Annotated in this window: 52 protein-coding genes, 1 other RNA gene and 1 pseudogene (2 of these 54 only partly in view); 20 read left to right on the top strand and 34 right to left on the bottom strand. The window is 44.8% G+C overall.

Annotated elements, in window-relative coordinates:
• The 3 genes from AB2J24_RS05815 to AB2J24_RS05805 form a co-directional block, all read left to right on the top strand.
• On the top strand, positions 1-994 hold the 3' portion of the coding sequence (locus AB2J24_RS05815; RefSeq protein ID WP_367384771.1) for a leucyl aminopeptidase family protein. It extends 392 nt beyond the left edge of the window; 994 of the gene's 1386 nt are visible here — the last part of the coding sequence; its start codon lies beyond the left edge, outside the window; the stop codon is at positions 992-994.
• Between the two features lie 75 nt (positions 995-1069).
• A complete protein-coding gene (locus tag AB2J24_RS05810) occupies positions 1070-1420 on the top strand; it encodes a MarR family winged helix-turn-helix transcriptional regulator (RefSeq protein WP_162654398.1) in 351 nt (116 codons plus the stop codon).
• A gap of 11 nt (positions 1421-1431) precedes the next feature.
• The gene (locus AB2J24_RS05805) at positions 1432-2295 is read left to right on the top strand and encodes an NlpC/P60 family protein (RefSeq protein ID WP_367384770.1); all 864 of its coding nucleotides are present in this window, start codon (positions 1432-1434) and stop codon (positions 2293-2295) included.
• A 2-nt stretch (positions 2296-2297) separates the two neighbouring features.
• On the opposite strand, the gene AB2J24_RS05800 is transcribed toward AB2J24_RS05805, so the two are convergent.
• The 4 genes from AB2J24_RS05800 to AB2J24_RS05785 all read right to left on the bottom strand — a co-directional run bounded on the left by AB2J24_RS05800 (position 2298) and on the right by AB2J24_RS05785 (position 8061).
• On the bottom strand, positions 2298-3920 hold the full coding sequence (locus AB2J24_RS05800) for an ABC transporter ATP-binding protein (RefSeq protein ID WP_367384769.1): 1623 nt from the start codon (positions 3918-3920) through the stop codon (positions 2298-2300).
• The gene (locus AB2J24_RS05795) at positions 3917-5038 is read right to left on the bottom strand and encodes an ABC transporter permease (protein ID WP_162654395.1); all 1122 of its coding nucleotides are present in this window, start codon (positions 5036-5038) and stop codon (positions 3917-3919) included. The genes AB2J24_RS05800 and AB2J24_RS05795 overlap by 4 nt, the downstream gene beginning before the upstream one ends.
• Complete coding sequence (locus tag AB2J24_RS05790; RefSeq protein ID WP_367384768.1) at positions 5038-6135, bottom strand: microcin C ABC transporter permease YejB; 1098 nt, start codon at positions 6133-6135, stop codon at positions 5038-5040. The genes AB2J24_RS05795 and AB2J24_RS05790 overlap by 1 nt, the downstream gene beginning before the upstream one ends.
• 93 nt (positions 6136-6228) lie before the next feature.
• Positions 6229-8061, bottom strand: a complete 1833-nt coding sequence (locus AB2J24_RS05785) for an extracellular solute-binding protein (RefSeq protein WP_367384767.1) — start codon at positions 8059-8061, stop codon at positions 6229-6231.
• 90 nt (positions 8062-8151) lie between these two features.
• Between AB2J24_RS05785 and AB2J24_RS05780 the strand changes: the two genes are divergently transcribed.
• On the top strand, positions 8152-8703 hold the full coding sequence (locus AB2J24_RS05780) for a DUF924 family protein (protein ID WP_367384766.1): 552 nt from the start codon (positions 8152-8154) through the stop codon (positions 8701-8703).
• Between the two features lie 78 nt (positions 8704-8781).
• Here AB2J24_RS05780 and AB2J24_RS05775 read toward each other — a convergent pair whose 3' ends face one another.
• Positions 8782-9330, bottom strand: coding sequence for a c-type cytochrome (locus tag AB2J24_RS05775; RefSeq protein ID WP_367384765.1), 549 nt, complete (start codon positions 9328-9330; stop codon positions 8782-8784).
• Between the two features lie 254 nt (positions 9331-9584).
• Here AB2J24_RS05775 and AB2J24_RS05770 point away from each other — a divergent pair, with 254 nt between their 5' ends.
• The gene (locus AB2J24_RS05770; protein WP_367384764.1) at positions 9585-10445 is read left to right on the top strand and encodes a prephenate dehydratase; all 861 of its coding nucleotides are present in this window, start codon (positions 9585-9587) and stop codon (positions 10443-10445) included.
• Positions 10446-10449: 4 nt separating this feature from the next.
• On the opposite strand, the gene nudC is transcribed toward AB2J24_RS05770, so the two are convergent.
• On the bottom strand, positions 10450-11388 hold the full coding sequence (nudC, locus tag AB2J24_RS05765; protein WP_367384763.1) for an NAD(+) diphosphatase: 939 nt from the start codon (positions 11386-11388) through the stop codon (positions 10450-10452).
• A gap of 156 nt (positions 11389-11544) precedes the next feature.
• Here nudC and ffs point away from each other — a divergent pair.
• Both ffs and AB2J24_RS05755 read left to right on the top strand, forming a co-directional pair.
• An RNA gene (gene ffs, locus AB2J24_RS05760) (signal recognition particle sRNA small type) lies at positions 11545-11642 on the top strand.
• A gap of 55 nt (positions 11643-11697) precedes the next feature.
• Complete coding sequence (locus tag AB2J24_RS05755) at positions 11698-12171, top strand: MmcB family DNA repair protein (RefSeq protein ID WP_162654388.1); 474 nt, start codon at positions 11698-11700, stop codon at positions 12169-12171.
• A 10-nt stretch (positions 12172-12181) separates the two neighbouring features.
• On the opposite strand, the gene AB2J24_RS05750 is transcribed toward AB2J24_RS05755, so the two are convergent.
• The 4 genes from AB2J24_RS05750 to rph form a co-directional block, all read right to left on the bottom strand.
• Positions 12182-12724, bottom strand: coding sequence for an ActR/PrrA/RegA family redox response regulator transcription factor (locus AB2J24_RS05750; RefSeq protein WP_162654387.1), 543 nt, complete (start codon positions 12722-12724; stop codon positions 12182-12184).
• Positions 12725-12840: 116 nt separating this feature from the next.
• The gene (gene hemW, locus AB2J24_RS05745; protein ID WP_367384762.1) at positions 12841-14013 is read right to left on the bottom strand and encodes a radical SAM family heme chaperone HemW; all 1173 of its coding nucleotides are present in this window, start codon (positions 14011-14013) and stop codon (positions 12841-12843) included.
• 11 nt (positions 14014-14024) lie between these two features.
• Positions 14025-14669, bottom strand: a complete 645-nt coding sequence (gene rdgB, locus AB2J24_RS05740) for an RdgB/HAM1 family non-canonical purine NTP pyrophosphatase (RefSeq protein WP_367384761.1) — start codon at positions 14667-14669, stop codon at positions 14025-14027.
• A 9-nt stretch (positions 14670-14678) separates the two neighbouring features.
• Entirely contained in the window at positions 14679-15395 is a 717-nt protein-coding gene (gene rph, locus AB2J24_RS05735) for a ribonuclease PH (RefSeq protein ID WP_367384760.1), read from the bottom strand.
• A gap of 181 nt (positions 15396-15576) precedes the next feature.
• On the opposite strand from rph, the gene hrcA reads away from it, so the two are divergent.
• The 6 genes from hrcA (at position 15577) to AB2J24_RS05705 (ending at position 21276) form a co-directional block, all read left to right on the top strand.
• Positions 15577-16626: a heat-inducible transcriptional repressor HrcA gene (hrcA, locus tag AB2J24_RS05730; RefSeq protein ID WP_244627961.1), complete on the top strand. Its 1050-nt coding sequence runs from the start codon at positions 15577-15579 to the stop codon at positions 16624-16626.
• Positions 16627-16741: 115 nt separating this feature from the next.
• On the top strand, positions 16742-18583 hold the full coding sequence (locus AB2J24_RS05725; protein WP_367384759.1) for a DNA polymerase III subunit gamma/tau: 1842 nt from the start codon (positions 16742-16744) through the stop codon (positions 18581-18583).
• Between the two features lie 30 nt (positions 18584-18613).
• Entirely contained in the window at positions 18614-18937 is a 324-nt protein-coding gene (locus AB2J24_RS05720) for a YbaB/EbfC family nucleoid-associated protein (protein ID WP_162654382.1), read from the top strand.
• A 49-nt stretch (positions 18938-18986) separates the two neighbouring features.
• On the top strand, positions 18987-19592 hold the full coding sequence (gene recR / locus AB2J24_RS05715) for a recombination mediator RecR (protein ID WP_162654381.1): 606 nt from the start codon (positions 18987-18989) through the stop codon (positions 19590-19592).
• A 14-nt stretch (positions 19593-19606) separates the two neighbouring features.
• Positions 19607-20839: a lytic murein transglycosylase gene (locus AB2J24_RS05710; RefSeq protein WP_367384758.1), complete on the top strand. Its 1233-nt coding sequence runs from the start codon at positions 19607-19609 to the stop codon at positions 20837-20839.
• A gap of 2 nt (positions 20840-20841) precedes the next feature.
• Entirely contained in the window at positions 20842-21276 is a 435-nt protein-coding gene (locus tag AB2J24_RS05705) for a VOC family protein (RefSeq protein ID WP_367384757.1), read from the top strand.
• Positions 21277-21279: 3 nt separating this feature from the next.
• Here AB2J24_RS05705 and AB2J24_RS05700 read toward each other — a convergent pair whose 3' ends face one another.
• Positions 21280-21732 (bottom strand): YaiI/YqxD family protein, encoded by a 453-nt coding sequence (locus tag AB2J24_RS05700; protein WP_367384756.1) that lies wholly within the window; start codon positions 21730-21732, stop codon positions 21280-21282.
• 149 nt (positions 21733-21881) lie between these two features.
• On the opposite strand from AB2J24_RS05700, the gene lepA reads away from it, so the two are divergent.
• Positions 21882-23687, top strand: coding sequence for a translation elongation factor 4 (gene lepA / locus AB2J24_RS05695; RefSeq protein ID WP_367384844.1), 1806 nt, complete (start codon positions 21882-21884; stop codon positions 23685-23687).
• Here the strand turns inward: lepA and AB2J24_RS05690 are convergent.
• Entirely contained in the window at positions 23684-24496 is an 813-nt protein-coding gene (locus tag AB2J24_RS05690; RefSeq protein ID WP_367384755.1) for a helix-turn-helix domain-containing protein, read from the bottom strand. The two genes, lepA and AB2J24_RS05690, sit on opposite strands and share 4 nt — an antisense overlap.
• 66 nt (positions 24497-24562) lie before the next feature.
• Here AB2J24_RS05690 and AB2J24_RS05685 point away from each other — a divergent pair, with 66 nt between their 5' ends.
• Positions 24563-24949, top strand: a complete 387-nt coding sequence (locus AB2J24_RS05685) for a DUF3224 domain-containing protein (RefSeq protein ID WP_367384754.1) — start codon at positions 24563-24565, stop codon at positions 24947-24949.
• A gap of 25 nt (positions 24950-24974) precedes the next feature.
• Here AB2J24_RS05685 and AB2J24_RS05680 read toward each other — a convergent pair whose 3' ends face one another.
• The 8 genes from AB2J24_RS05680 to AB2J24_RS05645 all read right to left on the bottom strand — a co-directional run bounded on the left by AB2J24_RS05680 (position 24975) and on the right by AB2J24_RS05645 (position 34835).
• Positions 24975-26258: an RsmB/NOP family class I SAM-dependent RNA methyltransferase gene (locus AB2J24_RS05680; RefSeq protein ID WP_367384753.1), complete on the bottom strand. Its 1284-nt coding sequence runs from the start codon at positions 26256-26258 to the stop codon at positions 24975-24977.
• A gap of 82 nt (positions 26259-26340) precedes the next feature.
• Complete coding sequence (locus AB2J24_RS05675; RefSeq protein ID WP_367384752.1) at positions 26341-27087, bottom strand: SDR family oxidoreductase; 747 nt, start codon at positions 27085-27087, stop codon at positions 26341-26343.
• A 10-nt stretch (positions 27088-27097) separates the two neighbouring features.
• Positions 27098-28561 carry an aldehyde dehydrogenase family protein gene (locus AB2J24_RS05670; protein ID WP_367384751.1) on the bottom strand — a complete coding sequence of 488 codons (1464 nt, stop codon included), beginning with the start codon at positions 28559-28561 and terminating at the stop codon, positions 27098-27100.
• Between the two features lie 2 nt (positions 28562-28563).
• The gene (locus AB2J24_RS05665; protein WP_367384750.1) at positions 28564-30165 is read right to left on the bottom strand and encodes an ABC transporter ATP-binding protein; all 1602 of its coding nucleotides are present in this window, start codon (positions 30163-30165) and stop codon (positions 28564-28566) included.
• 2 nt (positions 30166-30167) lie between these two features.
• Entirely contained in the window at positions 30168-30998 is an 831-nt protein-coding gene (locus AB2J24_RS05660; protein ID WP_367384843.1) for an ABC transporter permease, read from the bottom strand.
• On the bottom strand, positions 30998-31948 hold the full coding sequence (locus tag AB2J24_RS05655; RefSeq protein ID WP_367384749.1) for an ABC transporter permease: 951 nt from the start codon (positions 31946-31948) through the stop codon (positions 30998-31000). The genes AB2J24_RS05660 and AB2J24_RS05655 overlap by 1 nt, the downstream gene beginning before the upstream one ends.
• A 68-nt stretch (positions 31949-32016) precedes the next feature.
• Complete coding sequence (locus AB2J24_RS05650; RefSeq protein ID WP_420883623.1) at positions 32017-33519, bottom strand: ABC transporter substrate-binding protein; 1503 nt, start codon at positions 33517-33519, stop codon at positions 32017-32019.
• 2 nt (positions 33520-33521) lie between these two features.
• Positions 33522-34835 (bottom strand): acetylornithine deacetylase/succinyl-diaminopimelate desuccinylase family protein, encoded by a 1314-nt coding sequence (locus AB2J24_RS05645; protein ID WP_367384748.1) that lies wholly within the window; start codon positions 34833-34835, stop codon positions 33522-33524.
• A gap of 103 nt (positions 34836-34938) precedes the next feature.
• On the opposite strand from AB2J24_RS05645, the gene AB2J24_RS05640 reads away from it, so the two are divergent.
• Complete coding sequence (locus AB2J24_RS05640; RefSeq protein WP_162654370.1) at positions 34939-35484, top strand: PAS and helix-turn-helix domain-containing protein; 546 nt, start codon at positions 34939-34941, stop codon at positions 35482-35484.
• A gap of 3 nt (positions 35485-35487) precedes the next feature.
• On the opposite strand, the gene AB2J24_RS05635 is transcribed toward AB2J24_RS05640, so the two are convergent.
• Genes AB2J24_RS05635 through AB2J24_RS05625 form a run of 3 tightly spaced genes read right to left on the bottom strand, consistent with a single transcriptional unit; the run spans position 35488 to position 38242 of the window.
• Positions 35488-36354, bottom strand: a complete 867-nt coding sequence (locus AB2J24_RS05635; protein ID WP_367384747.1) for an SDR family oxidoreductase — start codon at positions 36352-36354, stop codon at positions 35488-35490.
• The gene (gene queG / locus AB2J24_RS05630; RefSeq protein ID WP_367384746.1) at positions 36351-37529 is read right to left on the bottom strand and encodes a tRNA epoxyqueuosine(34) reductase QueG; all 1179 of its coding nucleotides are present in this window, start codon (positions 37527-37529) and stop codon (positions 36351-36353) included. Before queG ends, AB2J24_RS05635 begins: the two co-directional genes overlap by 4 nt.
• A 20-nt stretch (positions 37530-37549) precedes the next feature.
• Positions 37550-38242: a glutathione S-transferase family protein gene (locus AB2J24_RS05625; protein WP_162654368.1), complete on the bottom strand. Its 693-nt coding sequence runs from the start codon at positions 38240-38242 to the stop codon at positions 37550-37552.
• Between the two features lie 181 nt (positions 38243-38423).
• On the opposite strand from AB2J24_RS05625, the gene AB2J24_RS05620 reads away from it, so the two are divergent.
• Positions 38424-39227, top strand: a complete 804-nt coding sequence (locus tag AB2J24_RS05620) for an undecaprenyl-diphosphate phosphatase (RefSeq protein WP_162654367.1) — start codon at positions 38424-38426, stop codon at positions 39225-39227.
• Positions 39228-39231: 4 nt separating this feature from the next.
• Here AB2J24_RS05620 and AB2J24_RS05615 read toward each other — a convergent pair whose 3' ends face one another.
• From AB2J24_RS05615 to AB2J24_RS05570, 10 genes and pseudogenes are all read right to left on the bottom strand, one after another.
• Entirely contained in the window at positions 39232-39381 is a 150-nt protein-coding gene (locus AB2J24_RS05615; RefSeq protein ID WP_367384745.1) for a hypothetical protein, read from the bottom strand.
• A 208-nt stretch (positions 39382-39589) separates the two neighbouring features.
• Positions 39590-40570, bottom strand: coding sequence for a complex I NDUFA9 subunit family protein (locus AB2J24_RS05610; RefSeq protein ID WP_367384744.1), 981 nt, complete (start codon positions 40568-40570; stop codon positions 39590-39592).
• Positions 40571-40689: 119 nt separating this feature from the next.
• Positions 40690-41034 (bottom strand): DUF1330 domain-containing protein, encoded by a 345-nt coding sequence (locus tag AB2J24_RS05605; RefSeq protein WP_244627974.1) that lies wholly within the window; start codon positions 41032-41034, stop codon positions 40690-40692.
• Positions 41032-41724: pseudogene (gene pyrF, locus AB2J24_RS05600) on the bottom strand (orotidine-5'-phosphate decarboxylase); the annotation flags it as partial. The gene AB2J24_RS05605 and the pseudogene pyrF, both read right to left, overlap by 3 nt.
• A 118-nt stretch (positions 41725-41842) precedes the next feature.
• Positions 41843-42409, bottom strand: a complete 567-nt coding sequence (locus AB2J24_RS05595; protein ID WP_367384743.1) for an NADPH-dependent FMN reductase — start codon at positions 42407-42409, stop codon at positions 41843-41845.
• Positions 42410-42438: 29 nt separating this feature from the next.
• Positions 42439-43032, bottom strand: coding sequence for a phospholipid N-methyltransferase PmtA (pmtA, locus tag AB2J24_RS05590; RefSeq protein WP_367384742.1), 594 nt, complete (start codon positions 43030-43032; stop codon positions 42439-42441).
• 146 nt (positions 43033-43178) lie between these two features.
• Entirely contained in the window at positions 43179-44327 is a 1149-nt protein-coding gene (gene dnaJ, locus AB2J24_RS05585; RefSeq protein WP_367384741.1) for a molecular chaperone DnaJ, read from the bottom strand.
• 76 nt (positions 44328-44403) lie between these two features.
• Positions 44404-46392 carry a molecular chaperone DnaK gene (gene dnaK, locus AB2J24_RS05580; RefSeq protein ID WP_367384740.1) on the bottom strand — a complete coding sequence of 663 codons (1989 nt, stop codon included), beginning with the start codon at positions 46390-46392 and terminating at the stop codon, positions 44404-44406.
• A 178-nt stretch (positions 46393-46570) separates the two neighbouring features.
• Positions 46571-48826, bottom strand: coding sequence for a transglycosylase domain-containing protein (locus tag AB2J24_RS05575; RefSeq protein WP_367384739.1), 2256 nt, complete (start codon positions 48824-48826; stop codon positions 46571-46573).
• A 121-nt stretch (positions 48827-48947) separates the two neighbouring features.
• Positions 48948-50330, bottom strand: coding sequence for a M20/M25/M40 family metallo-hydrolase (locus AB2J24_RS05570; protein ID WP_367384738.1), 1383 nt, complete (start codon positions 50328-50330; stop codon positions 48948-48950).
• Between the two features lie 406 nt (positions 50331-50736).
• Between AB2J24_RS05570 and polA the strand changes: the two genes are divergently transcribed.
• From polA to AB2J24_RS05555, 3 genes are read left to right on the top strand one after another with little or no spacing between them, the layout of a single operon-like run.
• On the top strand, positions 50737-53688 hold the full coding sequence (gene polA / locus AB2J24_RS05565) for a DNA polymerase I (RefSeq protein ID WP_367384737.1): 2952 nt from the start codon (positions 50737-50739) through the stop codon (positions 53686-53688).
• A 33-nt stretch (positions 53689-53721) separates the two neighbouring features.
• Positions 53722-56178 carry an ATP-dependent helicase HrpB gene (gene hrpB / locus AB2J24_RS05560; RefSeq protein WP_367384736.1) on the top strand — a complete coding sequence of 819 codons (2457 nt, stop codon included), beginning with the start codon at positions 53722-53724 and terminating at the stop codon, positions 56176-56178.
• Between the two features lie 24 nt (positions 56179-56202).
• Positions 56203-57504, top strand: a complete 1302-nt coding sequence (locus AB2J24_RS05555; protein ID WP_367384735.1) for an ActS/PrrB/RegB family redox-sensitive histidine kinase — start codon at positions 56203-56205, stop codon at positions 57502-57504.
• A gap of 8 nt (positions 57505-57512) precedes the next feature.
• Here AB2J24_RS05555 and AB2J24_RS05550 read toward each other — a convergent pair whose 3' ends face one another.
• A protein-coding gene (locus tag AB2J24_RS05550; RefSeq protein WP_367384734.1) for an MATE family efflux transporter crosses the window boundary here: on the bottom strand, positions 57513-57671 show its final stretch. The gene runs 1233 nt beyond the window's last position; the window shows 159 of its 1392 coding nt (coding positions 1234-1392); its start codon lies beyond the right edge, outside the window — the gene reads right to left on this strand; its stop codon occupies positions 57513-57515.

Below are 57671 nucleotides of genomic sequence, written 5' to 3'. Positions count from 1 at the left end.
TTCCCAAGGCATAGAAAACTTTTCTGATATAGAACGTAAAATTTACGGCAGTTTTTTAGCTAAGGACCTGATCAATATTCCAACGAATGATATGGGGCCCGCTGATCTCGAACAAGTTTTCAAAGATATTGGCAAGAGCTATAAAGCTAAGATCAAAGTCATAGAAGGTGATGAACTCTTAAAGCAAAATTTCCCACTTATTCATACGGTAGGTCGCGCGTCGGAAAGTGCACCGCGTCTTCTGGAAATGAAATGGGGCAAGAAAGACGCGCCAAAGCTGGCTTTGGTTGGAAAAGGGGTATGTTTTGATACGGGCGGCCTTGATATCAAGCCCGCATCGGCAATGGGTTTGATGAAGAAGGACATGGGTGGTGCAGCAAATATTCTCGCACTTGCTCTTATGATTATGGACGCTGATCTGCCTGTGAATTTGCACATATTGATCCCGGCTGTGGAAAATTCAATTTCGGACAATGCATTCCGTCCGGGCGATATCTTAACCAGCCGTTCGGGTCTAACCATTCAGGTGGATAACACTGATGCGGAAGGTCGGCTGGTATTAGCGGACGCGCTTACTTTTGCATGTGAGCATGAGCCTGAGCTCGTTATTGATATGGCGACACTGACAGGAGCTGCACGCGTTGCGCTTGGTCCTGATTTACCACCTTATTATACCGATGATGAAACATTATCTGATGAGATTTCAAAGACTGCATTGCAAGAGAATGATCCGGTTTGGAGAATGCCATTGTATAACGGCTATGAGGCAGATGTGAAAACGCGCATTGCGGATCTCACAAATGCGCCCTCAGGTGGTTTTGCAGGTTCAATAACAGCAGCTCTCTTTTTGAAAAGATTTGTCACCGAAGGTACGTCCTGGGTTCACCTCGATATTTATGGATGGAATCCAAAAGAACGTGCGCATTCCCCTATGGGAGGAGAAGCGCAAGCCATTCATACGCTCTTTAGCGTGTTAGAAGCGCGGTATAGCTGATCAGCACATATAAATTTGCTAATGTTATAGGTTTTATGTAAAGTAACGTATCCGAAATGAAAAACGGGTATATCTATGTCTATTCCAATGCGGCCGTACCAAGCGTTAGCTCTATGGCATTCTGTGGCGTTTGCTCAGGTTTTGGATGAAGGTCCGGATTTGACATTACGTCAGATGGCAATTTTGCTTGAAATTTATTTATCGTCCCCCCCGCACACTGTGCGCGGATTGGCGAAGAAACTAAATGTGACTAAACCTGTTATTACACGTGCACTTGATACAATGGGCTCGCTTGGCTTTGTAAGAAGATCAAGAGATGAACGAGATCGTCGAAATGTGATCATTAAACGAACAGTAGAGGGTGCACTTTTTATTGAGAAACTCGGTGATATAATTATTGAACAGGGCGAAAAGGTCGAACGCTAGGATATATGATAATGGAAGAACTAGACAAAAGATTAAATGTTTATCGTCCTGACTTGGCGGATATTCGCCTCGAAGACAAGGTTCGTGCAGGACGCTATGTAGAGGGTGAGCTATCTACAATCTGCATTCCAAAAATACCACTTCGGAAACGCCCCGATGAAAGTTTGAATATTGAAACAGAAGCGCTTTTTGGCGAAGAAGTATATGTGTTCGAACAATCTGATGGTTGGTCTTGGATCCAGCTTTTGAAGGACAAGTATGTCGGTTATGTCCCATCAGAAGCTGTGGCATTGGGGTTTAAAAAGTTTACCTACATTGTCGACCATCCCCGCACGTTTTTATACCCAGAGGCCAATATTAAAAGAACACCACGTTTGACGCTCTCCATGGGAAGTCGGCTTGATATTGTGGATGAGATTGAAGAAAAGGGAACGCGTTTTCTGGTTACGCGTGAAGGCGAGTTTATTTTTGAACGTCACTGTAAAGCCGCGCGCGCATTTAGTGGTCCAGACTATGTAAATCACGCGAGCCGCCTACTTGAGACGCCTTATCGCTGGGGTGGCGCTTCCGCATTTGGGATAGATTGTTCTGCTCTTGTGCAGCTTTCGATGTTTGTTGCAGGAACTTATGTCCAGCGTGATTCTGATATGCAGGCCAAGTCAATCGGTGAGGTGATCGAACCGGGCGAGAAGTATGAATATCTAGAGCGTGGTGATTTGGTTTTTTGGGATGGCCACGTGGCGATCGTGGAGGATAATAAAACTCTTATTCATGCCAATGGCTATACGATGAGCGTGGTGCGTGAACCGCTAGCCGCGGCGATCAAACGTATAGAAGGCATGTACGGAAAACCAACCCTTTATAAACGCCCCTAATTTTATGTTTCCATATCAAAAGCAGCTGCAATCAGTGCTCTGGTATAATCGGTTTCTGGTTCATTAAATATTTGAGTTGATGGCCCTTGTTCGATGATTTTTCCAAGCTGCATTACCATGACTTCGTTTGCTAAGGCGCGAACAACCTTAAGGTCATGACTGATAAATAGATATGCCAATTTATGACGCTTTTGCAGTTCTCGCAAAAGATCAACCACTTGCGCCTGCACACTCATATCAAGCGCTGATGTTGGTTCATCCAGCATAACGAATTTGGGTTTTAAAACCATTGCCCGTGCAATTGCTATGCGCTGTCTTTGTCCGCCTGAAAATTCATGCGGATAGCGCCAGCGCAGATTTGCATCCAGCCCTACCTCATTGAGAACATCAATAACCCGCTTATCGCGTTCATCGGCGGTGAGCTGTGGCTCATGTATAGCCAACCCTTCCCCAATAATCTGGTCAATCGACATACGTGGACTAAGTGAACCAAAGGGGTCTTGAAAGACTATTTGCATCTGATTACGAAGTCCGCGCATCTCTCTGAAGGAATATTCATCAATATTCTTGCCGATAAAGGCTATTCTCCCCTGCGATGAAATCATACGACTGAGCGCCAAACCAAGTGTGGTTTTACCAGACCCTGATTCGCCAACAACACCAAGCGTCTGACCTTCTCGTAGTGTAAGATCAATACCATCAACGGCCTTTATGTAATCGTTTGCTTTGCGCAGGAAGCCTGATTTGATTGGAAACCAGACTTTGACATCTTCGCCTTCCAAAACAATTGGTGCTCGTCGATCTGCCTCAGGTGGTTCTCCCTTAGGTTCAGATGCTAGCAGATGCTTGGTATAGGCATGTTGTGGGTTTTCAAAAATATCAGCGGTTGGTCCCGCTTCTACAATCTCTCCCTCTGTCATAACACAAACACGGTCTGCAAACTTGCGAACAATACCCAGATCGTGCGTAATGAAGAGCATCGACATGCCATGCTTTTTTTTAAGTTCACTGAGAAGTTTTAATATTTGCGCTTGGACGGTTACATCAAGCGCGGTGGTAGGCTCATCCGCTATCAGCAATTCTGGTCGATTGGCAAGTGCCATGGCAATCATCACACGTTGTCGCTGGCCTCCGGACATTTCATGTGGGTAGGCGTTTAATCGTTTTTCCGGTTCACGAATTCCCACTTGGTTTAAAAGTTCAATAACACCAAGTCGTGCGGATTTTTGGTCAATATTTTGATGAAGATGCAAGATTTCTGCAATTTGTCGTTCAATCGTATGAAGTGGATTGAGCGATGTCATCGGCTCTTGAAAAATCATTGTGATGTCATTGCCGCGGACAGCCCGAAGGTCAGGTGCACTCGCATTTAACAAGTCTTGATCTTTAAATTTAATCACTCCACTCGGGTGATGAGCAGCCGGATAAGGCAGGAGTTTAAGTATAGATAATGCCGATACTGATTTGCCTGAGCCAGATTCGCCCACAAGCGCGAGAGTTTCACCCTTTTCAATATCAAAGGATATATTCTTAACAGCATTTGTGACGCGGCCAGACTGATGAAAATCTACACTAAGGTTTTCTACAGATAGAATAACATCATCTTTCTTGGTGCTCTCTGTCATTTGAATGTCTTTCTTGGGTCAAATGCATCTCGTGTCGCCTCGCCAATGAAGATGAGTAGGGATAGCATAAGAGAAATAACGACAAAGGCAGTAAGGCCTAGCCAAGGGGCTTCGAGGTTTCGCTTGCCTTGAGCTATTAACTCTCCCAGAGATGGGGACCCAGGGGGTAACCCAAAGCCCAAAAAATCAAGTGATGTAAGCGTCGTGATAGAACCAGATAGAATAAATGGTAGGAAAGTGAGTGTTGCCACCATGGCGTTAGGTAACACATGGCGCCACATAATTGTGCCATTACCGACACCAAGTGCGCGCGCGGCATTCACATATTCAAAATTTCTTGCGCGAAGGAATTCTGCACGAACAATTCCAACAAATGAAACCCATGAAAATAATAGCATTATGCCAAGTAGAATCCAAAATCCCGGTGGCAAAATAGCAGCGATTATCAAGAGGATATATAGTACAGGCATGGAAGACCATATTTCAATAAACCGCTGCATGATGAGATCTGTCCAGCCGCCGAAGTAGCCTTGTACCGCTCCGGCTGCAATGCCAATAATCGCTGAAAATACAGTGAGAATAAGTCCGAATAGGACCGAAATGCGAAAGCCGTAGATTAAGCGTGCCATAACATCTCGTGCTTGATCATCTGTCCCCAACCAATTGAGATTACCAACTGTACAGTCAGGATCTTCTCCTTTTAGTGGGTAGGCCGAACATCTAAGTGTTTCATCCATCGACCAAAATGGGGCAGTTGGCGCTGAATGGGGGATAAATGAATTTGCTGTCGAATAGGAGTAGCGAATGGGTGGCCAAAACATCCACCCATTGGTTTTAATCTCTTCGCTGATAAATGGGTCTCGGTAATCTGTTTGCGCCAGGAAACCACCAAATTTTTCTTCCGGATAATCGATAATGACCGGAAAAAGTATTTCCCCCTTATATGAGGCTATGATCGGTTTATCATTAGCAACAAATTCTGCAAGCATACTCGCAATGAACAGAAATAGAAAAATCCACAGTGACCAATAACCCCTGCGGTTTGCTTTAAAATTTTGCCAACGGCGTTGATTGATGGGTGAAAAGAAGGGTTTTGTTGGCGCAGGGCTATGTCGCATTACACATCCCTTTTCTCAAAATCGATACGTGGATCAACCCAAGTATAAACAAGGTCAGATAGTAGACCAATGAGCAGTCCCATAAGTGAGAATATATACAGTGTTGCAAAGACAACAGGGTAATCGCGTTTAACAACGGATTCAAAGCCAAGTTTACCCAAACCATCTAGCGAGAAGATTGTTTCAATAAGGAGTGAGCCCGAGAAAAAGGCTGTGATAAATGCCCCCGGAAAGCCTGCTATGATGATGAGCATTGCATTGCGAAATACATGCTTATAGAGCACTTGTTTTTCGGCAAGACCTTTTGCGCGAGCCGTCACAACATATTGCTTACCAATCTCATCGATAAAGGAATTTTTTGTAAGAAGTGTAGTTGTTGCAAAGGCGGCTAAAGAAAGGGCTATAATGGGAAGCGTTAAGTGCCAAAAATAATCGAGGATTTTTTCAAACCAATTCAATTCAGACCAGTTTTCCGACACTAATCCTCTCAGTGGAAACCAATCTAAAAATGAGCCACCTGCAAAAACAACGATAAGAAGAATACCAAATAGAAATCCTGGGACTGCATAGGCAATAATAATAATGCCAGACGTCCAGACATCAAAAGTTGATCCGTCGCTGACAGCCTTCTTAATCCCAAGCGGAATAGAGATGATGTAGGATAGAAGCAATATCCAGATGCCAAGCGAGATTGAAACAGGCATTTTTTCTATCAGGAGATCCGTCACTGTAATGTCACGAAAGTAGCTTTCGCCAAAATCAAAACGGATATAGTTCCAGATCATAATCCCAAAACGAGTAAGGGCGGGTTTATCAAATCCGAACTGTTTTTCTAACTGTGCAATAAATTCCGGATCAAGTCCTTGCGCACCACGATATTTGGACGAGAACTCTCCATCAAGGCCTTCTTCAACATTAAGATTATCGCCACCGCCAGTCAGGCGTTCCGTGGCTGAATCACCTTGACCTGTAAGCTCTGCAATGACTTGCTCAACAGGTCCGCCCGGTGCAAATTGAACAACCGCAAATGAAATCGCCATAATTCCCAAAATAGTTGGGATAATGAGTAGAAGGCGACGAAGGATATATGCTCCCATTAGCGACGCCCACTAACTTGTAATTTTGCACTATGCATGTTCTTTGATTCGTTCATATGCAATTTGGAATCCGAAACCGCCTTCATTGCAAGCTTATTCGGCAGATTTTGACCACCAAACGGTTGGAAAACCTATAGAATATTTAGGTAATTCGTCTAATCGTTCGAATTTGTCCCAATAAGCGATACGAGAGGCACGTATTGTATATGATGGAATGATGTAGTCATTTGCAAGTAAAACCCGATCCAGTGCCTTTGTGGTGGCAACAAGTTCGTCTCTATTTTCAGCAAATATTATTTTCTGGATGAGTTTATCAATTGCAGGATTTGAAATGCCTGCATAGTTACCCGAAGCCGATTGGTCGACGGCATCAGACCCCCAATATCCGATTTGTTCATTGCCTGGTGAGAGTGATTGTGCCCAACCATAATAGATCATATCGTAATCGCGTTCACGCCAGCGATTAACCCATTGGGATGGATCAATTGAGCGTACACTAACGTCAATACCGATCTTCTTTAAACTTTGTGCATAAGGTAGGGCAACTTTTTCGATGATAGGACCATTTAAAATGATTTCAAATGTAAACGGTTCGCCTGTTTTTGCGTTGACCATTTTACCTTTACGAGTTTCGTAGCCTGCTTCTTTAAAAAGCTTGATAGCTTCACGTAAATTAGCACGTGCCTTTTGCGGTGTTCCGGCAATCGGGTTCCTATATTCTTCTGTGAAGATGCTTTCGGGGATTTCATTGCGTAATTCTTCTAATATATCGAGTTCCAGTCCTTCTGGAAGACCGGAGGAAGCAAGCTCTGAGCCAAAGAAGTAGCTATCAATACGTTTATAGGCATCATAAAATAATGTGCGATTTTGTTCTTCAAAATCATATGCCAGATTGAGCGCGCGCCTTACGCGTTGATCTTTGAATATTTCACGTCTCTGGTTCGGGATAAACCCCAGCATAATGCCTGAACTGCGATACGCATTTGCTAGTTGTTCTCGTTTAATTTTGCCCTCATTTGCAGCAGGAAAATCATATCCTGTAGCCCATCGTTTGGCTTCGTTCTCGACCCAGTAATCTATATCATTTGCTTTGAATGCTTCAAATTCAACATTGCGATCAGAGAAGTATGAGTAGCTAATTTTATCAAAATTATTCTGGCCAATATTTACATTCAGATCCTCCCCCCAGTAATTCTTAACCCGCTCGAAGGTAACCGAACTTCCAGGTGATATTTGAGATATGCGATAAGGACCAGACCCCATGATCGGTTCTAACGTTGTTCTGGAGATATCTCTCTGCTCACCGCTAGCATTTTTTGCCTCCCACCAATGTTTAGGATGCACCAGAATCTGCCCAACAATGTGCGGTAGCTCGCGATTGTTCTTTTCATCAAATTTGAAAGTAACTTCTCTCTCTCCCGTTTTTTCAGCGGAAATCACATGTTTGTAATAATTTTTTCGCTTTGGGTCATTTGCTATCGCGCTTTCAAAGGAAAAAATGACGTCTTCAGGTGTAACAGGCATTCCATCATGCCAACGTGCTTTGTCTCGCAACAGATATGTCACGCTGGAATAATCTTCAGGATGAGAGAATGCTTCAGCGAGCAGACCGTAGTCCGAAGAAATTTCATCTAAGGATGACACTATCAGGGTTTCAAGCACAAGGCCAAGCCCTGTCGCAATCTCACCTTTGGCTGTTGCAGGATTGATTGTATCAAAAGAACCTGTTTCCGATAATCGTAAATTCCCGCCTTTGGGTGCGTTTACATTCACATAATCAAAATGACTAAATCCTTGTTGATATTTAGGACTGCCAACAAGTGACGTTGCATGTTGCCAGTTTTTTGTGTCATCGGCAAAACTGCTATGGGTGAGTATTACCAGGCTTGAGGCAATGAACAAAGGTCGAACGAAACGTTGAAACATATATACGATCCCTATTTATTATTCTTATACAGTTAGATAAGCTTACTTTATTGATAAAGTCACATCAAAAATTTGTAATGGAAAAATGATATGGTCCCTGAAAATTGGCATAACGATGTTCTATCCTTTTGGTTTAGTGAGCTAACACCTAAACAATGGTATATCTCTGACGATGATTTAGATAAGCTTATAAAGCAGCGTTTTGGGTTAATATTGGCAGAATTGTCCGACCAATTACCGGATGATATCATGCAAAACGCGAATAAATGCCTTGCCGCAATTCTTTGCTTTGATCAGTTCACGCGCAACATCTATCGTGGTTCAGGAAAAGCATTTGCTCAGGACGAAAAAGCATTGAAGTTATCTCAACACATTATCGATCAGGGTTGGGATAAAACAATGGGGCCGATGCATCAGCAATTTGTTTACATGCCTTTCATGCATGCAGAAGATATTGAAATGGCAAAAATTTCATTAGAGTTCTTCTCCCTGATGGGTGAAGAAGCAATAAAGGCGGCCCAAGATCATTTTAATATTATTGAAAAATTTGGGCGATATCCTCATAGGAATGAAGTTGTCGGTAGATTTAGCTCACCAGAAGAAATCGAATATCTCAAAAATGCTCAAAGATTTGGTCAATAGCGGCTAAAATTCTGAATTCAGGCAATAAAAAACCCAGCTATAGAAGCTGGGCTTTTAAAACCGTGTATTTAACAATCCTTATGGCAACGGAGCCGGATTTGTTGAAAGACTTCTTAGATACGCGATAACATTTGCGCGGTCTTTTTCCTTTTTCAAACCAGCAAAGCCCATGGAAGTGCCTTTGATATATGCTTTTGGTTTAAGAAGGAACTTGTTCAAGTTTTCATATTCCCAAGATTTTGAACCATCAGCGCCATATTCTTTCATCGGTGCCGAATAACCAAACCCATCAGCTCCACCGGCAGGACGATTTACAATATCCCAAAGAGCTGGACCAACTTTGTTGGCACCGCCTTCATCCGCAGTATGACAAGCCGCGCATTTTTTAAAAACTTTTGCACCAGCTTCTATGTCAGCACTTGCTAGTAAAGGGCTGATTGGAGCAAGCTCTGCCTCACCACCACCTGCAGGACCCGCTGCTGGGGCATTTGCAACTTCAATTACAAAACCTTCTTGCTCGGGTGCTTCACTGTGGAAAAGTCCTTCAGATACGAAGGAAATTGTTAGAACCACAAATACTGCACCTAAAAATGCGCTTGAGATCATATTAAAATAGGAGGAATTCATGCCTTATCGCTCCGTTTGGTGTGCTTTGCCCTTCGATTCGGGCATCTGAATTTTGCCGGAACTTATTGCTTTTGTGTCTGTGTTGCAACAACGATTTTGCATGCCATACTGAGACTTTTTGCCACCTTTGGCCAAAATTTCGAAAATCTCGTCAATTTTGCGAATGATTGAGATGGATGTAAACGCCAAACTAGCGATTGACTCGGCCTTTCCTGCTGATAAAACAAATCGAAATCAGCTAGGTGACAATGAATATGGCAAAATCGACTAATTTAATCTCTTTTCAGGGTGAAAACGGTGCAAATTCGGATATGGCGTGCCGGGATATGTTCCCAGATATGCAGCCATTGCCTTGTCCAACATTTGAAGATGCATTTAACGCCTTGGTTTCTGGTGAAGTTGATCTTGCTATGATTCCTATCGAGAATACGATTGCCGGTCGGGTTGCTGATATCCATCATCTGCTTCCAAATTCGAGCCTGCATATAGTTGGTGAGTATTTTATGCCAATTCGGTTTCAATTGATGGTTTTGCCCGGGGCGGAGAAAAGCGATATTAGAAGCGTTCACAGTCATGTTCATGCGCTTGGTCAATGTCGCAATATTGTCCGCCAAAATAATTGGAAACCGGTTGTTGCTGGTGACACCGCTGGTGCCGCGCGGCAAGTGTCGGAAGCGGATGATAAATCCATGGCAGCGCTGGCGCCTCGCTTGGCCGCAGATCTTTATGGATTGGAGATTTTGGCTGAAAATGTAGAGGATCATGAAAGTAACATCACACGTTTTGTGGTGTTATCGCGTGATGAATCGATAGAGCCACGTGCATCAGATGACGAAACTTGGGTTACAACTTTTGTTTTCCGGGTTCGAAACTTACCTGCCGCACTTTATAAATGTATGGGCGGGTTTGCGACCAATGGCGTGAATATGACTAAGCTCGAAAGTTATCAGATTGGCGGCACGTTCATCGCAACTCAATTCTATGCAGATATTCAGGGCCACCCAGATGACTTGTCCGTTCAGCGCGCTTTGTCTGAGTTAGAATATTTCTCAGAATATGTGAATATTCTTGGCGTTTATAAAGGGCATCCGATGCGCGATGAAAATATTATCTAGCGTATCACATATCCAACCAGTCGCGCATTAGCCTATGTGCTATCGCACCTTCCGGCGGGGACAATCGATCCTCACCCTCGGATGATTTTAGCCGTTCGGCAATTTCGTCTCGTGTGAACCATCGACAATCTTCAAGCTCGTTCTTATCGAACATGATTTCTGTTGTTAGCGCTTCTGCGTAACAGCCAATCATCAAACTGTGTGGAGCTGGCCAAGGCTGGCTTGCGTGATATTTAACGCGACCAATTTTGATGTTGGACTCTTCCAACGTTTCGCGACGAACCGCATCTTCAATAGTTTCTGCTTGCTCGATAAATCCTGCAAGTGTCGAATACATATTGGGCAGAAAATGTGGACTTCTCCCCATAAGGCATTTGTCGGACGCTTCATCAACCACAAACATAATAACCACAGGATCAGTTCGCGGGAAATAGGTTCGATCACATGATGGACAGTGACGATGATAACCACCTGCTTTTGGCACTGTTGGACCGCCGCACGCACCGCAGAACATGCTGTTATTTACCCATGCGTTGATACTCGCAGCTTGTGCCAGCTCGCCTAGAGTCTCCTCAGGTAACGCAATATCCGCGTAAATCTGCCGAGCATAGATGAAATCTAATTCTTCTTTCTGGGGTTCACTCGGATTTAATGTAATTGAAATTCGTGGTTGCCCCTGATCATTCCAACCAAGCAGTGTGGCGTTCTCAAAATCCGGGTTGAGAGATTCAATGGCATCTCTCCTATGAAGCACTGTTCCATCGCTTACATATGCCGCGCCATCTGAAAAGGCGTAAAACTTTACCTCATCAGCGGATAAGGCGTCTTCCAGGCACCCCTCAGGACGGTCTTCAGTCAAGCGGTTGAGTTTATTTTGAGAAAATGCGGTGAGTGCACTTGCTTCTGTTTGTTTAGGTTGATCTCTAAAGAGGAAAGATGTCATATTTTCTCAAACTAGGTTGTTGGTATCGCATTCGAATACGATGCATATCGTAGGTTTTAAGAAATGGACAGGATTTGTGCCGTCGCTTTACGTATAATTTGCTGATATTCAGATTTATTCTTGCAATTTGCCCCATGAAAGACGATATAGACCTCGGGAGGTTGGTGGTGGACGAGCCACTCGCCAACCGGGTCAGGTCCGGAAGGAAGCAGCCCTAACGAGATCCGGCACGGGTCATTGTTCCAGCCTCCTACTTCTTTTCGTCACTAAATTGTTGTTTGATGAAAATGTTCATGGCATGATTTGTCTATGACAATTGTATCTCCACATGATTCTAATCCGCTTGTTGATGGTCGGCAATCCGAACGAGCCATGACAATCAGGCGTGGTGTGCAAAGAGTTTTACGAGATTTTCGATTTTCGATGTTGCCAGAACTAACGCTCGCATCAGGTCGACGTACGGACATCATCGCGGTTGGTGAAAAAGGTGAGATTTGGATTATCGAGATTAAATCGTCAATTGAGGATCTTCGAGTGGACAACAAGTGGCCTGAATATCGTGATTATTGCGATCGCTTGTTTTTCGCCACGTTGCAAGATGTGCCGCAAGAAATCTTCCCGCAGGATTGTGGATTTATCCTAGCTGATGGTTTTGGCGGGCATGTTTTAAGAGAAGCGCCAGAACACAAATTGGCTTCATCGCGCCGGAAATCTCTTATGCTTCGTTTCGCGCGTGCCGCAGCAGACAGGTTATTAGCGGCGGAACTTGCCGCTAATTCATAGTATAAGCATATCAGCGCGGCGCGCGTTTTGCCAAGATGCGCTGTAGAGTTCTGCGGTGCATATTTAGACGCCGCGCCGTTTCAGACACATTGCGATCGCACATCTCATACACACGTTGAATATGCTCCCAACGAACGCGATCGGCGGACATTGGATTATCAGGCGGGCCCGCTTTTTCATCGGGGCCACGTGTAAGGGCTGCTACTACATCATCTGCGTCGGCAGGTTTTGCTAAATAATCAACCGCGCCAAGTTTTACAGCTGTTACAGCGGTCGCGATATTTCCGTATCCAGTGAGAACCACCATTTTCGTGTCTTCACGCTTGCGGCGGATCGCTTCTATGACGTCCAGACCATTACCATCACCAAGGCGCATGTCAACAACGGCGTATTTGGGAGGGTTTGCCTGAGCTTTAGCAAGTCCTTCAGTCACCGATTCAGCGGTCTCAACGACAAAGCCTCGACCTTCCATGGCACGAGCAATGCGTCTTAAAAACGGACCGTCGTCGTCAACAATCAGTAAACTCGGGTCAGGCCCAATATCTTCAGTCATAAAATTCTATCCAATTTTCAGCTTCTTACCGCAAATATAGGTCTGATATATCCATATTGTATAGTGGTCGCAAATTTTGAACTGCGACATTTTCGTACTAAAGCATAAGTCTTGCTCTATGCCAATTCAGCAATAATGGAATTGAGCACCAAAATTCCTGAATCAGTGCAGCGAATTCGACTGTTGCCGAGGCGCTCTATTAAGCCCTGTTCAAGAAGATTGGCCTCTCGAGCTGTATTAAAGCTTCTACCTGAAAGGTTCTCCCAACGAGCAACATCAATACCTTCTTTTAGGCGAAGTCCCATAATAAGCACTTCGTCAGCCTGTGTATTTTTTTCAAGGATCTCTTCTGTAATGATGCCATGGCCATTCTTTTTAACATTCGATGCCCAATTTTCAGGATGTGGCTCAGTGATTGTCGCAAGCTTTGTTTCATTCACTGATATTCGACCATGGGCACCAGGTCCAACGCCCACATAATCGCCATAGCGCCAATAATTTAGATTATGGCGACTTTCTGCGCCAACTTTTGCGTGATTAGACACCTCATAAGCCGGCAAATTATATGAAGCACATACATCTTGAGTGGCGGCATAAATGTCGACCATATGATCATCATCGGGTGTTATTATTTTGCCGGCTTCATGAAGTTTAAAAAACGGCGTGCCTTCTTCGATTGTAAGTTGGTACAAAGAAAGGTGATCAACAGCCATATCTATGGCTTCAATAAGCTCATTTTGCCAAGATTTAATTGTCTGGTTTGGACGACCATAAATGAGGTCAAATGACATACGCGGAAAAATCTCACGTGCTAGATTTATAGCTTCCTTTGCATCCTCTACTGAATGCAGCCTTCCCAAGAATTTTAAATCCCGATCATTGAGCGCCTGCACACCCATTGAAACCCGATTGACGCCAGCGTCATGGTATCCACGAAAACGGCTTGCTTCAACACTAGATGGGTTTGCCTCCATCGTGATTTCTATATCGCTCGGCACATCCCAAAGGTTGTGGATCTGTGACAAGATTGCATCGACTGTGTCAGGATCCATTAAAGATGGTGTACCTCCACCAAGAAAGATACTTGTGACAGTTCGCGCACCCGATAGTTCACGATTATGCTCAAGTTCCTGCTCAAAAGCTTTTATAAACCGCTTTTGGTCGATTTTTTGATGCCTCACATGGGAATTGAAATCGCAATAGGGGCATTTAGCGGCGCAAAATGGCCAATGAACGTAGATACCAAATCCAGATGTTTGATCAAGTAATGATTGGGATAATGAGGGCATATCTTTGCCCCTTAAACACCTAGGCAAGTTTCAGCAAAAAACTTAAATGCGCGCGCACGATGAGATAAAGCTGTTTTATCACCTGGTTTCCATCCATGTTTTTCCTCGGCGGTCATTTCACCAAACGTTGTATCAAAACCATTAGGCACAAACACCGGATCATAGCCAAAACCGGATGTTCCACGAGGTGGCCATGTTAGATGACCTTCGGCTTCCCCGCGGAAAAACTCTCGGTGTCCGTCAGGCCAACGCATGCATAAAACGCTGACAAATCGCCCTGTGCGTTCTTTCGGGTCTGAAACAGCTTTGGCTTGCAGCGCATCTTCAACCTTCTTCATCGCAAGGTCAAAGTCGCGGGTGCCATCTTCTGTTTCAGCCCAATCGGCAGTGTAAACGCCGGGATCACCATCAAGTGCATCGACCACTAGCCCTGAATCATCAGAAAGTGCAACCAGGCCAGTTGCCATAGAGGCGGCATCTGCCTTTGTCGCTGCATTTTCCTCAAATGTCGTGCCGTTTTCCGCAGGTTCAGGAAGTCCAAGTTCACCTGCAGAAACAACGTCTATGCCCAACGGTCCGATAAGATCGCGAATTTCACGAAGCTTTCCTTCATTATGGGTCGCTAGGACAATTTTTTTGCCTTCAAACTTGCGCATTATTCAATCCTACTTAATGCATTCTTTTTGCAAATTAACGAGGTCGGAGATGCTGGATTTTGCAAGACCCATAAGTTGCCCGAACTCTTCTTCGGAAAATGGGTCAGCTTCCGCCGTACCTTGAATTTCAACAATCCCGCCTGAACCAGTCATAACAAAGTTTGCATCCGTGTCAGCCGCGGAATCTTCCAGATAATCCAAATCTGAGACCGGTTGGCCAGCAAAAATGCCGCAGGAAATCGCTGCGACATGATCCTTTAGAACACGATCGGTTTTCACCATGTTGCGCTCTTCCATCCATTTAAGGCAGTCATGCAAAGCAATCCATGCGCCGGTGATTGAAGCCGTACGTGTGCCGCCATCCGCTTGAATGACGTCGCAATCAAGAGAGATTTGGCGTTCGCCTAATGCTTCAAGATCAACAACTGCGCGTAGTGAACGTCCGATAAGACGTTGAATTTCTTGCGTGCGGCCACTTTGTTTGCCAGAAGATGCTTCGCGGCGCATTCGATCACCAGTTGAGCGCGGGAGCATACCATATTCAGCAGTAACCCAGCCTTTTCCACCATTTCGAAGCCACGGTGGAACGCGCTCTTCCAAGCTGGCTGTGCAAAGCACATGCGTATCACCGAATTTCACAAGGCAAGATCCTTCAGCATGTTTTGAAAAGCCGCGCTCAAAAGAGACGTCTCGCATCTGGTCTGTTTTTCTTCCTGAAGGACGCATTCAATTCTCCGATGTGACTAATTTGATTCTTAACGAGATATCTAGCCTTTGTTAATGGCGCATGCAAAGGAAAAGAGCTTAAAATTCTAGTAGAATATGCTTGAACACTCTATATAATTTAAAGAAGTAAAAGTCTTTGTTGTTTTATTGGTTGGAGCGGGTCGGTCGGCTCGATAGAAATTTGAAAGATCTTGATGATCGCTCGCGCGATGTATTTAGAAGTATCGTTGAAACCTATCTGGGTTCAGGCGAGCCGCTTGGTTCTCGGAATTTATCAAAGATGCTTCCTATGGCGATATCACCAGCCTCTGTACGCAATGTGATGAGTGATCTGGAAGAGTTAGGCCTGATATATTCTCCGCATGTAAGTGCAGGGAGAATGCCTACGGATTTAGGTCTTCGGTTTTTTGTGGATTCATTCATGCAAGTGGGTGATTTGCAACCCGAGGAGCGCGAACAAATTGAGCAACAAGTACCAACAAATGTCGGACAGCCCATAGAAGGACTTCTGACAGAGGCAAGTAAGTTGCTCTCTGGTGTTTCAAGCGGTGCTGGTTTGGTTATGGCTGCAAAAAGCGATGGTGCAATTAAGCATATTGAATTCATTCGACTTGAACCCACAAAGGCACTCGCAGTAATTGTTGGCGAAGGTGATCGTGTTGAAAATCGGGTTATCGATTTGCCCGCAGGCACCACTTCTTCGCAATTGGTGGAAGCCAGCAATTTCTTGAACGCGCATTTGGCAGGTCGAACTTTCTCTGAAGTACGCAATAAGCTGGAAGGATTGCGAAATACCATTCGCAGCGAGTTAGACACGCTCTCCAGTGGCTTGGTTGAACGTGGCTTAGCTGTTTGGGCAGACGCAGAAGATGAAGGTTCGCCCGGTCGTTTGATTGTTCGTGGTCGATCAAAACTGTTAGAGAATGTCGGAGCAGATGAAGAGTTAGACCGTGTTCGAATGCTTTTTGATGACCTTGAGAAGAAGGAAAGCCTGATTGATTTGATGAATTTAGCAGAAACAGGTTCAGGTGTTCGCATATTTATTGGGTCCGAAAATAAATTGTTTTCGCTTTCTGGATCATCTTTGATTTTTGCGCCGCTCAAAGATGAGGGTGAACGCGTTTTAGGTGCTGTGGGTATTATTGGTCCGACAAGGCTAAATTATTCTCGTGTGGTGCCGGTGGTGGATTATACCGCCCAACTTGTTTCACGCCTGATGCAGAAAAAGTAAACTTATAACAGGACTAATTTCCGGAATCGCCCGGAATCGCTTTGAATAAAATTAGCGGCCTGCTAATAGTTTTTCTAGGGATATAAAGCGAAGCATTTAAACAGGGTTATTTAGGTTGAGCAGCGAAACCGAATATCGCGTATTGGCGCGGAAATATCGACCAAAAGACTTCTCGGACCTTGTCGGGCAAAACCCGATGGTTCGCACGCTCACAAATGCATTCTCATCAGGGAGAATTGCGCAAGCCTGGATGCTGACAGGTGTTCGCGGGGTGGGTAAAACCACAACCGCTCGTATTCTTGCGCGCGCGCTTAACTATCAAAAAGATGGTATTGACCAGCCTACAATAGATATTCAAGAGCTCGGCGAACATTGTCAGGCGATCATGGATGGCCGTCATGTTGATGTGGTCGAGATGGATGCGGCCTCTCACACGGGTATCGACGATATTCGTGAAATAATTGAACAGGTTCGCTATAAGCCTATCTCTGCTCGTTATAAAATCTATATTATCGATGAGGTTCATATGCTGTCTACTCAGGCTTTCAATGGCCTGCTTAAGACACTTGAAGAACCACCGGAACATGTAAAGTTTATCTTTGCGACGACGGAAATTCGGAAGGTCCCAATCACTGTTCTTTCCCGTTGTCAGCGTTTTGATCTGCGCCGGATTGATGCTAGCGATCTTTCTGGTCATTTTAAGATGATTGCCGGAAAGGAAGGCGTGGAGATTGATGATGAGTCACTCGCACTTATTTCTCGCGCAGCCGAAGGGTCTGCTCGCGATGGTCTTTCGCTCATGGATCAGGCGATTGCACATGGTAGCGGTAAAGTTGAAGCAGAAGCTGTGCGCTCAATGCTCGGTCTGGCAGATCGAACGCGTATTGCTGATCTGTTTGATTTTCTCATGAAAGGCGAGATTGCAAAGGCTCTCGAGGAATTTAAAGCGCAATATGATGCGGGCGCAAATCCACTTGTCGTACTGACGGATTTAGCCGATTTTACCCATACTGTGACACGATTAAAATACGCACCAGCCGCTAAGGATGATACAGCGCTTACTGAGGTTGAACGAACACGTGGTGCTGAGTTTGGCAAGGTTTTATCGACACCTATATTATCACGGACATGGCAAATGTTGTTGAAAGCAATTTCAGAAACAACAGCATCAAATCGACCATTTGCATCAGCGGAAATGGCGCTCATACGTATTGCACATTCTGCACATCTACCTAGCCCGGAAGACCTTGCGAAGATTGTTACAGCGTCCGAACAAAGCCAAACTAACGGTGGGGCACCAGTTCCAGCGGGTTATGGTTCCAATGGTGGGGCAGTTCAATCTGCAAAAACAACGCCACAAAGTTCTGAACCACAAAGTAATCAAAATTCTGGAGATGCACCAACGGTTATGTTGGCTAATGGGACTAATGATTCACGAGGTATAATGCTTCATGCAATCGATAATCCCAATCCGCAACCGTTGGTCGTGTCTGAACCTGAACTTCCAAGTGTTAAAATTGAAAGTTTGGAAGATTTAGTCGCACTTGCAGATCAACATCGCGATGTTACGACAAAGATCCAAATTAGAAATCACGTCCGTTTAGTTAGTATTGAGCCTGGTCGACTAGAAATTAGCCTTACCGAACAGGGGTCGCCGACCCTACCTGGTGAGTTGATCGATAAATTGAAGAAGTGGACGGGCGTTAAATGGATTGTCGGGCTCAATCGTGACGCAGGCGGACCAACACTTGCTGAATTAGAATCTGAAAAGCAAGAAGCGCTTGTTACAGATGCACGTGAAGATAAGGATGTTGCTGCCATATTGAAGAAGTACCCTGGCGCACGCATAACAAATGTTAGAATTGCCATTCAGGATGATGATTTTCATTTTAGTGAGACCGAAGATGGTGATATCTCTCCAGACAGCATAGACGATAATACGGACTTACCAGAGTAAGGTCCTCAAAGTAATAATTAGGAGTTTGAAATGAAAGACATCATGGGAATGATGGGTAAAGTAAAAGAACTGCAAGAGAAGATGGGTACGATGCAAGAAGAGATTGCAGCGATGGAAGTCGAAGGCTCTTCTGGCGGTGATTTGGTCAAAGTAACGCTTAATGGCAAAGGCATTATGATGGGCCTTGCTATCGATCCTTCGCTTATTGTCGATGGAGAGGGCGAAATCCTTGAAGATTTGATTCTGGCAGCTCACAATGATGCCAAAGGTAAGGCTGATGCGATGGCAGCAGAAAAAACAGCTGCACTAACAGAAGGCCTGCCAATTCCTCCGGGCATGAAACTTCCCTTCTAAAACAATTTTTTTAAGAGACGAGACGACTCGAATCGCCTAAAACTTGATTATGGTAAAACGAGTAACTGGTCCAGAAATTGAGAAGCTTATTCAGCTTTTAGCGCGTGTGCCCGGTCTTGGGCCGCGCTCGGCAAGACGTGCTGCCTTGCATCTTATCAAGAAAAAAGATCAACTTCTCGGGCCTCTCGCAGGCGCGATGGGAGAGGCTTTTGACAATGTGGTTATCTGTTCTACATGCGGTAATGTGGATACCTCAAACCCGTGTACAATCTGCCAAGACCCAAGACGTGATGTCAAAACACTTATAGTCGTTGAAGATGTTTCTGATCTTTGGGCGTTAGAGCGTGCAGAAGTGATGAATGTTAAATATCACGTTCTTGGTGGCACTCTTTCACCATTAGATGGAATAGGGCCAGAAGATTTAACAATTCGGGAACTTGTAGATCGTGTTGAGCAAGACGGTATCTCGGAATTGGTGATCGCTGTAAATGCTACGGTCGAGGGGCAGACAACAGCCCATTATATTACAGATCAGTTAAGCGGACTTGATGTGAAAGTAACTCGTCTCGCACACGGTGTTCCTGTGGGTGGTGAACTTGATTATCTGGATGAGGGAACGCTCACAGCGGCAGTACGATCTAGAACTTCCTTTTGATTTAGGAGCTTAATATGACGAAGATTCAATTTAGTATATTTGTCTTCCTCCTTTGTTTTCTTCCTCTCCATGCGGGTGCGCAGTCACTGGATAAACAGTTTGCGACTTGGGCGCAGACTGATTTGAAAAGAGCAACAAAGTCTGCAGGAATATCAAATCGTACCTTTAAACGTGCAATGTCAGGTGTTCAGCTTGATTTAAAATTACCTGGGTTAACTTTGCCTGGTGCGAAGCAGAAAAAACAAAAACAGACGCAAGCGGAATTTCGTTCTCCCGCCAATTATTTTAATGAAAAACGAATGCAGGGTCTTGCCAGCATCGGCAACTCTCTATTGGTCAAACACCAAAAAACCTTGCAGCGTATTGAACAAAAATATGGTGTTCCCGCAGGTATTATCCTCGCAATTTGGGGGCGTGAATCGGGCTATGGTCGTGCATCAATCCCCCACTCGGTTGTACGAGTTCTCGCAACACGGGCTTTTCTTTCGGATCGTAGGGAGTTCTTTCAAAAAGAACTGATTGCCGCAATGAAGATCATTCAGAGTGGTGATGTATCAGCCGCAAAGATGAAAAGTTCATGGGCCGGTGCCATGGGCCAACCGCAATTTATGCCGTCAAGTTACCTCCAATTTGCAGTGGATTTTGATGGGGACGGCAAGCGTAACATCTGGTCATCAACGCCGGACGCGCTTGCTTCGATAGCAAATTATCTAAAGCAAAGTGGTTGGCAATCAAATCGCGATTGGGGTTTTGAAGTTTCATTGCCAGCAGATGCAAATTGTGCCCGTGAGGGCCCGGATATGGCCAAACCTATCAAGTCTTGGGCACAAGAAGGGATATTGCGGATCAGCGGAAGACCATTTCCGACATTGGAGATGTCGCAAGCAGGTATGCTGATATTGCCGGCGGGCATCTGGGGGCCAGAGTTCATCGTTACGCCCAACTTTTATGTGATAAAAAAGTACAATAATTCTGACAATTATGCATTGTTTATTGGAAATCTTGCCGATCGAATTGGCTTTGGAATGGGCAGCTTTAAAACCAAATGGGCAAATCAAAAAGTCATGTACCGATCTGATATTCGTAAGATTCAACAAAGGCTTGAGATGCAGGGTTATGATGTCGGTGGAGCTGATGGCTTACCTGGGTACAAAACACGTCGTTCGATTGGCGATTGGCAACAGAAGAAGCGAATAAAGCAAACATGTTTCCCCAGTCAAAATCTACTCAAAAAGATGGGCTTATAACTATGGAACAAAGACTTAGTATTGTTACACTCGGTGTTGCGGATCTTGCCCGCTCCAAGGCTTTTTACGATGGGCTTGGATGGAAGGCAGCCTCATCGCCGGAAACTGAAGAAATTATTGCCTATGATTTGATTTCCATGGCACTTGCTCTTTATCCTTGGGAGAAGTTGGCAGAAGATGCGGGGATATCAGTAGATCGCACCGGTCATTCCGCAGTCACTTTGGCTTACAATGTTTCAACCGAACCGGAAGTTGACGATATGATCAATTTAGCCGAGAAGAATGGTGCTTCAATTACAAAGCCAGCGCAAAAGGCATTTTGGGGTGGGTATTCAGGATGTTTTACTGATCCAGATGGCCATATATGGGAAATTGCATTCAATCCATTTGCTAAACTTGGGCCGAATGGGGAGTTTCAATGGAATGGCGTTGCTTAACCGTTAACTTCGTCGTTTCATTTGTACGATTGTTAAGTCAAGTAACGATAAAAATCGCGATCTATCTTTTTTGGAGAACGGCGCAGGCCCCCCGACTTGCTCACCGCCAGCACGTAAATCCGCCATGATGGATCGTGTTGCAACAGCCATACCGATGGAATTTTCAGTAAACGGTTTGCCAGTGGGTGAAAGTACGGTCGCGCGTTTTTCGATAGATCGTTCAGCCAGCAGTATATCAGAGGTAATTACAATCGAATATTCGTTGGCCTCATCTGCAATATAATCATCGGCGGCATCAAATTTGTCGCTAACTACGACGCGTTTGAAGAGTGGATCGTCAGGGATTCGAAAGTGACTGTTACTGACGACCTGCGCCGGAATTTGATACCGTTCTGCGACTTTGTAAATTTCTTCTTTAACCGGGCAAGCGTCTGCATCTACCAGAATATGTATCATATTGGTGTTTCCTGTTCGGTGGTTTGTTTAGCCAAACCCTGTGCCAAGTGCAATCAAATCTGCGCTAAGTTCTAAATTTGGATCGCTTTCGCAACTGCACAGGCAAAACAAGCTTGCTTCTTGCGGCTTTGCACTCTAAATCGCTTGTTATGACAACATCTTTATCACATATCCGAAATTTCTCGATTGTTGCACATATCGATCATGGTAAATCCACACTTGCTGACCGCTTGATCCAAGCCTGTGAAGGGCTGACAGATCGCGAAATGTCAGCCCAAGTTCTCGATAGTATGGACATCGAAAAAGAGCGCGGCATTACGATCAAAGCACAAACTGTTCGTTTGCATTACAAAGCAAATAATGGCGAAGAATATGTGCTTAATTTGATCGACACACCAGGGCATGTCGATTTTGCCTATGAAGTATCGCGATCTTTGACGGCTGTTGAAGGCTCACTGCTTGTTGTGGATGCATCGCAAGGTGTTGAAGCTCAAACGCTTGCCAATGTTTACACAGCTCTTGATGCAGATCATGAGATTGTTCCAGTTTTGAATAAGGTAGATTTGCCCGCTGCCGAACCAGAGCGTATTCGCGAACAAATTGAAGAAGTCATCGGTCTTGATGCCAGTGATGCTCTTATGATTTCAGCGAAGACGGGTGTTGGTGTTCCTGAAGTTTTAGAAGCAATTGTCGATCGCTTACCACCCCCAGAAGGTGGTTCTCCCGATGATCCGCTAAAAGCACTTCTCGTCGATAGTTGGTATGATACCTATCTTGGTGTTATCGTTTTGGTACGCGTGATTGATGGAACCTTGAAAAAAGGTCAGGTTATTCGTTTGATCGGAACCGATGCTAGATATCCCGTCGACCGGGTTGGTATTATTACTCCCAAACTGGTAACGGTTGATGAGCTTGGGCCTGGTGAAATCGGGTTTATCACAGCTTCCATTAAGGAAGTTGCCGATACACGTGTTGGTGATACGATTACTGAAGATAAACGTCCGACCACTGATATTTTACCCGGTTTTAAACCGGCTCAACCAGTCGTATTCTGCGGCCTATTTCCGGTTGACGCAGCTGATTTTGATGATCTTCGTAGCGCAATGGGTAAGCTGCGATTAAATGATGCGTCCTTTGCGTTTGAAATGGAATCATCAGCCGCATTGGGATTTGGTTTCCGTTGTGGTTTCTTGGGTCTTTTGCATCTGGAGATTATTCAGGAGCGGCTAGAGCGCGAATTTGATCTTGACCTGATTGCAACCGCACCATCAGTGGTTTACGAGCTGGAAATGTTTGATGGCAAAGTCATCGAGTTGCACAATCCGGCTGATATGCCGGATGTTATGCATATCACGTCAATCAGGGAGCCCTGGATCAAGGCAACCATCATGACGCCAGATGAATATCTGGGTCCAATTTTGAAACTGTGCCAAGAGCGCCGTGGATTGCAAACGGACCTCACTTATGTGGGCACCCGTGCGATGGTGAGCTATGATTTGCCACTCAATGAGGTCGTGTTTGATTTTTATGATCGTTTGAAATCAATCTCAAAGGGCTATGCAAGCTTTGATTATAAGATTGATGATCACCGCGAGGGCAACTTGGTCAAACTGTCAATTTTAGTCAATGCAGAACCTGTCGATGCCTTGTCAATTTTGGTTCATAGATCATCTGCTGAAAAACGCGGGCGTGCCATGTGCGAGAAGCTTAAAGATTTGATCCCACAGCATATGTTCCAAATTCCGGTGCAGGCAGCAATTGGTGGCAAGATTATCGCACGTGAAACTATTCGTGCCTTGCGTAAAGATGTAACGGCTAAATGTTATGGCGGTGATGCCTCCCGTAAGCGTAAACTTCTGGATAAACAGAAGAAGGGTAAGAAACGGATGCGCCAATTTGGTAAGGTTGATATCCCGCAAGAGGCATTTATTGCAGCTCTTAAGATGGACGATTAGTTCGCACTATTTCTGTTCCTTTTAGTGTATTTTGCTGGACTAAACCCAGTAAGAGATCGAAATGCGTTATTGAAATGAGCTTGATCAGAAAACCCTAACTTTATGGCTAGGTCTGCAAGATCAACTGGAGAATTTCCATTTAAAGTGTCTAACGCTTCAAACATACGATAGCGATTGATAACCCATTTGGGACCTAAGCCTATATGGTTTTGAAACAGTCTTTGGATCTGTCTTGGAGAAATCTTCAGGGCCTTAGATAAGTTTTTGAGGGTAAAAATTTGTGTATCCATTTCAGCCTTCATGACAGCATTTTGAACTTTGATCATATCTTTTGTTGGCTCGATAAAATGTTGAGAGATATGAATATTGAAGGCTTCTAAAGTTTTTTCGACAGATTGTTCCAACAGCATTTTTTCTAACTCCATCCCATCTTTGGGATAGAGTTTATGAATTGGTATGTGAGTATCGGTCAGCTCTGACATGGATTTTTGAACAATGGATTGTCCCATTCCCGACTTTAGTTTTGCACCTAACACAGCACCCTTGCCCTTTAAGAGATAGTCAAACTTACCGCTGGTGCAGCCGAAAAAGCCAGAACCATTTTGTGGGTCGAGCACAAGATGTTGAGTGGGAAACGGGATATTAGATTGCTTGTATTTCTCACCTTCGGGGAGGGCCCAACAAACATGCCAAAAGCGGTCAATAACAGCATCGATGGCTTTGCAGGGCGGAAAGGTTTGGATTGAAATTTTTTCAAGAGATTGACGTTCATTGAGCAGCCCCCTGATTTTTGGTCTTATTTCATTCATGTCGCATTTTTACAATAATTCAAGACAAGTTTCCAACAAACTTCATCAGAGTTAAAGGAGTACAAATTGGAATATAAAGCATCATTTACCATTGAAAAATGGTCTGAAGACAAAATCACCGAAATGCCCGAACCACAGAAATTCAACCGCGGCGAAGTTATTCGCCAGCACAAAGGTTATGTTCATGGGAAGGAAACCATGCATTACACTCTCATATATGCCAATGAAAGACGTAGCGAGTTTTCGGGAATTGGTCTGTGTGAGGGGCATATAGGAGAAGAGAAGGGGCATTTTATCATCATTGAGCGAGGCTCTTACCAAAATGGTAGCGTTGATGTGAAATTTGATGTCCAAAAAATCAATTCAAATGGTGAGTTTGGACCTGTCCTCGGACAGGGGATTTATCATACGAGTGAACATCAAAATATCGAATATATATTTCGTAACGTATAGCGATCCGCAACGTTAGGAAATCTGTCTATTTGCGTTTTAGCTTCGCAATGAAAAACCCATCTGTATGTGTGCGATGTGGGCTACATAAGATGCCAACATTTGTGTGGGAAAGCGGAACAGTGCTCATGCCTGTTATACTTTTCCATTCACTTTGTGTATCGATAATTTCAAAATCACTATAAGAGGCAAGGAAGCTTTCAATAATGGCATCATTTTCTTGCGGTAGAACCGAACATGTGACGTAGGTTAGTTCGCCACCTTCTTTAACATAGCTAGAAGCCTTTTCGAGGACTTCTTTTTGTTGTGCGCACCGGGTTTCAAGGTTTTTCTCAGAAAGCTTCCACTTGGTTTCAGGGCGTCTGCGCCAAGTTCCTGTACCAGTGCAAGGTGCATCAACCAGCACACGGTCGCAGTGCATTTTATGTGGTTCTAATTCTTCCTCTGAGCTACAGATTTGAATATTGCGAACGCCAGCTCGGCGGATCCGTTCAATCATTGGTGCCATGCGTCGTGAATCTGAATCAAATGTATATATCTGCCCTTTATTGTCCATCTCGGCAGAAAGTGCCAATGCCTTGCCGCCGCCGCCAGCGCAATAGTCAAGCACTTGTTCACCCGGTTTTGCGCCAACCATTTCCGCAGCCATTTGCGAGCCTTCATCCTGAATTTCAAACCAACCTTTAGCAAATGGAATATCAGCAGTCAGGTTTGGCATGCGTTTAGCGCCTTCGCTTGCATCAATCCGGATACCCGATGGCGCAAGTGAGCAAGCTTTTGCATCCAGTTTGCTTAAGGCTTTAAGAACCTGTTCATCTGTCGCTTTGAGTGTATTTACTCTCACATCAAGTGTCGGCCTCTGATTAAAAGCAACAGCTTCTTCAAGCCAGTTCTCACCGAACACAATTTCAAAATTTGTAACTAGCCATTCGGGAATGTCGGCTTGAACATGTTTAGCGGCTTGTTTCAGATCACGTGCCTTGAATGCATCATATGTGGCCTGAGAGATCAGGTCCGGTGCAAATTTATCGCCTTCAAAATCAGCAACCAGCTGGTCGTAAGCAATGTTCCACTGTCGCAATAATACGGCAACGGCCAGTGCGGCTGGACCATCATCATCCATTAGATAGGCGTGTGATAGTTTCATGCGTAATGCATCATAGACGATATTGCCAATAGCGGCTCTATCACCAGAGCCTGCAAACCGATGGGCCGAACCCCAGTCTCTGAGAACTGTTGTAATCGGGCGATGTTGGGTCTGAATGGTCTCTAAAACTTCAATAGCTGCTTGTAAGCGTCCGCCGAGCCGCATGATTTAACCCCAATCCATTTGCTGTAAAATGATGTGGTAGACGTATCTCTTCCGCTTAGCAAGCCAATTTACGATAAGCTGACTAAATGCAGCGACCACCATCCACTTCCATAGCCACGCCTGTAATCATAGATGCCTCATCAGAACATAAAAAACATGCCGCATTGCCCATATCTTCGGGCGTTGAAAAACGGCCAATGGGAATGGTTGAGATAAATTTTTCCCGGATCTCCGGTGTATCTTGTCCCATAAAGGATTTTAGCAACGGTGTTTCACCGGCAACAGGATTTATAGCATTCACGCGTATGCCTTGCGCAGCAAGTTCAATCGCCATGGTTTTGGTCGCCGTAATCATCCAGCCTTTAGAACAATTATACCAGTTCAAATTTGGCCGTGGGGAAACCCCCGCCGTGGACGCTACATTTAAAATCACTCCTGATGCACGTTGCTTCATGTGCGGAACTACGTGTTTTGCTGTGAGATAAACCGATTTCATATTTACGTTGAAGACACGATCAAAATCCTCTTCAGAGACATCTTCCATCGGTGTCGGTAGATGCGTAATACCGGCATTGTTGACAAGAATATCTATGTGGTCAAATCGATCAATAACCTGTTCAGTCATTTTTTGTACGCTCTTAGATGAAGCGACATTGACCTCTATAGCTGTTGTATTGGTATCAAATTCCTTGGTGTAATTTAGTGCAGCATCGTAATTGACATCAGCTATAACAACCTGTGCACCTTCATCATGAAACTTGCGAACAATGCCTGCACCAAACCCAGATGCACCGCCTGTCACAATGGCTATCCTATCTTTAAGTCGCATATTGCCTCACTCATTCACCGTGCCAATTGGCTACTGTTTTTAACGTTGAAAATCCATAAAGTGCTTCAAATCCTTTTTCACGTCCATGACCAGATTTGCCATACCCGCCAAATGGGAGTTCAACACCTCCACCAGCACCATAATTATTGATAAATATCTGCCCACTTCGGATAGCTTTGGCCATACGCATCTGGCGCCCGCCATCTTTAGTCCATATACCTGCAACCAAGCCGTAATCTGTACTGTTGGCGATTGCGATTGCTTCCGCCTCATTTTCAAAGGGAATGAGGACCTGTACAGGTCCAAAAATTTCATCTTGTGCCAATGGGTGTTCGAACGGCACATTATCCAAAAGGGTTGGCAATATATAAGCGCCATCCTTAGGCAAGTCAGCGACGTACTTCCCTTGTGCGGCAATGGAAATTTTATCTCGCTTTGCTAAGTCTAAGAAGCCGTCGACAAGCTCCTTTTGTCTCTTAGATACGAGAGGTCCGAGAGAATGATCGGACATAGCAGGACCAACGGTTAAGGCGCTGTAAGCGGCACTCATTCTTTTGCGCACCGTCTCATAGATGGATTTATGAACCAGTATTCGAGATGACGCAGAACATGTTTGCCCTGCATTTTGAATGCCTGCATTAATAAGGAAAGCAATTGCACGATCTATGTTGGCATCTTCAAACACAACTTGAGGTGATTTACCGCCAAGTTCCAATGTAACGGGAGTAACATTTTGTGCTGCTGCCGTTTGAATTTTGACCCCTGTTGCGACGGAACCTGTGAAAGAAACGTGTTGAATATCTGGATGGCCGCTTAGTGCTGCACCTGCTTCACTTCCCAGACCAGGCACAACATTTAGTGCACCTTCTGGCAAGCCACAATCATGTGCTATTTTAGCAAAGGCCAATGCAGTTAAGCAGGCTTCTTCTGCCGGCTTTAGAACACATGCATTTCCCATGGTTAGCGCCGCACCCACGGAACGGCCGATGATCTGCATGGGATAATTCCACGGCACAATGTGGCCCGTCACGCCATGTGGTTCTCGTAATGTATAAACTGTATAATCATTCAAATAGGGAATTGTCTGTCCATGAACCTTATCGGCCGCGCCACCATAAAATTCGAGATATCGCGCCAATGCTATTGCATCATTTCGGGCCTGACTTAAAGGTTTGCCAACATCTCTTGCCTCTAACTCGGCTAACCATTCAACATTCTTGGTTATTTCTGCAGATATTTTAAAAAGCAACCTGCCCCGTTCGGCAGCTGTCATTGATCCCCAATCGCCCGATAAAGCGGTATGGGCGGCGCAAACAGCAAGGTCTATATCCGCCTTTTGTCCACGCGCTATCGAGCAAAGATTGCTTCCATCTGATGGATCGGTAAGTTCTAAAAAATCACCTGATGTCGGGGCAATCCATTCACCACCGATGAAACAGCAAGTGTTTTCAAGATTCGTATTGAATGTGCTCATGATTAAACAACCCTTCGCTTTTGTACATCCAGAACCGGAATAGCTTCTATGAGCGTTCTCGTATAATCCTGCTGCGGAGCGTTAAAGACATCTTCTGTCTTGCCTTGTTCCACGATGACGCCATTTTGCATAACCAAAACACGATCTGTAATGTTCCTAACAACGGATAGGTCATGTGAAATAAACAAATAGGACAAATTGAGCTTATCACGAAGTTCGGCCAGAAGATCAAGGATTTGAGCACGAATAGAAACGTCAAGCGCGGATACTGCTTCATCTAGGATAACAAGAGCGGGTCGCATAATGAGCGCGCGAGCTATGGCTATCCGTTGCCGCTGTCCACCAGAAAATTCATGTATATATTTGTCGCCGTCAGATGTTTGAAGACCAACCTCGAGAAGCGCTTTAGCAACGCGTGCATCTATCTCAGATTGCTGTGCAGGCGGATTGGCGCAGAAAAATGGTTCGGCGATCAGTTTATTCACTTTGTGTCTTGGGTTGAAAGATGAATGCGGATCTTGAAACACAACTTGCGTCATTGCTCGCTGCTCTAACTTGGGCCCATGTCCTTTGGATGAAAAGGTAGTTCCATTTAGTTTAACTTCACCTTCATCCAAATGCCGAAGAGCGAGCAAAGATTTCGCCAATGTCGATTTGCCACAACCGGATTCACCAACTAATCCAATATTTTCGCTACGAAAAATATCGAAGGAAACATTGTTGACCGCCCGGAATTTTTTGCGCGGTGCAAATAAATGCCGCTTTGGTAGGTTGTAGTCACAAGAAACAGAACGAACATTTAAGACAGCGTCCTGAGTGCTGATTACTTTTTCAGATTGATTAGGCACATGCTTGGAAGCTTCAAATAGTTTCTTGGTATATTCATGGCGCATCTGAGATAAAACATCCCTGCAAGGGCCTTGCTCGATAACAACACCATTTTTCATAACAACAATATCATCAGCCATCTCCGCAACAACGGCGAGGTCATGGGTGATCAAAATAAGAGATAAACCGTCTTCATCAACAAGGGTTTTGAGGAGTTTTAAAATCTCTGCTTGAGTAATCACATCAAGCGCTGTTGTTGGTTCATCAGCAATCAAAACTTTTGGTTTGAGTGCGATAGCCATAGCAATCATAACGCGTTGACGTTGGCCACCGGATAAATTGTGCGGATAGCGGGTCAACGGGAATTTATCAACTGGTAGCTCAACACGTCGAAGTGCTTCTATAGCAATCTCTTCTGCATCTTGGCGTGATTTTCCAGTATGAACTCTAATTGTTTCCGAAACTTGATCGCCAATTGTTTGAACGGGATTGAGAGCTGTCATTGGTTCTTGAAAAATCATGGAAATATCATTGCCGCGAAGGTCGCACATCTCGCCTTCGCTAAGATCCAAAATCTCATTATCTTCAAATAAAATACTACCCGATAACTCACTGCCATGTGGCAAGAGTTTTAAGATTGAAAAGGCAGTCATGGATTTTCCGGAGCCGGATTCTCCAACTATTCCCAGAATTTTTCCTCGCTCAACTGATAAATCAATATCATCTAGGATTGGAGTGTCGTGGATATTCAGTTTTAGATTGCGCACAGTCAGCATGATTATGTCCGATCTCTGCGCAGTTTAGGATCAAACAGATCACGTAATGCATCACCTAAAAGATTAAGTCCTAAAACCATCAGGACGATAGTAAGGCCAGGAACCAGCGCCAAATGTGGCTTAATTGAAATCAACGTTTGTGCATCGTTAAGCATTCGGCCCCAACTTGGCATTGGAGGTTGCGCACCCAGTCCAACATAAGCAAGACCAGCTTCTGCCAATATTCCAAGTGAAAACTGGATGGTTCCCTGAACAATCAGTAGGTTCGTGATATTTGGTAAGATATGTTCTGCGGAAATGCGTGTTTTAGATTTGCCGCAAATCTGAGCTGCGAGCACATATTCGCGCGACCAGAGGCTGCTGGCAGCTCCGCGAGATAAGCGGGCAAAAACAGGGATGTTAAATATGCCGATAGCGATGATGGCGTTTATGGCGCCTGGTCCAAAAACAGCAGTGATCATAATGGCTAGCAATAAAGACGGGAACGCAAAAACCAGATCATTGCCACGCATGATGATCTCATCGGTAATACTGCCTCTGTTTGCTGCTGCATAAAGACCAAGTGGCACGCCAAAAACAACACCGATTCCGACAGCAACAAAGGCGACTGCAATAGATACCCGAGCGCCAACCATAATCATAGACAGCATGTCACGACCAAAATGATCTGTGCCAAGAAGATGAGTGAAAGAAGGCGTTTGTAGTTTGTTGCTGATAACGATCTGTGCCGGATCAAAGGGCGTCCAGATAAATGAGATAATTGCGAGCAAAATAAAGAGCGATGTTAGGATTACGCCGATGATCAGTCCCTTGGAGCTCGTTAAAATTGCCATCATGACTTGCTCTCCCGCAAGCGAGGGTCCGCAAGCGCGTAGGCGATGTCGACGAGAAATGTGACAACAATAACTGCAAAAACCAGGAGGATAACCACGCTGCGGACGACTATGAGGTCGCGCTGTGTAATGCCTTGGAAAACTAATCTGCCAAGTCCGGGAAGATAAAAGACATTCTCTATGATAATGCCGCCAGCAAGAAGAAATGAAAACTGCAACCCGATGATCGTTAGAACTGGAATAAGCGCATTACGTAAGGCATGACGCCACATGGCTTGTTGTCTATTCAACCCTTTAGCGCGTGCTGTTCGGATATAATCTTCATTGAGTGTATCCAGCAATGATGAGCGCATCACGCGGGCTAAAATAGATGCTTGCGGCAGGGCAAGAGCAATTGCGGGCAAAGTGAGTGCCTTCATGGCTGGTAAAAAACCAGCATCCCAACCCGGAAAACCACCAGCCGAAAACCAACGTAGATTGATTGAGAAAACTAGAACCAGCAGCATGGCAAACCAAAAATTAGGAACTGCAATACCCAGTTGCGTCATACCCATAACTGTAACATCGCCAGCCGAATTGCGGCGAGATGCGGCATACACACCTACAGGAAATGCGATCGCAGTCGATAGTAGCAGGGCATAAATTGTAAGTGGCAGTGAAACTGCAATACGATCTGCGATGAGTTCGCCGACAGGAACACGATAGGTATAAGAGGTGCCAAATTCACCCTGAAATAATCCTGTTATCCAAGTGAAATACCTGCTCGGTATCGATGCGTTTAAACCAAGTTGTTCTCGTAAAGCATCAATTGCTTCTGGTTCGGCATTTAATCCCAGCATGAAAGCAGCGGGATCACCAGGTATGATTTCAATCACAACAAAAATCACGATACTTGCGATGAAAAGGCTCGCAAGCAGTGAGGTCATTCTTTTGAGTGTGAAAAAGAGCATGATAAATATAAGTGAGAATAGTCACTGGCGGTGGGTTGGATTATCACCGCCAGTGATGTCGCGATGAACTAGTCTTCCCAATAAACACCAGTCATATCATTGGCTTGGGTTGGAGAATTTTCCCAAAGACCTTTGATTTTGGCATTTGCAACACCTGATTTTGCAAGTTGGAAAAGATAACCGTTAACGGCATCATCTGAGATTTTCTTTTGCGCCGATGCAATCAGTTCAGAACGTTTGATCGGGTCCGCCTCGCCTGTGAGTTGATCAATAATCGCGATAAAATCTGGATCGCCATATTGGAAGTAGTAGTCAGGACGGGCATAAATACCAATGTCAAATGGCTCGGTATGGGAGACGATAGTGAGGTCAAAGTCTTTACCGCGGAAGGCTTGTTCTAACCATTGTGCCCATTCCAGATTAGCAATCTCGGTATTGATACCAACTTCTCGCAATTGTGCCGCGATGATTTCTCCGCCACGTCTTGCATATGATGGTGGAGGAAGTTTAAGCGAGAGTGTCAGGTCTTTAACGCCCGCTTCTTCTAAAAGCGCCATCGCTTTTTTCGGATCATAGGCAGATTGTGCAGTTAGATCGACATAATCAGGATTATGTGGCGCAAAATGTGTGCCAATAGGTGTGCCATAGCCAAACATGGCCCCATCGATAATTGCCTGACGGTTAATAGCATGGCTAATTGCTTGGCGTACCTTTACATTATCCAACGGTGCTTTCTTGTTGTTCATGGCAAGAATGGTCTCACCTTCAGTTGAGCCAACAATCACATTAAAACGTGGATCGGCACCAAGTTGGGGCAAGTTTTCAGGCGCTGGAAAGTTTGGAAATGCATCGACATCCTCGGCCATCATTGCAGCAAATGCAGCTGTTGGGTCTGAAATGAATTTAAAAGTTACATTATCGAGTTTAACGCCTTCACCCCAATAGTCTGGGTTTTTGCCAAGTTTGACATTGTCGCCCTTTGCCCAGTTTTCAAAAATGAAAGGACCTGTTCCCACCGGATTAGTTGCGTTTGTATCCGCAGTTTCAGGTGCAACGATAACAGCATCACCCCAAGCCGTATTAAATAGGAACGAACCATTGGCCTTTGATAGTGTTACTTTGACAGTTGTCGGATCAACAACTTCGATATTTGCGATATCAGCAAAAAGCGCCTTCTGAGCATTTGTTGAATCTTCAGCACGTGCCCGATCGAGAGAAAACTTCACATCTTCCGCGTTCATGTCGCTACCATCATGGAATTTTACACCATCATGCAGCTTAAATGTGTAAACCAATCCATCGTCTGAGATTTCCCATGATTTTGCGAGCGCAGGATTAACTGATCCATCCGGACCAAAGCGCGTAAGGCCTTCAAAAATGTTCGCATAAACAACTTCATCAATGGCTGCTGCTGCTCCACCTGTTGGGTCTAAGTTTGGCGGTTCAAGAACCATACCAACTCGAATATCCGTCTTGGCGGCCATTGCTATAGAAGATACCATCAATACAGACATAGCTGTGGCAGCCGTGAAGCTGAGTGCTTTTTGAGATAATGAACTAAATTGTACCATTGCTAATTGCCTCTGTTATTATTGTCTTGTTTTAGAAGTGTGACCAAGCTGTTGGCCATTATTTTACTTGAATCGAGCATGTCTTGTACGCTGATATATTCATCCGGTTGATGCGCAAGATCCAATATTCCTGGGCCATAGGCTATACAGTCTTTTAATTTACCGATACGGTCAATATGTTTTTGGTCGTATGTTCCGGGGGAAACGACAAATGTCGGTTCACATTTAAGAACTGAACCTATTGCACTTTGGACGGCTTTAACTACGGGCGCTTCTTTGTCTGCCAATGTCGGCTGAATAGTCCATAATTCCGTAATGTCATATTCAAAATGCTCGCGTTCGTTTTTAACTCGTTCGAGAAGTTCAGTGATTTCTTCCCGAACTTCTTCTTCGGTTTCTTCAAAAAGATATCTGCGATCTATCACCATGCGCGCAGAATCTGGAACGCATGCTGAGGGAAAACCTGTGAAACCTTCCTCTGGTTCCTCTTGCCCACCATGAAGAGAATTGATGTTTATCGTTGAGTGTTTAGCACCCTCCGGTATGACGGGCATTGCCGTTGTTCGTTCATAAAGTGTTGGTATCAGCTCATGTTCCATTTTTTCCAAAACAGCGCCCATGTGCCGAACTGCACAATCACCCAGAAATGGCATCGAACCGTGCGCAATCTTGCCTTTGGTTTCTATTTCCGCCCACCAGACACCGCGATGCCCCAAACAGATACAATCTTTGTTTAAGGGCTCAGGAATGATCACATGCTGTACGCGAGAAGGAGAAAAATAGCCTTTTTCAGCTAAATACGCGACCCCACCATAGCCGCCGGTTTCTTCGTCCGCTGTACCGGATATTTCAATGGCACCGCTAAATTTTGGAAAAGTCTCAATAAAGGCTTCAACCGCTATGATTGAAGAGGCCAAACCGCCCTTCATATCGCATGTGCCGCGCCCATAGATGAGATCACCATCAAGTTCCGCACCAAAGGGGTCTTTCGTCCATCCATTTCCAACTTCCACGACATCAGTGTGAGAGTTAAAATGTACGCAATCGCCACCATATGCGCCCTCTTTGCGAGCAAGAATATTCCATCTGGGATATTTATCACTATCACCAGGCGTCTCAAAAGCCCTGATTAGTTGAACGTCAAAACCGCTTTTCTCAAGGCGATGTTTTAAATATTCGCAAACTTCCAAGTAGCAATCACCGGGAGGGTTAAGTGTCGGTATTCGAACAAGGTCTTGCGTGAGCGCAATCAAGTCATCACGCTTTGCCTCAATAGCTTGGTTTAACTTTGATTGAATATCGCTCTGGTTATTCATTGACCACTTTATGATTTGTAATAAACAAACCTCTATCTAACTCTATTGTGGGTACGGGGACAATACCGTAGAAATACTATAGACATTTATTTGGAGTAAAGTCGTGGCTGATATCAATTTTGATCAAATTGCATATGAAAGTGCGCCCATTGGGATTGTTTTGACCCAGCATCGAATTGTTAAAAGTTGCAATCTGATGTTTGCAGAGATGCTTGGCTATCAAAAAGATGAAGTATTGGAGCAATCCTTTCGAATGTTTTATCAAACTCGGAAAGAGTTCGACAATGTGCGCGATATCGGGATAAAGCCGCTGAAGGAAAAAGGCGTATACACCGATGAGCGTTTGGTGAAGCGAAAAGATGGTGATCAGATTTGGTGTCGATTTCGCGCACAAACCCTAACGCGAGAAGCTCCACTTGCAAAGACCATCATGAGTTACGCGGTGATTTCGCAAACAACCCATAGTTTTACACCACGTGAACGAGAGGTAATTCTGTACTTAAGTAAGGGTCTAACCAGCAAGGAAATCGCAATTGAGCTTTCTATGTCACCACGATCCATCGAAGATATTCGGTTGCGGCTGCATAAAAAGATGAGCGTGAAAAACGCCACCGAACTTTTGGCGAAACTGGCCCATATTCCAGCCTAACATCTACGTGTGATATCTGCCGTGTAAATAGGCAAGTGCAGAACGATAATTGGGCTGCAAAAACTCAAACCCTAGATCTTTAATCTTTTGATTGGAAACACGTTTATTTTCTCCATAAAATGAGCGAGCCATGGGCGTAAGGTCTGCTGTCTGGAAATCAATTTCTGGTGGTGGTCCAACTCCAAGCAGTTCGGCAGCATAGGCAACAACGTCCTGCGGAGGGGCGGGTTCATCATCAGTAATATTAAATATGCCGCTTATATTCTGTGTCATCAGCAACTTCGCAGCACGCGCAATATCATCGACAAAAATTCGATTGAAGACTTGCCCCTCTTTAACAAGGCGGCGTGCTTTACCTTTTTCGAAGTTTACGAATGTATTTCGGCCTGGGCCGTAGATACCGGAAAGACGTAAAATAGCCAAAGGAAGATCATTCGCGTTGCATAGGCTCGTCCATGCATTTTCCGCGTCAAGTCTTGCAATGGACCGTTTTGAAACTGGTTTGCAAACAGTTTCCTCGTTAACCCATTCACCATCATGATTGCCATAAACGCCCACCGTTGAAAGATACCCTATCCATTTTAGGTTCGGCATTAGTGTAAGCAACTTATGACTAATCAGCGGTAACAATGGATCTCCTCCTTTGTCTGGTGAGATCGATTGAATAATGTGGGTAACGTCTTTTAATTCTTGAGAAAGCACATCTGAAAATGCCTCACCGGTGAATTGAAAAGGTGAGATCCCATCATCACGAAGTTGAGAAAAGTTTTTGTCCTGCCGTGTCGTGCCGCCAATGAACTGAAAATTACCTTGAATATGTTTTCCAATCGTGCGGCCAGAAAACCCTGCGCCAAAAATCATAAGTCTCATTTACTATCTTTCAATACTTGGCCAATTGCTTGGTTTATATCTCGGTCAAGAGCTATGTTCCATTCATCAAGAACACTCGCATCTTTTTCATTAGTGTTTTGCGAGTAGAGTTGCCGCAATTCTGATTTTTTTATTAGTTTTGCAAGCGCCCAAATTGCCGCGCCGCGAACAGTTTCATTCTTATCATTCAGTAATTTGACACAGGCTTCTTTATATTTTGGGTTTTTGCTATTGCCAGCCGCGATTAACACATTTCGAACAAAGCGATCACGACCTATGCGTTTGATGGGTGAGCCGGAGAAGAACGTGCGGAATGCAGCGTCATCAAACTTGAGAAGGTCTTCGAGTTCAGGTGAAATCAAATCGCTGCGAGCTTTTAGCTTGTTTTCATTTGCTTCGATCGCGTATTTGTTCCATGGGCAGGCAGCAAGGCAGTCATCGCAACCATAAATTCGATTGCCGATTTTCTCTCGAAATTCGTGCTCAATTGGACCTTTGTGTTCTATCGTTAGATAGGAAATGCAGCGTCGTGCATCGATTTTATATGGCGCTGGAAAAGCATTGGTAGGACAGGCCAAAATACATGCAGAGCATGTTCCGCAGTGATTATTCTCTGCCTCATCAGGCTCAAGCTCTGCTTCTGTAAAAATTGAACCAAGGAAGAACCATGAACCTTGTTTTCGACTAACAAGGTTTGTGTGTTTGCCTTGCCAGCCTAAGCCCGCTTTCTGAGCAAGTGGTTTTTCCATAACGGGAGCTGTATCGACGAAGACTTTCACATCCTTGTCCGATCGCGCAGCTAATCTTCCAGCGATCTCTTTAAGTCGCCCTTTAATAAGGTCATGATAATCGCGATGTCGTGCATAAACTGAAATATTGGCTACATCAGGATTTTCCAAATTACCAAGCGGGTCGGTGTCCGGCGAATAGGACATGGATAACATGATGATTGAGTTCACATTGGGCCATAGCGTTTTGACATCACTACGCCGATCAATTGTTTCCTTCAACCAATCCATAGTTCCATGATATTGGTTGGAAACAAACTTTAGCAGATTGTCTTTGAGTAGTGGAACTTGATCAGCGCTGGTAATCCGCATATCGGAAAAGCCCAAACGCTCAGCATCCGATACTAGAAATTCTTTTAGCTTCTGGTTAGATAAAAGATCTGCCAATTCAACCCGTAAAACCCCAACTAGAAATCAAGATCTGCATAATGCGATACTGGCGGTATTTTTACAATGCGTTCGGCCAGAAGAGGACGAAAACAGGGGCGTGATTTAATTCGTTGATACCATTCTTTGGCTTGCGGGAATTCAGACCAATGGACCTCACCAAGGTAATCGAGCGTTGATATTGCCGATGCTGCGGCTAAGTCTGCATAGCTTAGGCGGTCACTGGCAAGCCAGTTTCGAGTGCCAGCTAGCCAGTTCAAGTATTTTAGATGAAGGTTAATATTGCTACGCGCAACTCGAAGCTTCTTCGAATCGGGTGCTGATGAACCATTTACCGATGGTGCAAAAAGTTTATAAACGCGTTCTTTAAGAAGAGGCGTTGTGACTTCATTCTCCAGCTTGATCAAAAACCATTCCATCAACCTTCTAGTTTCCGCCCGCTCAAATGGGTCTTCTGCTAACAATCTCTTGTCACGAAACAGAATGCCATGTGTTTCATCTAAATATTCCGCCATTACGTGGGCGCCACTTAATGCTCGCATAGTGTCGTCAAGATAAACTGGAAGTGTCCCTGCAGGGTTCATGGCAAGAAAGTCTTTGCGTATTTCCCAAGGATACTCTTCGGCGAGGTCGGTTTTGAGATTATATTCGCCCAAACAAAGACGGATGAAGCGGGACGCTGGCGACAAAGTGTAATGATACAATACAGGCATGAATTAAGCAGATCCCGTTGGCATGATATTGAATGAATAGATTAGTTTTATTTCAACTTCTTAAATTTATCACTGACATTAATAACTGCAAGAGTTATATGGCTTAAATGGCTAAATGATGATCAAAAGAATTTGATTCCGATAAGTAGAAAATCTTTAGAATGTAGGTGGAACGAGTGCAATGGCTGATCAAACAATAGTGGGTGCAATTCTTTTAGGTCTTCTAGAAGGTTTAACGGAGTTTATTCCCGTGTCTTCAACAGGTCATATTCTTCTCGCCGGGCATTTTATAGGTTTTGATTCACCGGGCAATACGTTTGAGATACTTATTCAACTTGGTGCGATCTTAGCTATACTAAGTATCTATTTCACCCGTCTGTGGCAAGTCTTCATCGATTTACCAAAAAGTACAAAAGCAAGACGGTTTGTTGCAGCTATTATACTTGCTTTTCTGCCCGCTGCATTTGTTGGGGTGCTTGCGCATGATTTCATTAAAACGGTCCTTTTCGAAGCTCCGATGCTTATTTGTATTGTACTGATTATTGGTGGTGTAATCTTGCTGGTTATCGACCGTCTGCCATTAAAACCGCGATATTTTGATGCGATGGAATACCCACCCTCATTGGCTCTAAAAATTGGAATGTGCCAAGTTCTTGCTATGGTGCCAGGAACATCACGTTCTGGTGCAACAATCGCGGGTGCTCTATTGATGGGAACAGATAAGCGATCAGCTGCAGAATTTTCATTCTTTTTGGCAATGCCAACCATGGTTGGAGCTTTTGCTTACGATCTTTATAAAAATATAGATCAACTGTCATATGATGATCTATCGATCATAGGTGTAGGATTTATTACCGCATTTATCGCGGGTGCATTTGTGGTAAGGGGGCTGCTGGATTTTGTTTCAAAGCACGGGTTCATGCCATTTGCAATTTGGCGAATATTCATTGGAACTGCTGGCCTGATAGGTCTTTGGTTGACCTAATGATTTAGTATAGGGAAGTTTTGCTGCATCCTTCAATACCATAAGCAAGGTCGCATCCTTCATCTCCAATCATATTGCTGCGTGGCGCAAATGCAGAAGCAGATATAATAATTGTTACAGCAAGAATGAATGCAGGAACGACGGCTTTAATCATAAAACAGCTCTCTGTTGTTGTTGGCCTGAGGACACAAGTCATCGCAGTCTGAACAGGGTATTAATCGTGTTTTCAGGGTTGAGAAATATGAACGCTATGTCGCTGACACAGCAAAAAATAGCAACCCCAAAACATCTGGTTTGGTTAAAATCCATGTCGGAAAACAAGTTTTCCAACATTTCTGTTGCGTAGATGTTGTATCATGAATTTATGATGATGAATTCATCTTCGTATATTGGCCCGCGGGGCGATAATGTACCAAATAGGTTGGGAGAATGGCTTCAAGTGCTGTCGGCGCAATACCCATTGATTGAAGATCAAGATCAGCGTTCTCCGCATCTGCTGATACCACATTATCTTGCTTAAGAAGTTCGACTTGATCTGGTGTAAGTGGCGGATCGATAAATGGTATAAGTGAGGTTATGCTGCCAATCAGGGAGGCGATTGCCCAAGGTAGCGAGACCATCATGCGTTTACGGGAAATAACTTTAAGCATAAGCTGTAGGCATTCTTTAAAACTCATGACCTCTGGTCCGCCAAGTTCATACGTTTTGCCAGCCTGAAGTTCGCCATTTACACCTTTGACAACAGCCGCCGCAACATCCGCAACATAAACCGGTTGGAATTTCGTATGGCCACCACCTATCAGCGGCAGAGCTGGTGCAAACCGAGACATGTCAGCAAATTTATTGAAAAACCCATCTTCTGGACCAAAAATAATAGATGGTCGCAAAATAACAGCATCTTTCACAATGTTTAAGACTGCTTCTTCGGCTCGACCTTTTGTTCTGGCATAATCAGAGTTGGAATTTTTATCAGCACCAATTGCTGAAATATGGACCAATTTTGCATTGTTGGCTTTTGCCGCTTCTGCAATAGCCCGTGCGCCAAATTCCTGAACCGCATCAAATGTATTACGCCCACTTTCAAAAAGGATACCGACACAATTTATGACATAATCAGAGCCTTGGACCGCGCGATCTATAGAATCGCGATATCGCAAGTTTGCCTGTACCGCTGTGATCTGGCTAACATTTCCCAATGGCTGTAAGTGGCCAGCAAGGTCGGGCCGACGACAAGCAACACGAATATTGTAACCTTCTTTTGCCAAAAGACGAACGATATGGCGTCCAAGAAAACCTGAACCACCAAAAACTGTGACGAGTTTAGGTTGATTGCTGACTTCCATTGATTTGCTCCTGCCGTGAACGGTTGGTATTTCACAAGTTTCTAGATCATTTTTGTAAAATTTGCGATAAGCTTACTATAGTGCGCACAAGTTTATGCCCTGTTACCAGCAAGACATAATTACTGCAAACCTTCTACCAAAATAATTTCACTATCTGCAACTGCTAGTTTGATCGCGGTCGCCTTTTGATATTGCTCCGAATTATAGCATGCTTGCGCCACTTCTAATGATTCAAACTCTATAATGATGTTTCGTTTGCGACCTTGGCCTTCGACAGCAATTGAATTGCCGCCTCTTACGATAAATTTTGCACCATATTTTTCGAAAGCAGGCTTTGCCGTGTTGATGTAGTCTTGATAATGCTCTTCACTACCATCTTGCGCATCGATCCGCGCGATCCAATAGCCTTTCGGTTTCGGAGCTGCAGCAGGCGTTGTTATCGTTTGAGCTTCGATATTCGTCATATCCATGATGATATTAAGCGCTGCGGCACGCCTATCACTAGCTGCCACAATCGGACGGCCGATAACGAGGTGACTTGCGCCAGCTTCGATAGCTTGAGAAGGTGTCATAACCCGTTTTTGGTCGCCCAAATCAGCACCAGCAGGCCGGATGCCTGGTGTTACAATGGCCATGTCTTCGCCGACAATCTGACGAACAATTGCTGCTTCTTGCGCAGAGCAAACAACGCCGCCCATGCCAGCGTCAGCTGCTTGTTTTGCACGAGCTTTAACCAGTTCGGTAGGGTCAGAATGTAAGTACCCTGCTTCAAGCAGATCGTTACCATCCATAGATGTTAAAACTGTCACCCCAAGCAGAGTAAGCTCAGAACCTTTTGCGGCCTCGACAGCTGCTCGCATTGCCTTTGGGTAAGCATGTATGGTGAGCATGGAAACGCCCATTTTGGCAATACTCTCAACGCCCTTTGCGACAGTATTGTCGATATCCAGCAATTTCATATCAAGAAAGATTTTTTTGCCGTCTTTGATCAAGTCAGATGCAAATGATAGCCCACCAGCAAATCCAAGCTGGTGACCAATTTTGTAATATATTGCACTATCACCGAGTTCAGTGACGATAGTTTCAGCCTCTTTAACGCTTGGTACATCTAGGGCGACGATCAGTTGATTTTTGACATCGTGATTGGTAGCCATAATCTATTCCCGCACTTATGATTTTCTGATCTTGTGACAGAACCGCATAAAAACTGCAAGGTGACTAAACGTAACAGACGAAAGTATCTGATAAGTATTGGGGTTTCAGATAAGTTTATTAAGCGCTAGCTCTGAAAAGTGACCGACACGTATTTGACAAAGATTTGGCTGTTCGCTCGCTTGAGATTGAGCCATCTTCACCAAATGCGGTTCCCGCTTTTGGTACTAATACTTGCTCCGAGATAACGAGACTTCCTATAGAAACCATGATTGACCGTAGGTGGTTCAACCCGCGCACTCCGCCAAGATTGCCGGGAGAAGCTGCACCCAGTGCCAGGGTTGCTTCTTTCCATGGCGCAAAAGCTCTGCCATCGATTTCACGGATTACACTCACCCAATCGATCATGTTTTTAAGCAGAGGTGAGACTGACGCATTATATTCAGGGCTTGCGATGAATACGCCATCGTGTAAGGCAATTAAACTGGCTATTTTGGACGCATTTTTCGGAATGCCATCGTTACTTTTCAAGTCCTCATCATATAGTGGGAGCGGGTAATCAAGAAGAGATATTCGCGTAACGTCAGCACCAAGTAATGCAAACTCCTTTGCCGCTGCTGCCGCAAGTTTGACATTATGGGAGCCAGATCTGTTTGATCCGGGAATAACAAGAATTTTTTTTATCATGATGTTAAGAGCCTAACTATCGCGCTAATTTATCGGCGAGTATAAGCCCAAACACGTGCAGGCGGCACATTGCGGAATACCCAACTTATCGATTTTACTTTGAAATTTTGACTGTCTGTCGGGACCGGTGCTGTCGCACTATAGGAAAACAAGATTATTGGCCGACCGTTAGGCAGTCGATCAAGCAGATCTTCAATAAGCGAAATACGTTTCACCATCGGAAAATTCAACAATGGCATAGATGTAATAATCGTATTAAAAATTTGATCTTTTTTATCATTCAAAACGTCATCGAGACGAAATGCATCACCATTCAAAATATTGACGTTTGGAAATGCTTTGACTAGGCGTTTTGCAAAAATATCCGAATATTCAACACAATAAAGGTCTTCTGGTTTAACGCCTTCGTTTAGGATAGCTTTCGTTATGACGCCTGTCCCTGGCCCTAGTTCAAGGACTGGCAGATCTGATGTTAAATCAATTTGCCGAGCCATACATCGTGCAGTTGTACGTGATGTGGGAACGATAGATCCAACTGTATCCGGCGAGGAAATCATACCTTTCAAAAATACGATTTCATCATCGAATTTTTTGACTATTTTATTTGCGATATCAAGACGCATGTCGCCCTCAGAAACCTTGTTACCAACTTTTCGACGAACATATACAAGCTAACAGTGCAAGTCTAAGGCCGTTTGAGAATTCTTAACTAATGGTTAATTTCGGCGAAAAGAAGTTACTTTGTCAAGAAAAGCGAAAAACAATTCTATTAATCGCTTAATGTATCAAAGAAACCCTTCATCTTAGAGAAAAAACCCGATGTTTCTGGGCTATTTTCTTTAGATGAAATTTCTTGGAATTCTTCCAATAGCTCTTTTTGACGCTTACTCAAATTTTGTGGTGTTTCAACCGCAACACGAATGTATAGATCACCCATTTGGCTAGAGCGCATCACCGGCATACCTTTGCCGCGCATTCGAAGCTCTTTGCCTGATTGTGTACCTTCAGGGATCGTGATGCGGGACTTAGTGCCATCAAGTGTGGTGACTTCAAACTTACCACCAAGGGCAGCTTTCGCCATAGAAATCGGTACCGCACAATATAGATCAGCAGCTTCGCGCTGGAAAAATTCATGCGGCTTAACAGATAAGAAGATATATAAGTCGCCCGTTGGACCGCCGCGTTGTCCTGCTTCGCCTTCTCCGGCAACGCGAATACGTGTACCATCTTCGATACCTGCAGGAATATTAACCGATAGTGATTTTTCTTCGGAGACACGGCCCTGACCAGAACATTTGGTGCAAGGATCAGAAATCATCTGACCATTACCGTGACATGTCGGACAAGTGCGCTCTACAGAGAAGAAACCTTGCGCTGCGCGTACGCGACCAATGCCACCACATGTAGAGCAAGTGGTTGGACTGCTGCCTGGTTTTGCACCGGAGCCTGAGCATGTTGTACATGAAACAGAAGTCGGCACACGGATTTGAGCAGTTTTACCCTCATAAGCCTCTTCAAGAGAAATTTCCATATTGTAACGAAGATCAGCACCACGCTCGCGACCACCACTTGATCGTTGTGTGCGAGCGCCACCACCACCCATCATATCTCCAAAGATATCTTCGAAAATATCATGGAACCCGCCAGCGCCGCCGCCGCCGAAGCCGCCACCGCCAGCACCTGGGCCGCCTTGTTCAAAAGCGGCATGACCATACTGATCGTAAGCGGAACGTGTTTGAGGGTTTTTCAACGTCTCATAGGCTTCATTAATTTCTTTGAATTTTTTCTCAGCTTCCGGATTGTCTGGGTTTTTATCCGGATGGTGTTTCATGGCAAGTTTACGGAAAGCGCTTTTCAGCTCTTTCTCGTCCGCGCTCTTTGAAACGCCGAGCAATTCGTAGAAGTCAGCTTTTGCCATTTGAGAAATATCCGTTAGTGTGCAATTGGCGATCCCAGTTTAAATTTGGTGATCGCCAATTGTTTATAAGTTGGATTTAAGCAGATTTTTGATCGCTATCAGCGTCATCAACTTCTTCAAAGTCAGCATCAACAACATTGTCGTCAGCTGCTGCATCTGCCGCGGCATCCGCATCAGCGGCAGCTTGCTCTTCAGCTTGCTGAGCCTCATACATTGCCTGACCAAGTTTCATGGAAGCTTCCATGAGAACTTGTGTTTTCTCGCTGATAACATCACCATCTGGTTCTTCAGCTGCAACAGCTTCTTCCAAGCCTTCGATCGCTGCAGAAATTGCATCACGATCATCTTCAGAAACTTTATCGCCATATTCTTCAAGCGACTTTTTAGATGAATCGATCAAGCTTTCCGCATTGTTTTTAGCTTCAACTGTCTCGCGACGCTTTTTATCCGCTTCCGCATTGTTTTCAGCTTCTTTGATCATATCATCGATATCATCATCAGACAGGCCGCCAGACGCTTGAATGCGAATTTGGTGTTCTTTGCCTGTGCCTTTATCTTTCGCCGATACATTTACAATACCATTGGCATCGATATCAAATGTAACTTCGATTTGTGGAACGCCACGCGGAGCCGGAGGAATACCTACAAGATCAAACTGGCCAAGATTTTTGTTATCCGCAGCCATTTCACGCTCACCTTGAGCCACACGAATAGTCACAGCATTTTGGTTATCTTCAGCAGTTGAGAAGACCTGGCTTTTCTTCGTTGGAATTGTTGTGTTGCGATCAATCAGACGAGTGAAAACACCACCTAATGTTTCAATACCAAGTGAAAGAGGGGTCACATCTAGAAGAAGAACGTCTTTAACATCACCTTGTAAAACACCGCCCTGAATAGCTGCACCCATGGCAACAACTTCATCCGGGTTCACACCTTTGTGCGGCTCTTTACCAAAGAATTCTTTAACAACTTCCTGGATTTTAGGCATACGTGTCATGCCGCCCACAAGAACAACTTCGTCGATCTCACCAGCAGAAATGCCAGCATCTTTAAGAGCTGCTTTACATGGACCAACTGTGCGCTGAACGAAATCATCAACGAGATTTTCAAGCTTTGCACGAGTAAGTTTCATTGTTAAGTGTTTTGGACCTGAAGCATCAGCTGTGATGAACGGAAGGTTGATTTCAGTTTGTGTCGTTGAAGACAATTCGATTTTTGCTTTTTCAGCAGCTTCTTTCAAGCGTTGAAGAGCAAGCTTATCGCTTTTAAGGTCTACACCCTGGTCTTTCTTAAATTCAGTCGCAAGATATTCAACCAAACGCATGTCAAAATCTTCACCACCCAAGAATGTATCACCATTGGTTGATTTAACTTCGAAAACACCGTCGCCGATTTCTAGGATGGATACATCGAATGTACCACCGCCAAGATCGTAGACTGCAATTGTTTTGCCTTCTTTTTTATCAAGGCCGTATGCAAGAGCCGCAGCGGTTGGTTCGTTGATGATCCGCAGAACTTCAAGGCCAGCAATCTTGCCTGCATCTTTAGTTGCTTGACGCTGTGCATCATTAAAGTAAGCAGGAACAGTGATAACTGCCTGTTGGACAGTCTCGCCAAGGTAAGCTTCAGCTGTTTCTTTCATTTTTTGAAGAATCATCGCAGAAACTTGTGATGGTGAATAATCCTTACCGGACGCTTTAACCCATGCATCGCCATTTTCGCCTTTGACGATTTCATATGGGACAAGGTCTTTATCTTTTTTGACCATTTTGTCCGTAAAACGACGACCGATCAAACGCTTTACAGCAAATAGTGTATCGGTTGGGTTCGTCACTGCCTGACGTTTCGCGGGTTGACCAACAAGACGCTCGCCATCATCAGAAAATGCAACCATTGAAGGCGTTGTACGTGCGCCTTCTGCATTCTCGATAACTTTAGCTTCTCCGCCATCCATTACTGCGACACAGGAGTTTGTAGTTCCCAAGTCAATTCCTATTACTTTTGCCATTCTCTTCTTTCTCCTAAAAGCGAGTTGTTGGAACCGAAATTCAGCATTCCAAAACAACCCCTATGGGTACTGACATATTAAGGTGTTCCGCTAAAGCGGTCCATTTACCAAAGGATGTGGTATTTGGCTAGCAAAAACACCCCTTTGCTATCTGAGGCCTATATAAGAAGGGTTTGATCAGACTGCAAGCCATTGAGTTGCAACTTTTAGAGAAGAATCGCAAATTTTCTAAAAATTATTGCCCCAAAATGACATCAAGTATGGATTTTGGCCTATCAGGTCTGGATTTTTGAGACTTTCGACCGACATCCCCGGGTGGCGTTAACCCGGCAGATTGTGATCTGGTTTGCGGTTTGATTTGCGCTTGGCGCCGCGGCTTTGATGCTTGGTCGCGTTGTGCTGGTATAGGGATAGAGCTGGTTGATTCGATAGAAATATTTGGAATGGGTTTTAGATCGCGCGTAAGATCAAGTGGCTCATTATCAGTTCCGTTTATATTTGAAATCTCACCCAATGGTGCGGTGACCGTCACGCGTGGTAGTGAGGCAACGGGTACACCATAATGCGCATTTGTCATAACTTTTTGCCAGATTTGTGCTGGCAATCCACCGCCTGTTACTTTTTGAGTCGGCTTACCATTGTCATTACCAAGCCAAACACCCATGGTTAGGTTTGCTGTGTAACCGACAAAGAGCGCATCTCGGAAAGACTGACTTGTCCCAGTTTTGCCTGCCACCTGCCAATTATCGATTTGTGCTTTGCGCCCAGTCCCTGACCGAACGACCTCCGTCAGCATGTAATTCATATCTTGAACAACACCAGTTGAAAGAACGCGAGGTGGGTTTTGAAATGAGCTTTCATATAGAACGCGCCCACTAGTCGTCATGACACGAGATATAATATGCGGTGTGGCCTTGTAGCCGCCATTCATAAATGGTGCATACGCGGATGTTAGTTCAAGCAGTGTGACCTCAGATGTTCCCAAGGAAATGGACGCGTTGGGTGTAAGTTTTGATTCGATACCCAAACGACGTGCAGTTTTGGCAACATTTTTTGGCCCAACCTCCATGACAAGTTGAGCAGCGATCGTATTAAGTGACTTGGATAATCCTACAGTGAGTGTTACGGGACCGCGATATTTTTGATCGTAATTTTTGGGTGTCCACTTATTGATGCGCACTGGCGCATCATTACGAACAGATTGAGGTGTGCGACCTTGTTCGAGCGCTGCCGCGTAGACAAAAGGCTTAAATGCTGAACCAGGTTGACGCTTTGCGCCACTTGCCCTGTCATATTGGCTTGTTTCATAGCTGCGACCGCCAATCAGAATGCGAATTGCACCGTTTGCATCCAGAGCAACAATCGCGCCTTCTTTAACGGCGTATTTTTTCCCATTTTGATCGAGCGTATCGCGTAAGATGACTTCGGCATCTTTTTGTAGATTTAGGTCAAGCGTAGTCTCAACAATGAGATCCTCCTTCACCTCGCCAATAACTTTCTTAAGATCGCTCATGACACGGTCAGCAGCAAAGTTCTCAGAACCAGACCAATAGCTTTTTGCCCGTATTTGAGGCTGAGTGAGTGCAACGGTTGCTTGATTGTCGTCAATGAAACCAGAACGGCTCATGGAGCCAAGCACAACCTGCGCTCTTGCTTCAGCAGCATCCGGATTACGAGCAGGTGACAGTCGCGAGGGAGCTTTTAAAAGACCCGCCAGTAGCGCTGCTTCCGATAATGTGACATCGCTTGCGGGTTTATGGAAGTAGCGGCGAGAGGCCGCCTGTACACCATATGCACCAGAACCAAAGTAAACTCGATTAAGGTACATTTCCAAAATCTGGTCTTTTGTGAAATTATGTTCGAGCCAGACAGAAAGCAAAACCTCTTGTACTTTTCGTTCCAAAGTTCGCTCAGGTGAAAGAAATAGGTTTTTTGCTAACTGTTGTGTCAGGGTCGAGCCACCCTGTACGGTTCGGCCTGCCATAACATTTGAAAACATTGCACGAGCCAGGCCGATTGGGTCGATGCCGAAATGGGAGTAAAATCTACGATCTTCAATCGCAATGACAGCTTGCGGAATAAATGGAGACATATCGCTCAAAAGCAATGCTTCCCCGCCTGTCGCACCGCGATTTGCAATAATTTGACTGTTAAGCGCTACAATTTTCACATTTGGTGGACGTTTTGGAACTTCCCAGCTGTCAGCAGCTGGCATTTGCGCACCGTAAAATGCAAAAAGACCACCGACGGCGAGAGCGCCCCAAATACCCAAAACAAAGCACCAGTATACCGATGATTTGACAAAGCGAACAAGTAAACTGCGAGACTTGTTTTTTCTACGTGCGGACCCAGAACGCGACTTTGAGCCACCAGATTTGGAAGAGTTACGCCTTCTAGCACCAGATTTTGCTGTGGTTTTGTTGGGTTTCCTAGCCGTAGCTTTCTTTCTAAAACTCGGTTCTACCCTCTTTTTTGTTGTTTTTCGTGCCATTTATGCGCCAGAATCGATTCTTTAAAATACTTATTTAGGCGCAATCTATATGTTGCAATTTAAGGGGAGGTTAAGCTCACTATTAACCATACTCTTCGTTGTATGTCTCGGTTCTCTTTCTTTAGGCTAAAGCGTTTAGGATACGGATCCATGAACGAATACCTTTATGGAATGAATTTAGCTCGTATTTTTCATTGGGAGAGTGGAGCTGATCGTCAGCAAGCCCAAAGCCAACAAGTACGGATTCCATACCAAGAAATGTTTGAAAATCGCCAACGATGGGAATGGAGCCGCCCATACCAACAAGAACGGTTGGTTTTGGCCATTCATCCGAAAGGGCAGTTTTGGTTTTTTCTATGATCGGAGAATCAAATGGTAATGCGATACCGCCAGATGCGCCGTGATCTTTAAAACTTACTGTGCAGTCTTCGGGCAAACGTTCTTCTACAAATCTATGGAAGGACACACGTATTTTCTCTGCATCTTGCTTGCCAACGAGACGGAATGAGATTTTCGCGCTGGCCTGCGCTGGAATAACGGTTTTGAAGCCATCATCGGTATAGCCGCCAGTAATCCCGTTAATTTCGGCAGTTGGGCGTGCCCATGTAAGTTCATGGGCGGAGCGACCTTTCTCGCCAAAGCATTTGGACAAACCAACATCACCCAAAAATTCTTCATCACTTTGGCCTAGACTTCTCCACGCTTGTTTAATCTGTTCAGGTGTTTCTTCAACACCATGATAAAACCCATCAATGGTTATTTTACCATCCCTATCGTGTAGATCGGCAACAATACGGGCTAAGATCGTAATCGGGTTAGCGGCTGCGCCACCATAAAGACCTGAATGCAGATCGCGAGATGCCGCATGAATTGTCACTTCTTCGCCCAACAATCCGCGCAAGCTTGTGGGGATCGCCGGTGTTTCATGGTTCCACATAGATGTATCACAAACGAGAGCAAAGTCGGCTTTTAACTCATCCTTATTGGCTTCAAGAAAAGGTTGAAGAGATGGGGAGCCAGATTCTTCTTCGCCTTCAAATAAAATTGTGATCTTGCAAGGAAGTTCTCCGTGGGTTTCTTTATAGGCTCGGCAAGCTTCCACAAACGTCATGAGTTGCCCCTTATCATCGCTAGAACCACGCCCTGCGATTACTTTGCGGCCATTTCGTTCCAAGATTTGTGGTGTAAATGGATCATAGTCCCATAACTCTATAGGATCAACTGGCTGTACATCATAGTGTCCATAAAAAAGAACATGCGGCGCATCTGGGTTTTCACAGGCATGATGGCCAACAACCATTGGGTGACCGATTGTGTCTCTTACATCCGCACTAAAACCAAGTTTATTAAGATAATCAGCTAAAAAAGTAGCTGTTCTATAACAATCATCTTTATATGCCGGATCTGTCGAGATCGACGGAATAGCCAGTAGTTCGAACAAGCGTTCAAGGCTTGTATCCAGGTTTGCATCTGCTTTTTCTAAAACGGGTGTAATTGAAGGCATTAAGTTTATCCTGTTAAACGAATTGGAGCTATCGACTAAATCTTAGTTTGATGTAATCACATTTGGATAAAAAGAAAAGCCACCATAACCGGAGGGGGATGGTCATGGTGGCATTTTATTTGGAGCCTACCCTATGAGGGGGGGAGGGTGAGGCTCTTGACTGGCTGGATCAGCAGGGGAAGCTTTTTTCCAGACAGCGGCTTGTAACGCCTATGTGAGTTATTTGGGGTTAGGAAAGCGGCGAAACAATGGCCAATATATTAATTATTTGTAACATTTATGTGATTGTACGCACAGGCGTGTTTCAACCTCTGATTCGACAGGTGTTTTAGTGTAACCCATAAGTCTAAGTTGAAAAGAAAAATCTGGCATGGACGTTGGCGGTTTTAGGCGTTAAATCAGAAGCATGAAAAAAGGTGATCATCTCTTCCTCGTCGACGGCTCTGGCTATATTTTCAGAGCTTATCACGCCCTGCCGTCTCTAACGCGCAAATCTGACGGTTTGCCCGTAGGAGCGGTATCAGGCTTTTGTAATATGCTGTGGAAGCTCGTTTCTTCCGCCCGAGATGAAAATGATGGTGTTACACCCACTCATTTTGCAGTGATTTTTGATCATTCATCAAAGACATTTCGCAACGAGCTTTATCCTGAATACAAAGCCAATCGTGATGCGCCACCAGAAGATTTGCGCCCACAATTTGGGCTAATCCGTCAGGCTACAAAGGCGTTTAACCTGCCTTGCATAGATAAAGAGGGCTTTGAAGCTGATGATATTATTGCAACCTATGCCCGCCATGTTCGAGAAGCGGGTGCGGACTGCACGATTATTTCGTCAGATAAAGATTTAATGCAGCTTGTTGGTGATCAGGTGTCGATGCTTGATACGATGAAAAACAAACATATTCAGGTGCCGGAAGTTATCGAAAAGTGGGGTGTCCCGCCTGAGCAAATGATAGATTTGCAAGCATTGGCCGGCGATTCGGTTGATAACGTTCCGGGTGTTCCAGGTATTGGACCCAAAACTGCGGCCCAGCTGCTTGAACAATTTGGCAATTTGGATACCCTACTTGAACGTGCTGGTGAGATTAAGCAGAATAAACGTCGTGAAAACCTTATTGAATTTGCTGACAATGCACGTATCTCGCGCGAGCTTGTTCGTCTTCGTGATGATGTTGAACTTGACGTTGATTTAGATGGGTTATTTTTGGAGCAACCCAATGGGCCGATGCTTATCAGCTATTTAAAAGCTATGGAGATGACAACGCTTACCAAGCGTGTTGCGGCCGACACGGGTTCCGATGCGGATACTATCGAACCAGCTGAATTGGTGATCGAATGGGAGAACGCCCGTGGACCTGATCTTGATCCTGAAGATAGCGATGCGGAAGATGGCCCAAATGATGGTTCAAGCGCTGCAAAATATACGCCGCGTAAACTCGTAAATGCCCGTGCAGAACGTGTCGCACAATCCAACATTGATCATAGCACTTATGAGACAATTCGTGATATTGAAACCCTTGATAGATGGTGTGCTGATATCAGAGCAAAAGGTACATTTGCATTCGACACAGAAACAACGTCGCTTGATGCGATGCAGGCGGAGTTGGTGGGCTTCTCAATTGCCTATTTCGAGGGAAAAGATAGTGACCTCAAGGTTAAAGCTGCTTATGTGCCACTTACGCATAAGACGGGTGTAGATGATCTGCTTGGAGGCGGACTGGATGAGAACCAGATCAACTTTGATCAGGCGCTCGCGCGGCTTAAAGATGTCCTGGAAGATGCATCTCTGCTTAAAATCGCTCAAAATCTTAAATATGATATGCTGGTTCTAAAGCAGCTTGATATTGATGTGGTGTCATTTGATGACACGATGCTTTTGTCCTACGTACTCGATGCAGGTGTAGGTCACGGAAGTTCCGGTGGTCACGGCATGGATGTGCTTGCTGATCGTTGGCTTGGTCACAAACCTATTCCCTATAAAGAAGTTGCGGGTTCAGGAAAATCAGCAATTACGTTTGATCTGGTCGAGATCGAAAAAGCCACAGCCTATGCCGCAGAAGATGCCGACATAACATTACGTCTTTGGTATGCGCTCAAACCTCGCCTCGTAGCGGATGGATTGGTATCAGTCTATGAGCGTCTAGAGCGCTCTCTGGTTAAAGTGCTTGTCGATATGGAATCGCGGGGCATTTCAGTAGATCGTCAGATTCTATCACGGTTATCTGGCGAATTGGCGCAAGGTGCTGCGGGGCTTGAAGCTGAAATTTACGAACTTGCTGGTGAGAATTTTAACATTGGCTCGCCCAAGCAATTGGGTGAAATCCTCTTTGGGAAAATGGGTGTGCCAGGTGGTGCAAAAACCAAAACGGGTCAATGGTCAACATCTGCACAAGTGTTGGAAGATTTAGCCGCGGAAGGTCATGAACTGCCGCGAAAAATTGTTGATTGGCGCCAGCTTACAAAGCTAAAATCAACATATACTGACGCGTTGCCAAATCATATTCACCCCGTAACAAAGCGTGTACACACGTCCTATGCAATGGCATCAACATCAACCGGGCGGCTTTCATCAAACGATCCAAATTTGCAAAATATTCCAGTTCGGACCGCTGAAGGTCGCAAAATTAGAACCGCTTTCGTACCTGAAAAAGGTAATACGCTTATCTCCGCTGATTATAGTCAGATTGAGTTACGTGTCTTAGCTCACGTGGCAGATCTTACGACGTTAAAGCAAGCCTTTGCGGATGGTTTGGACATTCATGCTATGACTGCCTCCGAAATGTTCGGTGTGCCTATCAAAGATATGCCAAGCGAAGTTCGCCGCAGAGCAAAGGCAATTAATTTTGGTATCATCTACGGGATTTCAGCCTTTGGCCTCGCCAATCAACTCGGCATTCCGCGCGGCGAAGCCAGCGATTATATTAAAATGTATTTCGAACGTTTCCCTGGCATCAAAGATTATATGGAAAACACCAAAACCTTGGCGAAAGAACAAGGTTTTGTCGAGACAATATTTGGTCGAAGAATTAATTTCCCGGATGTAAAATCATCCAACCATCAAGTTCGTGCATTTAATGAACGTGCTGCAATCAACGCACCGATCCAAGGGTCAGCGGCAGACATTATCCGCCGTGCAATGGTCAAGATGGATCAATCTTTGGCTGATGCTGGTTTGCAGGCAAAAATGCTTCTGCAGGTTCATGATGAATTGATTTTTGAAACCGTTGAAGCCGAAACTGAGCCGACTATTGATTTGGTCAAATCAGTGATGGAAACAGCTTCAATGCCAGCGCTATCGATGTCTGTTCCATTGAAAGTAGATGCTCGCGCTGCGGAAAATTGGGACGAAGCGCATTAACTTTGCTAATAAATTTGCGTTTTTGGAAAATGAATGAGTTCTTCATATCTTCCCATCAATGATGTTCTAAGCGACATTGAAGAAGAGTTGGCGCGACGAAATAATCTCATTATCGCAGCGCCACCTGGCGCAGGTAAAACGACTGTCGTTCCTTTGAAGATTTTGGAAAGCAGTTGGTATGAAGGTGGTAAGATCATCCTTATTGAACCGCGGCGTTTGGCGGCTCGTTCTGCAGCACACCGGATGGCCGTGTTACATGGTGATGATGTTGGCCAAACCATCGGTTATCGTATGCGGCTTGATACCAAGATATCCGATAAAACCCGTATTGAAGTGGTGACCGAAGGCGTTTTCACACGGATGGTTTTGGATGATCCGGAACTATCCGGCATTGAGTGCGTGATCTTTGATGAGTTTCATGAACGCTCACTGGATGCGGATTTTGGTCTTGCGCTGACGCTTGATGTTCAGGCTGGTTTGCGGGAAGATCTCAAGATTTTGGTAATGTCTGCAACACTCGATATTGAAGAAATCAACCGCATCTTACCTGATGCAGCTACGGTCATTTCTGAAGGTCGAACTTTCCCGATTGATATTCGTTATCAACCACGACGAGCCAATGATCGCATTGAGGATGTCATGGTTGATGCGATCGCAAACATACTCGCATCAGAAGAGGGTTCCATTCTATGTTTCTTGCCCGGTCAGGGTGAAATAAAACGTGTTTACGATCGGCTGGAAAACAGAATTGGCGATGGTGTTGAATGTCATATGCTCTTCGGATCTATGCCAATGAAAGATCAGGATGCCGCAATCCAGCCAATTAAAGGGACGGGACGGAAAGTTGTATTGGCCACATCAATTGCTGAAACCTCAATCACAATTGACGGCGTACGGATTGTTATTGATTCTGGACTTCGTCGAGAAGCCTTCTTTGAAGCGGTAACAGGTATCACACGGCTTGAAACAATAAAGGCATCCCAAGCTGCAACCACCCAGCGTGCCGGCCGTGCGGGGCGAACAGAACCCGGAATAGCTTTGCGTTTGTGGCAAAAAGAACAGCAAGCAGCTTTGCCAAAATTTACGGCACCGGAGATACTATCAAGTGATCTGTCAACGCTTATGCTGGATTGTCTATCATGGGGTGTGAGCGACCTACATCAGTTAGCATTTTTAACAGAGCCACCGTCATCTGCAGTCGAGGCGGCTTTGGCCCTATTGCGTAAAATTGGCGCGATTGATCAAAAGGCTAACCTAACCGAGCTTGGAAAATCTGTCCGACTATTGCCCTTATCTGTGCGCTTGGCTGCTATGGTAATTGATGCCGCAAAATGTGAGCAGGCATTACTGGCGGCCAAACTATCAGTCCTTCTCTCTGAGCAGGGTTTGGGTGGTAATGATGTTGATATCGAATACCGCTTGCAGCGTTTTGAAAATGACAGAAGTAAACGCGCAGTTTCATCCCGCAAGCTGGCAGAGAGAATTGCCAGAATGGCAGAGCAGTCAGCTAAAACATTGCCAAGATATGATGCGCGGTCAGTTGGTGGATTACTCGCAACAGCGTTTCCAGATCGGATTGCAAAACAACGCAGTAAAGATGGTCAGTTCACGATGGCAAATGGTAGGGGTGCGGTGATTGATCATATGAATAAGCTAGCATCAGAGCCGATGCTTATTATCGCAGACCTAACCGGCAGAGCCGCCGCCCCGCGTGTATTGTCGGCATGTCGATTTGACATGGCTGAGTTGGATGATCTTCCGCACGGCGTTTTGCAAGAAGCTGAAGAATGTTACTTTGATCGTCAAAGTCAATCGGTTCGAGCAAGGTATCAAAAGCGCTTGGGTGCAATTATCTTGCAGGAAAAACAGTTGTCTAAGCCTGAGGGCGCTGCCGCGGCAGAAGCTTTAGCGGATGGTATTTCACAAGTTGGTATTAAAAAACTACACTTTTCAAAGTCACTTCACCAATGGATAGACCGCTCTGAATATCTACGACTAAACTACGATGAAAATTGGCCGAACCTATCTGATGAAGGTTTGATTGGATCACTTGATCAATGGTTTTTGCCATTTCAAATTGATGTCCTCTCGATCAAGAATATTTCTGCGCAAAGTTTAGAAAATGGTATTAAAACTCTTCTTAATTGGGATCAGGCACGACAGCTTGATGATATGGTGCCGACCCATTTTAAGCTTGAAAATGGAAAGAGTGCCATAATTGAGTATCGCAATGAAGGCCCTGCAATTTCACTTCGTGCGCAGCAATTTTTTGGCCAGAAGCATCATCCATCGATTTTAAACGGTAAGGTTCCATTACTTGTCGAGCTTTTATCGCCAGCGCAAAGGCCAATTCAGTTGACCCGTGATTTGCCCGGGTTTTGGAAAGGTTCTTGGTCAGATGTGTGCAGCGATATGCGGGGGCGTTATCCAAAACATGATTGGCCAGATGATCCTGCAAATGCTAAACCGCCCGTTAAACGCCAACGTTAAATTCTGGGTTGAGGTTATTATGTAATGAATTTGTCATCGACAGCGGCTGAAGAATTTTCGCGCTCACGTATGTTGCGTTTACAAACACTTATCAGGCTTCGCTGGTTGGCGGTAGCTGGTCAGATTGCAACGATATTGTTCGTGGCGATGTTTTTAAAGTTTCCGCTGCCGGTCGGTTATTGTCTAAGTCTTGTCGCTATTTCTATTGTTTTGAATATTTACTTGGCACAGAGGAACCCTTCTACACGGCGACTAACGCCAGTATCTGCAATGCTTGTACTTGGTTTTGATGTGCTTCAATTATCTGGATTGTTGTTCATGACGGGCGGTTTGGCAAATCCGTTTTCCATTCTGATATGTGTGCCTGTCATAATTTCCTCAGCATCTTTGCCAATGAGCCGCACGCTCCTGCTTGGTCTGGTAACTTTTTTTAGTGTGTCCGTGCTTGGCTTCTATTCCTTGCCATTGCCTTGGTACGAAGGCACACAACTTGAAATTCCGCGTGTCTTTCTCTTCGGTGTGTGGATCGCGATTGTTTCAACCACAGCCTTTGCTGCATTTTATGCCTATCGCGTTTCTGCTGAAGCCAATGCACTCGCAGGTGCGCTAAGCGCCACGGAACTGGCGCTTCAACGCGAACAACATCTATCCGCAATTGATGGTTTGGCTGCCGCCGCCGCACATGAGCTTGGCACCCCTTTGGCGACAATTTCTGTCGTGGCAAAGGAAATGCAGCGTGCAATCGGCCCGGACAGCCCCTTCCATGAAGATGTGCAATTGCTAACCAGCCAGAGCGAACGTTGCCGCGATATTTTGCAGAGATTGACCACTTTGTCAGCTGAAGATGAAGAGCATATGCGACGTTTGCCATTTAGTTCATTGATTGAAGAGGTTGTCGCCCCGCATCGTGAATTCGGTATTGAACTTATCAGCTCAATTGATGCAAAAACTGAAAATGAACCTGTTAGTCGTCGAAATGCTGGTATCCTGTTTGGGCTTGGAAATCTGATGGAGAATGCGGTTGATTTTGCATGTGACGAGGTGACGATAAAAGCCCGGTATGATGCAAATATCGTTGAAATAGTTATTACCGATGATGGTCCAGGCTATAGTCAGCATATGATTCAGCAGATTGGCGAGCCTTATATGAAACATCGTAGTGGCTCTCAGTTAGATAAGGCAGGCGGTTTAGGTCTAGGCTTGTTTATCGCAAAAACACTGCTTGAGCGTTCAGGTGCGAACCTCAAATTCAACAATCTTGAATATCCAGAAACTGGTGCGCAAGTATCTATTCGCTGGCCCCGATCAGAACTGGATGTTTTTTAGGTGAAAGCCTAGCTGGGTTGTGCGACTGCTTTCGGTTTTGAAAATAAAATGCCGCCAATTTGTTTGCGCGCAATACCTTCTGTTACAATAATTGAGAATAGCAGTCCCGTTATCACACTAGTCGCGACGCCAAGCCAGACACCCAAAGTGCCGAAATCTAATAAGAC

Source organism: Lentilitoribacter sp. EG35, from assembly GCF_040784015.1.
Classification (GTDB): Bacteria; Pseudomonadota; Alphaproteobacteria; order Rhizobiales; family Rhizobiaceae; genus Lentilitoribacter.
The sequence above is the reverse complement of the archived record's forward strand: the minus strand, read 5'-3'. Positions and strand labels throughout refer to the sequence as shown.

What these genes read in the sequence shown, in the direction of transcription:
- AB2J24_RS05720 (WP_162654382.1), top strand. Translation starts at nt 18,614, where the DNA reads ATGAAAGACATCATGGGAATGATGGGTAAAGTAAAAGAACTGCAAGAG.
- lepA (WP_367384844.1), top strand. Translation starts at nt 21,882, where the DNA reads ATGACAACATCTTTATCACATATCCGAAATTTCTCGATTGTTGCACAT.
- AB2J24_RS05575 (WP_367384739.1), bottom strand. Translation starts at nt 48,826, where the DNA reads ATGGCACGAAAAACAACAAAAAAGAGGGTAGAACCGAGTTTTAGAAAG.
- AB2J24_RS05665 (WP_367384750.1), bottom strand. Translation starts at nt 30,165, where the DNA reads ATGCTGACTGTGCGCAATCTAAAACTGAATATCCACGACACTCCAATC.
- AB2J24_RS05595 (WP_367384743.1), bottom strand. Translation starts at nt 42,409, where the DNA reads ATGATAAAAAAAATTCTTGTTATTCCCGGATCAAACAGATCTGGCTCC.
- AB2J24_RS05615 (WP_367384745.1), bottom strand. Translation starts at nt 39,381, where the DNA reads ATGATTAAAGCCGTCGTTCCTGCATTCATTCTTGCTGTAACAATTATT.
- recR (WP_162654381.1), top strand. Translation starts at nt 18,987, where the DNA reads ATGGTAAAACGAGTAACTGGTCCAGAAATTGAGAAGCTTATTCAGCTT.
- AB2J24_RS05625 (WP_162654368.1), bottom strand. Translation starts at nt 38,242, where the DNA reads ATGCCTGTATTGTATCATTACACTTTGTCGCCAGCGTCCCGCTTCATC.
- AB2J24_RS05775 (WP_367384765.1), bottom strand. Translation starts at nt 9,330, where the DNA reads ATGAATTCCTCCTATTTTAATATGATCTCAAGCGCATTTTTAGGTGCA.
- AB2J24_RS05700 (WP_367384756.1), bottom strand. Translation starts at nt 21,732, where the DNA reads ATGATACATATTCTGGTAGATGCAGACGCTTGCCCGGTTAAAGAAGAA.
- AB2J24_RS05635 (WP_367384747.1), bottom strand. Translation starts at nt 36,354, where the DNA reads ATGAGACTTATGATTTTTGGCGCAGGGTTTTCTGGCCGCACGATTGGA.
- AB2J24_RS05605 (WP_244627974.1), bottom strand. Translation starts at nt 41,034, where the DNA reads ATGACGAATATCGAAGCTCAAACGATAACAACGCCTGCTGCAGCTCCG.
- nudC (WP_367384763.1), bottom strand. Translation starts at nt 11,388, where the DNA reads ATGACATCTTTCCTCTTTAGAGATCAACCTAAACAAACAGAAGCAAGT.
- rdgB (WP_367384761.1), bottom strand. Translation starts at nt 14,669, where the DNA reads ATGCGCAAGTTTGAAGGCAAAAAAATTGTCCTAGCGACCCATAATGAA.
- AB2J24_RS05610 (WP_367384744.1), bottom strand. Translation starts at nt 40,570, where the DNA reads ATGGAAGTCAGCAATCAACCTAAACTCGTCACAGTTTTTGGTGGTTCA.
- AB2J24_RS05705 (WP_367384757.1), top strand. Translation starts at nt 20,842, where the DNA reads ATGGAACAAAGACTTAGTATTGTTACACTCGGTGTTGCGGATCTTGCC.
- AB2J24_RS05750 (WP_162654387.1), bottom strand. Translation starts at nt 12,724, where the DNA reads ATGACTGAAGATATTGGGCCTGACCCGAGTTTACTGATTGTTGACGAC.
- AB2J24_RS05800 (WP_367384769.1), bottom strand. Translation starts at nt 3,920, where the DNA reads ATGACAGAGAGCACCAAGAAAGATGATGTTATTCTATCTGTAGAAAAC.
- AB2J24_RS05570 (WP_367384738.1), bottom strand. Translation starts at nt 50,330, where the DNA reads ATGCCTTCAATTACACCCGTTTTAGAAAAAGCAGATGCAAACCTGGAT.
- dnaJ (WP_367384741.1), bottom strand. Translation starts at nt 44,327, where the DNA reads ATGGCAAAAGCTGACTTCTACGAATTGCTCGGCGTTTCAAAGAGCGCG.
- hrpB (WP_367384736.1), top strand. Translation starts at nt 53,722, where the DNA reads ATGAGTTCTTCATATCTTCCCATCAATGATGTTCTAAGCGACATTGAA.
- AB2J24_RS05755 (WP_162654388.1), top strand. Translation starts at nt 11,698, where the DNA reads ATGACAATTGTATCTCCACATGATTCTAATCCGCTTGTTGATGGTCGG.
- AB2J24_RS05675 (WP_367384752.1), bottom strand. Translation starts at nt 27,087, where the DNA reads ATGCGACTTAAAGATAGGATAGCCATTGTGACAGGCGGTGCATCTGGG.
- AB2J24_RS05770 (WP_367384764.1), top strand. Translation starts at nt 9,585, where the DNA reads ATGGCAAAATCGACTAATTTAATCTCTTTTCAGGGTGAAAACGGTGCA.
- AB2J24_RS05645 (WP_367384748.1), bottom strand. Translation starts at nt 34,835, where the DNA reads ATGAATAACCAGAGCGATATTCAATCAAAGTTAAACCAAGCTATTGAG.
- AB2J24_RS05655 (WP_367384749.1), bottom strand. Translation starts at nt 31,948, where the DNA reads ATGCTCTTTTTCACACTCAAAAGAATGACCTCACTGCTTGCGAGCCTT.
- AB2J24_RS05555 (WP_367384735.1), top strand. Translation starts at nt 56,203, where the DNA reads ATGAATTTGTCATCGACAGCGGCTGAAGAATTTTCGCGCTCACGTATG.
- AB2J24_RS05780 (WP_367384766.1), top strand. Translation starts at nt 8,152, where the DNA reads ATGGTCCCTGAAAATTGGCATAACGATGTTCTATCCTTTTGGTTTAGT.
- AB2J24_RS05810 (WP_162654398.1), top strand. Translation starts at nt 1,070, where the DNA reads ATGTCTATTCCAATGCGGCCGTACCAAGCGTTAGCTCTATGGCATTCT.
- AB2J24_RS05680 (WP_367384753.1), bottom strand. Translation starts at nt 26,258, where the DNA reads ATGCGGCTCGGCGGACGCTTACAAGCAGCTATTGAAGTTTTAGAGACC.
- AB2J24_RS05710 (WP_367384758.1), top strand. Translation starts at nt 19,607, where the DNA reads ATGACGAAGATTCAATTTAGTATATTTGTCTTCCTCCTTTGTTTTCTT.
- hemW (WP_367384762.1), bottom strand. Translation starts at nt 14,013, where the DNA reads ATGCCCTCATTATCCCAATCATTACTTGATCAAACATCTGGATTTGGT.
- AB2J24_RS05620 (WP_162654367.1), top strand. Translation starts at nt 38,424, where the DNA reads ATGGCTGATCAAACAATAGTGGGTGCAATTCTTTTAGGTCTTCTAGAA.
- AB2J24_RS05650 (WP_420883623.1), bottom strand. Translation starts at nt 33,519, where the DNA reads ATGGTACAATTTAGTTCATTATCTCAAAAAGCACTCAGCTTCACGGCT.
- rph (WP_367384760.1), bottom strand. Translation starts at nt 15,395, where the DNA reads ATGCGTCCTTCAGGAAGAAAAACAGACCAGATGCGAGACGTCTCTTTT.
- pmtA (WP_367384742.1), bottom strand. Translation starts at nt 43,032, where the DNA reads ATGCGTCTTGATATCGCAAATAAAATAGTCAAAAAATTCGATGATGAA.
- AB2J24_RS05795 (WP_162654395.1), bottom strand. Translation starts at nt 5,038, where the DNA reads ATGCGACATAGCCCTGCGCCAACAAAACCCTTCTTTTCACCCATCAAT.
- AB2J24_RS05670 (WP_367384751.1), bottom strand. Translation starts at nt 28,561, where the DNA reads ATGAGCACATTCAATACGAATCTTGAAAACACTTGCTGTTTCATCGGT.
- AB2J24_RS05790 (WP_367384768.1), bottom strand. Translation starts at nt 6,135, where the DNA reads ATGGGAGCATATATCCTTCGTCGCCTTCTACTCATTATCCCAACTATT.
- AB2J24_RS05805 (WP_367384770.1), top strand. Translation starts at nt 1,432, where the DNA reads ATGGAAGAACTAGACAAAAGATTAAATGTTTATCGTCCTGACTTGGCG.
- AB2J24_RS05785 (WP_367384767.1), bottom strand. Translation starts at nt 8,061, where the DNA reads ATGTTTCAACGTTTCGTTCGACCTTTGTTCATTGCCTCAAGCCTGGTA.
- AB2J24_RS05660 (WP_367384843.1), bottom strand. Translation starts at nt 30,998, where the DNA reads ATGGCAATTTTAACGAGCTCCAAGGGACTGATCATCGGCGTAATCCTA.
- polA (WP_367384737.1), top strand. Translation starts at nt 50,737, where the DNA reads ATGAAAAAAGGTGATCATCTCTTCCTCGTCGACGGCTCTGGCTATATT.
- AB2J24_RS05690 (WP_367384755.1), bottom strand. Translation starts at nt 24,496, where the DNA reads ATGAATGAAATAAGACCAAAAATCAGGGGGCTGCTCAATGAACGTCAA.